Source organism: Arthrobacter sp. KNU-44, from assembly GCF_051843155.1.
Lineage (GTDB): Bacteria > Actinomycetota > Actinomycetes > Actinomycetales > Micrococcaceae > Arthrobacter.
Map to the genome: position 1 here is coordinate 1312846 of NZ_JBPXNG010000002.1, position 56708 is coordinate 1369553.

The following is a 56708-nucleotide window of genomic DNA, read 5'->3' on the forward strand; positions in this document are numbered from 1 at the left end:
AACTCGGGATTCAGCTCGGCCAGCAGCTCTCCCGGCGGGGCGGTCCTCTTGCTCCAGGGCAGCCAAATCCGGGCGTCCTGGTCGAGGGCACGGATGATCCGCATTCCGTCCAGGTTCCCGCACCAGGCCACTTCGATGCCGCTTTCGAGCACGACGGCGGCGGCCGCCCCTGCGGGGCCGGGCTCGTCCATGTCGATGAGCAAGGTTGACCGACGGCCGCGGAAAAGCTCTAGGGCTTCGGAAAGCAGGGGAATCCGCTCCTCGCCGGCGCCCAGTTGCCTGATGCGGTCATAGTCGAGGTCTGCAGCGTCGGCGTCGAGGCTCCAGATCCTGAGCAGCGAGGCATCGTGGAGCAGGATCACCTGCCCGTCCTTCGTTACCCGGACGTCCACTTCCACGAGGTCCGCACCCGCGTCGATGGCTGACGCGATGGCGGGCAAAGTGTTCTCGAGATATTTGCTGGAGTCGCCCCGATGGGCCGTGGCGCGGGTCCTTTTGGTGTCAACGGTGTTGCTCAAAGTGCGGCACCTGCCTCTGCTACCAGGCGTCCGTCCCGGAAGGTCATGGCCTTGCGGATCCCCGCATATGTCTGTTGGCCTGGCTGCATGAGCTCACCGCTCACAAAGCTGCGGAGCTGGGCGTCGGCTCTGCGCACGTACACTTCCTGGAAGTGTCCGCGGGGGACGACCCTCTCGACCGTCGCCGGGACCGCACCCGCAAAGGGCGCGTCTGCCAGGATGACGTCCTCGGGCCGGATCCCGAGAATGTCCGGGCCCGCGGTGATGAGTCCGTTATTGAGCGAGCCCTCCAGACGGTTCATGCTGCCGATGAAGGTGGCCACAAACTCGGTTTCCGGGCGGGCATACAGCGCCTCCGGGGTACTGTATTGCTCGATCCGGCCCGCATTCATGACGGCGATGCGGTCGGACATGGACATCGCTTCTTCCTGGTCATGGGTGACGATGACCGTGGTGATGCCGAGTTCCTGCTGGATCTTGCGGATGTCTTCGCGGACTTTGACACGCAGTTTCGCGTCCAGGTTGCTCAAGGGTTCGTCAAGGAGCAAGAGCTTCGGCTCCTGGACGAGTGCCCGGGCCAAAGCCACGCGTTGCTGCTCGCCGCCGGAGATGCGGGCGGGCTTGGAATCCTTGTGATGCAAAAGGCTGACCAACTCCAGGACGGCTTCCACCCTGTCCTTGATCTCAGCCTTTGACATCTTGCGGAGCTTCAGTGGGAAGCCGACGTTCTTGGCCACGGTCATGTGGGGCCACAGCGCGTAGTTCTGAAACACCATGGCACTGGGGCGGTTCTCCGCACCAAGATGCGAGACCTCCTGGCCTTCCACCTCGATGGAGCCGGAGTCCGGCTCCAGGAAGCCGGCGATCATGCGCAGCGTCGTTGTCTTTCCGCAGCCGGAGGGCCCCAGCAGGGATACCAGTTCGCCCTCCTTGACCGACAGATCGAGGTTGTCGATGATGGTGCGGCCGCCGAGGATCTTGTGGAGACCGCGGATAGCCAGCCCACCGCCCGACGCCGGAGTTCCCGGCTTCGTTGTGCTGGCGGGTGGTTCAGTCAATGGTGCATGAATTGTCATGGGTTCTCTGTCTGACGTTGTGCGCGTGGCGCTATTTGATCTGGAAGCCTTCGGCGAGCTGGCCGCCGAGGATGTGCTTGTGCGCCGCGAGCATGAGGGCAACGGAGGGGATGGCCAGCAGGATCGAGAAGACGGCAGCCACCTGGGTAGGGTAGTTCAGCACCAGGCTGTACATCTGGGTGGGCATGGTCATGAAAGCAGGCGCACCCACCAAGTACGTTCCTTGTGCCTCGTCAAAGGACGCCAGGAAGGACATGACGGCCGCGACGATAATCCCGGGCAGCGCCATGGGGAGCGTCACTGAGGCGAACACACGCAATTTGGAGGCTCTGGCGTCGCGGGCTGCTTCCTCCAGGTTTCGCGGCACGGCAGCAAACGCTGCCGCGGGGATCCATGTCATGAAGACCACTGTGCCCAGCACGTGCACCACGAGGATTCCCAAAATGGTGTTCATCAGGTTCAACGCGTAGAAAAGAGCCGCCAGGGTAACGAACAAGCCCATCTTCGGAAAGGCGTTCGTCGCAAACAGGCTGATCAGGAAGAAGCGGCGTCCGGGAAAATCAAAGCGGGCGAAGGCGTAGGCCGCGGGCAAGCAGATGACCGCAGACACGAGGACCGTCAGCGGGGCGAAGAACAAGGAGTTCTGCACCGCGATGCCGAGCGCGCCGTCGTTGACGACCACCTGCCACCAGCGCAATGTCCAGTCATCGGGAAGGAGATTGGGGAAGGTCCAGTTACCGGCGAAGGCGCGGACGCCGAGCCAGAGCAAGGGTCCCAGGATGAAAACGACCATGAGTACCACGAACAGGCCCACCAGCGCACTGCGGACAATCGAGTCGAGCGTGAGGGGTCGGCGGGTGCGGGAAGCAATCGGGGATCCGGTAGGGAGAGCCATCAGACTTTCCCCTGTTCCTTGGCGGAACGGAAGTTTGCCCACACGTAGAGCGCGGCGATTCCGGAGGCAATCAGGAAGACAGTGAAAGCCATGACGGCGGACTGCTGGGGTTGGTTGAAGGCAGAGAAGTAGTTGGACATGTCCACTCCGAGCATGTTCGGTGAATTTGGCCCGGTGAAGTACGGGACCGTGAACGATCCAACAATTCCAATGGCCGTAAACGTCGTCGCGATGATGATCGGAACTGCCGCCATGGGAACGATCACTGAGACGATCGTGCGCAAGGAGCCGGCACCGGCGTCGCGGGCTGCTTCGATCATGGCGTTCGGTACGGACTGCAGTCCGGACGAGACCATGAGCACAGCGAACGGCAGGGACGTCCAGACCGAGCCGATGATGACCGTGACCATGGTGAAGGCCCACACGGGGAAGTCAAGTCCGAAGAGGGCGAAGACGCTCCGCAGGAAACCCGTGCCGGAGTAGAAGGTCAGGATCGCCCACGAGGCGATGACCACCGGGATGAAAAGCGGAACGATCGCCAGTCCGGAGAGGAGCCGGGCCATTCGACCGCCCTTGAGTTTGAGGTAGAGCCCAATGCCCAGCGCGAGGAAGATGACTGTTGCCGTGCTCACGAGCGTCACGATGACCGTGACCAGAAGGTCCCCGAGGAAGCGCTTGTTGGTGAACATCTCCTGGTAGGCGGCCAGTGTTCCCCACCAGGCGTCTGCCTCGTGCACGTTCTGGCCAATCGTGGCGATGGTGTGGTTCAACCCGCCGGTCAAGCCGATGCTGAAGCCGAAGGCGAGAACGATCGGGAAGCCGACGAAGATCGCGATCAACAGGATCGGCGGCAGCGCCATGAAGAACCCGACGGCGCGCTGGCTCAGTCGCTTGGGGCGCGGGGCACCGGCCGGCGGAACTGTTTGTTGCAGTTCCGCCGGCTTTTGAAGCGTGGTTGTCACTGGCCGGGAACCTTCTGGTCCCAGAGGTTGTTCAGGTCTTTGCCCATCTGGTCGAAGTAGCCCTTGCGCAGGTTGTTGGTGTCTGCGTCCTTGAACTTGTCCTTCACATCAGCCGGCAGTTTGTCGAGGCTGATGGCCGGGAAACCGGACATTTCCTTGATGATCATCGTCTGCGCGTCCGGCGAGAGGACGAAGTTGGCAAGCTTCAGCGCGGCTTCCTGGCGGGGCGAGGACTTGGGAATGCCGAGGTAGGCGGCACCGCCGGTGAAGGACGGGTTGCTGATCTGGGTGGCCTTCACGGTGGACGGGATCTGGCCGTTGGTCAAGCCGGTGATGAACTGGTCAGACCACACCGGAGCCATGGAGATCTGTCCCTTGGCGAGCAGATCAAGGGTCTGCTGGTTGCCGTTGGGGTAGACGCCGCTCTGGAAGACGGACGAGTTGAGGTCCTTCAACGTCGCGAAGCCCTGGTCCCAGTACTTCTCGAGGTCCTTCTCGTAGCCCACCGTCATCTTGGCGCGGGCGTCGGCCGGGACGAACTTGTCCAGAACGGTGGCAACGAACGCACCGCCGGATCCTCCCGACTTGGGCGAGTTGTAGGTGAACTTGCCCGGGTTTGCCTTGATCCAGGCAAGCAAATCGTCAAGGGTCTTCGGCGGAGTGGCAACTGTCTTGGTGTCATATGCCAGGAGTACTGCGGAGCCGCGGTACGGGATGCCGCCGGTGCCGCCGGCCTTGATGACGTCCTGCGGGACATCGTTCAGCGCGGAAATCGTCTGCGAGCTCACGGAGGTCAGCAGATTGGCTGCGGAGGCTTTGGAGACGAAGCCGCCATCGACGAGGTCGAAATCAGGTTCCTTGTTCTGCTCCGTGGCGCTGGTCAGTTTCGCCAGGGTCTGGGCATCGTGCTCGCCGTGCAGATCGAGGGTGACCTTGACGTTGTAGCCGGGATTGGCCTTCTCGAAGGCGGGAACGAGGCTCTTCTCCCACAGCTTCTGGACGTTCGTGTCGCCGCTGATGAACACGGTGATCGTCTTATCCGGTGATGCGCTGGCGCCATTGTTCTGGGCCGAAGCGGTACTGCTTTGAGCGCAGCCGGTCACAGCGGTGGCTGCAACAACGGCGACGGCGGCCGCTGCTAGGAAGCGGTTGGTCATGGTGTTCCTTCATCTTGAACCGAAAAGTCCCCCAAGGGCAGGAACTACCATCCAAGGGCAAGGTGAAGGAACGGGTCACGTGCTATGAATCCGGGGTGAACCGGAGGAAGAATTAACGCAAATATGTCAGGACATACGAACAATAGTACGAAACATGCGGCAGTGGATCGCCCTACTTGGCTCGCCGCCATGTGATCGTCAGGAACGTGACCAGTACAGCTATCGCAGCGGCGAGGGCCAGGCTGACAGGGCCAGTTCCCCAGTCGAGTCCCCCTCGGTCGGGGGAAACAGCGGTCCAGTCAGAGAAGGACGCCCCCAATGGCCGGGTCAGGATGTACGCGAACCAGAAGGCGGGGATCGCAGCCAGCAGGCGACGCCAATGGGCCAATGCGGGGACGGCGATGGCTACCGCGAACATGACGCCTGAGGCGAGGTAGCCGAGGCCGAGCGAGTAGGCAGTCAGGTCTCCGGTAGCCGTGCCAAGTGCGAAGGTTGTCAGCACCGCAGCCCAGTAGAAGGCCTCCCGACGCCGCGTGGTGATGCTATGGATGGAGAGGGTCTTTTCGCTCCGGTTCCAAAGCAGGAAAACGACGCCGAGCGCCACGGTGAAGAACAGAGTCGACGCCAGATAGGGGACGCCAAGTCCGACGTGGACGGCGTCCGCAGCCATCGTCCCGAACACGCTGACCATCGCGACGGCGGTCCAGTACACCCAGGGGATGTACCTGCGGACCCCGAACTGCAGGACCAACGAAATCACCAATGCCGCGAAACCGAGGCCCAAAGCGATCTCGGGTTCGAACCGGTGAACAAGGAAATCGGACGTCGTTTCGCCCATCCCGGTAGTAAGGATCTTCACTACCCAGAACAGGACGGTCACCTCGGGTACTTTCGAGGCGGAAGCTCGGGAGACTGCGCTTTGCAGTTGATCGCCAACAGCTACGGTGTCCTTGGTCCGCGGGCTAGCGGTGAGTTCTTCGGGCATCATGGACCCCATTGTTCATGGCTTTCCCGAGCGTTTCCCGAATGTGGCACTCGGGCACGCCGCCCTGAAACGGCAGCGAACCCCCTCAAGCAACCGGTCCGATCCGCGGGATAATGGAACTATGGCCGATCAGGATCAGGATCCTTGGGATGAGTTCGACAGGCTCAAGCCCGCAGGACACGATCGCGTCCAGGGCTATCCCGGAGGAGAACCCTTGGGATTTGGCTTCCAGACGGGCGTGCGGAGCGCAAAAGTGGCCTTCGGTTTCGCCGTCTACACACTGGTCCTCGGAACCGTACTCGTCCTTGTCGGGATCATTGACTTTATCGGCACGGGCGAGTTGCTGTGGCTCGGATTGATGGTGCTCATCGAGGCCGCCTTCATCTACGGATTCATCCAGCTGGCGCACCAAGCGCGCAACCGACGCTCAACTTAGACGGCCCCGTCGTCGAAGAATTACAGTCCCTCCGCGATGCGCTTGATCGCGGCCAGGCGGCGATCCCACTCTGCGCCGATGCGGTCGAGGCTGCGTGCCGTTTCGCTCAGCTGCGAGCCGAGCACCCTGTAGCGCAGTTCGCGGCCCACGCGCACCGATTCAACGAGCCCGGCCTCCTGCAGCACGGCGAGGTGCTTGGCGATCGCTTGTCGGGTGACCGGGAGCCGCCCAGCGAGGGCCGACGCCGATGCGTCGCCCTCGCCTAGGGCAGCCAGGATGCTCCACCTCGTCTCGTCGCCGAGCGCGGCGAACACTGGAACCAGGGTGCTCGCGGTCACGACCCACCCTCGACATACGCGGCCAGTTCGTCGAGTTCCGAGTCCCAGCCCTGGCGGTGGCTCTCCATGTTGAACGCGGAATCGCTCGTCGTGTCGAAGCCGGTCTCGACGACGGTGAGCTGCGTTCCGCCGTCGAGCGCTTCAAGCGTGAAGCGGAACATCGTCGAATGGTCAGGATCGACCTCGGCAGGCTGGGTGCCGCGCGCGTCGTCGTTGCTCCAGCGGTAGGCGATCATTCGCGGCGGATCGAGCTCCTCGATCCGCACCGGGAAGGCGCCGTAGCCTTCGAAAGAGAAGACACCGCCGGCGCCGACGGCGACCTCGTCGAGGACGGCGGTTTGCCCGAACCAGCGCGCGATGTGCTCGGCCTCGGTGATCGCCGCCCAAACCTTCTCGATGGGGGCGGCGATGGTGATGGTGCGCCTCACGGTGAATTCGCCGGCGTCGACGACAGAGGCCTGGTTTACGGTCATAGTCATGATTCTGTTCCTTTCGGTCAGTTACTGCAACTACAGAGTTGCATTAACTATTCGAAAGAGCAACCCCTAGGTTGCAGATCGAGGCTTGCCGTTGTCTTCAAGGGCGGATCTCTTGCGGCGTCCCGCAGCCACGATGAAGACCGCGACGGCGATTGCCACTGTCGCGGCGCCGCCACCGATTGCAGTGATGATGCTCCAGGGGCTGACGATCCCGTCGCCCGGTTGTGTTCCGGTGGTGGCCGGCTTCGAGGCTTTGGAGGTTGCTGCGCCCGCGGCAATCGCCGCGTAACGGGATACCGAGCCGTCTCCCGTGCCGTTGCCCGGGCTCGTCACGATGAGCGTACCGTCTGGAGCCACCGCCAGATGGCCGGAGTTCTTTTCGGTTGGAATGGAGGATCCCACAGCTGTTGCGCCCGGCGGGACGACGGACAGCACGCGGTCCTGGACAGTGGTCACGTACAGGGTTCCGTCCTGCCCGACGGCTGCCTCTTGGGGGCCTCCCGGGACGAAAATACGGTATGCGACCGTGTCAGTATCCGGCTTGATCACAGCTACCCGATCGGAACTGATGTTGGTGACGTATATTGTTCCGTCGGGCCCGGATGCGATCCCGTGGGGGTTATCTGTGGTCCCGGGTGTTGCGCTGACCTGAATGGTCCGTGAGACGGCGCTCGCTCCGGAAGGAATGACCGAGACCGTCCCCGCGATTTGGTTTGCGACGAACGCGGTGCCGTCCTTCGTGACTGCGACCTCCACCGGCCCTGCTCCGACGGGTACTGTCCGGTCCACGGTCGATCCGTTCGGTGCAATGACCGACACGGTGTGCTCCGAGGGGTTGGGGACAAAGATCGTCCCATCAGGGCCTGCGGCGATCAGATGGCTCCCCGGGTAAACCGGAATTCTCCGAGCCACGCCGCTCGCGCCAGTAGGAATAACGCCCACGTCGTACCGATTCGTGGCGCTGTCCCGTTCAGCGACGTACAGGGTGCCATCCGGGGCCAATGCCAGGCCTGACGTATATCCTCCCGTGGTGATAGTCCGGGAAGGCTTAGCGGCTCCGGCAGGTATCACCTGGATGCCGCCGGCCCCGCCGTAATTGCCCACGTACGCAGTGCCGTCGGAACCAACCACCACGCCAACGGGCACCCCGACGACGTCGAGAACTTCCGAAGGTGCCGCAATCGCAGGCACCGCGCCCAGATAGGCGAACGCCGTCGCGGCCACGACAGCCAGGCTCCAAATTTTCACTTTTCGTCCCCCAAAATCCCCACAACGGCGCTCGACGCCGGATCAGCGGAGCCTGCTCCGCTTCAGCAGCATATCCCGCCGCCCGGCCTCAACCCTTGCGTGGCAGGTACGTATTCACCGGGCGCCCGGTGGAACCGTAGGCCAAATGCAGGTCAACAAGTCCTTTGCGCTCGAGTTCACTGAGATAGCGCTGGGCCGTCGGGCGGCTGATGCCAACGCTGCCCGCAATCTCCGAAGCGCCCAAGGGCTCCGTGGAGTGAACCACCATGTCGAGGACCTTTTGCATCGTGGGCGGCAGGCGCCGTGGTCCTTTGGCAGGCGGAGCCGTACGGCGCAGGCTGAAGAGCTGGTCCACGGTCGCCTGGTCGGCCACCGTCCGGGACTCCGCCTCCTGCCGCCAGCGCCGATAGGCCTCGAGCTGGGTTTGCAGTTGCTCGAAGCCAAACGGTTTGACGAGGTAGTACACCGCTCCCCCGCGCATGGCGGCCCGCACGGTCTCAAGGTCCCGCGCGGCGGTGATCATGACGGCGTCGAGCTTTTCGCCAGCTCCCTGAAGTGACCTCAACAGGCTGATGCCGTCTTCATCGGGAAGGTAGACATCGAGGAGAAGAAGGTCCGGTTTGAGCCGCTGCACTGCTTCCCTGGCCTCCGCGGCGGTGTGCGCCTCGCCGACGCATTCGTATCCCTCGATTTTGGCCACGCGGCTGGCGTGGATGCGCGCTACGCGGAAGTCGTCGTCGACCACCAAAGTGCGGATCATTCGATCGACTTTCCTGTCATGACCGGGGTTTCGGATCCCAAGCGCGGTTCCGGCAACCAGATTTCAAAGCGTCCCCCGGGTCCGGGGAAAACATCCATGGTTCCTCCTGCACGGTGAACGATCCGGCTCACCAGCGCAAGGCCTATCCCGCGGCGCATTCCTGGCCGCGGTTCCTTCGTGGTGAACCCGTCGGCGGTGATCGTGCCCACCAATTCCGCAGGAACACCGGGCCCATTGTCGGTCACGCAAATGAAAATGCCCGAGGAATCGTCCAGTTGGATGGTCACCTCACGGGGCGTGGGTTGCTCCGCGAGGATCTCGACGGCGTTGTCCAGGAGGTTGCCGACGATCGTGAGCAGCGCTTGCGTTTCGAGGAATGGTTGACGCAGCTGAGAGTCGTCGGTCACCGAGATTTCGACATCCTGCTCAGCAGCCACGGTGATTTTCGCGAGCAGCAGGGCCGCAAGCTCCGGCGGCTCGATCCGCGAGCGCAGCCCTTCGCCAAGGGAGCGCGAGGTGTCCGAAATCCGCGATACGAAATTCCGTGCCTGATCCACATCCCCGAGTTCCAGGAGTCCGTCCACCACGTGGAGACGGTTGGCGTACTCATGCTCCTGGGCGCGCAAAGCTTCCATCAGCCCTTCGACGGAGCGCAAGTCGCGGACGAGGCCCTCTACCTCGGTACGGTCGCGCAATGTGACCACCGAGCCTATGCTCCTTCCCGCCAAGGCAACGGACATCCGGTTCACCACGAGCAAAGCGTCCTCGGTAATCACGATCTGGTCGGTACCGCTGATCTCACCCGTCAGGAGGGAACGGAGCCGTCCGGACGGCAGAAGATCCTCGATCTTCTCTCCCAGCACGTTTTCTTCCAAGTGCAGCAGGGAGCGCGCCTCGGAGTTGATGACGGTGACCCGGCCGTCGTCGTCGAAGCCGATCATTGCTTCGCGGATGCCGTGCAGCAGGGCTTCACGCTCCTGCAGTAGGGACGCAATCTCCACCGGTTCGAGATCGAAGGTGACCCGCTTGATTCTGCGCGCCAGCAAGGCAGAACCCATGGCGCTGATCACGAGCACCACCGCCGAATAGCCGGCAATCAGCAACACCTGTTTGGCGAGTTCGCTGCTTTCCGTGGTCTCCAGGATTCCCACCGAGACCTGCCCGACGACGGTCCCGTCCGCCGCGCGCACCGGCGCCTTGGCGTTGACTGAGTCGCCGAGGCTGCCCTTGTCGATGCCAACATGGGTCTGCCCGTCGAGGACGGCGACGGGTTCTTCCAAGGTCTGTCCGATGAGGTTTGGATTCGGGTGGGAATACCGGACACCTTTCCGGTCGGAGACGACGACGTAGTCCGGCTGCGCCTGGGACTGGACCTTGCTCGCAATCGCCTGAATCGAGTGCGTTGGATCCCCGTTCCCCAGCGACGTGACGATTTCCGGCATTTGCGCCACCGTAGTCGCGATCCCCAGTGCCCTGAGCCGGTATTGGTCCTCGAGGGTCTGGTTGCTGATCTGGGTGTAAAGAAGCGCGCCCAAAGTGACTGTCACAAAGAGGATGCAGAGCAGCCACACCAGGATCTGGGAGGCAAGCGGTCGCGTCTTCCAGCGCGCACCGAAAAATCGCAAGCCACGCAACTCTGGATGCACCGCCAACCTCTTCCTACTCTCCTAGTAGCTTATGTGACAAAGTTCACGGCTACTACGGCTCACCCGACGGCGGCGGTCCGCCGTCCTCGGGAACTCCCTCCTGAGAGGTACTGACAGGGACTCCCTGCCAGTACCGGGCTATCCCTAGTGTTGACGGCAAGGCTGGACTTTGTTTCACGACACAGGGATTCACGACACAGGAGGACGAAGGATGGAAAAGCGCACACTGGGCACCAACGGCTTGGAGGTCTCCGCCGTCGGGCTGGGCTGCATGAGCATGACTGGCGGATACAGCGACAAGCCGGACCGGCAGGAAATGATCTCGCTGATCCGCGCCGCTGTGGACCGGGGCGTGACATTCTTCGACACTGCCGAAATCTACGGCCCATATGCCAACGAGGAGCTCGTAGGCGAAGCCCTCGCCCCGTACAAGGGCCAAGTGGTGATCGCTACCAAGTTCGGTTGGGACATCGATTCCGCAGAACGGAAGCCGAGCGGGCGCGTGAGCAGCCGCCCTGAGGTCATCAAGGACGTCGTGGACGGCTCACTGCGCCGGCTCGGCGTCGACGCCATCGACCTCTACTACCAGCACCGCGTGGACCCCGACGTTCCCATCGAAGACGTAGCGGGTGCGGTCAAGGAACTGATCGAGGCCGGCAAGGTGAAGCACTTCGGCATGTCCGAAGCGTCGGCCGGAACAATCCGCCGGGCGCATGCCGTCCAACCCGTGAGCGCTGTCCAAAGCGAATACTCCCTCTGGTGGCGCCGTCCCGAGGAGGAAGTGCTGGCCGCGTGCGAGGAACTGGGCATCGGCTTTGTCCCCTACAGCCCGCTCGGCAAGGGCTTCCTGACAGGAACCATTACCGCGGCCACCAGCTTCGACGCCGGCAACGACATCCGCAGCACCATCCCCCGGTTCGCGCCGGATGCGCTCCAGCACAATGCCGCCGTCGTCGAACTGCTCGCCAGCATCGCACAACGCAAGGGCGCCACTCCCGGTCAGATCGCATTGGCTTGGCTCCTGGCGCAGAAGCCATGGATCGTCCCGATCCCCGGAACGCGCAAGCTGCACCGCTTGGAGGAAAACATCGGTGCCGCCGCCGTCGAATTGTCCGCCGCGGAACTGGGCGAAATCGAGGACGCCGCCTCCAGGATCCAGGTGCAGGGCGGGCGCTACAACGACGCCGCAGAACGGATGACCAACCTCTAGGCGTCCGCACGGTGCCACGCTTCCGCATCCTGTGAGCCAGGCAAAATGTCACAGTTCAGGCACAGCATAGGTATACAGGGGCCAAAGCCCGGGGTTCGAGGATGGGATACAGCTTCGAACCCCTCGGAGTTGAACCTCTAAGGAGCAACATCGTGAACAAAGTCCGGAAAATTGCAGTGGGCGCGGCCCTGATCGGCGCCGTCGCAGGCGGCGGAGCCCTCACCGCCATGGCCCTGCCGGCTAACGCTGCAACTACTGACACTTCGACCGCCAGCCCATCCGCCCCTGCCACGAACGGCGGCACGCACGGAAACGAAACGGCCCTGACCGGTGACACCGCCACCAAGGTGAAGGCTGCTGTACTGGCGGCCAACTCCGGCGCCACGGTGGAGAACATGACCACCGAAGACGACGGCAGCGCCGCCTACGAAGCCCACGTCACCAAGTCGGACGGCACGCACGCGACCGTCAAACTCGACGCCAGCTTCAAGGTCACGGCAACCGAAACCGGCGGCCCGGGCGGCGGGAAGGGCGGCCACGGCAACCACGGAAACGAAACCGACCTCACGGGTGACACCGCAACCAAGGTGAAGGCAGCTGTACTGGCCGCCAACTCCGGCGCCACGGTGGAGAACATGACCACCGAAGACGACGGCAGCGCCGCCTACGAAGCCCACATCACCAAGTCGGACGGCACGCACGCCACCGTCAAACTCGATGCGAGCTTCAAGGTCACAGCAACCGAAACCGGCGGCCCCGGTCACTAACTCCCAGTCCAACTAACAACTGTGGGCGGATACGGCACCCAGCCGTATCCGCCCACAGCGCTTGAACGGTGTAATGACAGGACCTCCCACCGGTCCTCTGCCGGAAGTAGCCTGAATCCATGGACAGTCGAAACGATGTGAGTGAGTTCCTGCGCTCCCGCCGGGCCAAAGTGACACCCGAACAAGTGAATCTCATTGTGGGGGCCAACCGGCGGGTGCCCGGGCTGCGGCGGGAAGAAGTCGCAACCTTGGCATCAGTCAGCGTGGACTACTACGCGCGGCTTGAACGCGGCAACCTCACAGGTGTCTCCGACGAAGTGCTCGAATCGATTGCCCATGCCCTCAGGCTGGACGAAGCCGAAACCGCCCACTTGTTCGATCTCGCCCGCGCCGCACAGCCGGGGCCGGGCCGCCGCCGTCGTCGGGCAGTGACGCCTGCGCAACAGATCCGCCCGAGCCTCCAGCGGTTTATGGACGCGATAACGGGCGCCCCGACGTGGGTACGGAACGAGCGCATGGACCTCATCACTGCGAACCCACTCGGCCGCGCCCTTTTCTCGCCCCTTTTAGCCGATCCCGTCCGGCCCGTGAACAACGCCCGGTTCGTGTTCCTCAACCCCGAGTCACGCAACTTTTACCTCGATTGGGAGCAGGGCGCGAACGACATCGTGGCCACCCTTCGCAGTCACGCCGGACGGCAGCCGCACAACAAGGGCTTGAGCGACCTGGTCGGCGAACTCGCCACTCGAAGCGAGGAATTCCGCACACGCTGGGCCGCCCACAACGTCCGCTTCCACCGAACCGGCACCAAGCGCATGCACCACCCGGTGGTCGGGGACCTCGAACTCAGCTACGAGGCAATGGAGCTGCCGGCCAACCCCGGGTGGACGATGTTCGCCTACACCGCGGAACCAGGGTCGGCGAGCGACGAACGCCTGAAACTGCTCGCGAGCTGGGCGGCCACCACTGCAAGCGAACTGGCTGCGCCGGCGTCGATCTCGGACTGAGTGTTCGAGCCGCGCGTAGTGAGGGTAGGACCGTCAATCCTAGGAAAAGCAGGGGGCGGCACAGCTGCTGACATAGTCTTCCGGAGCGCTTAGCGTCTTTAACAGGACCTTGAACGACGGCGGTTCCGCCTTGAGTATTCGGGTTTCTTCCAGCCGCTAACTGATCACAGTCCAGGGCTCCACGTTTTAGATGAGAAGAAGATGACTATGGATTTTTCGTTGATGATGGCTTGCGCAGTCATTGGCATCGTGAACAATGACAGCCGCAGTGCCTTGCCTGGGGCACCGGTTGTTCCGGCACGCCCGGCAAGGCGCCTGCGGCTGGCTCGGATCCGGGGTTGGCTCGCAACCGCACTACACCGGGCGGCGTGGAGAATCGAGCCTAAGGTGCCGCAGCCTGTTATGGAGCCTTGCCGGTGAAAGGCGCCGCAGTTGCCCGAATGTCAGGCGTGATCCTGCGGACTGAACATGACTGCGTTCCATTCCCGGATCTCGCTGGGTACTGCAAGTCCTTCCAAGACGAAAGGATCTCCCGCAATGAACTGCTCCGCCCTTTCCTTGCTGGTGAAGATGCCCATCGAACCGTTCACGGCAGGGTTGTTGAAAGTCCCGATGCCAATCAGGCCGCCTTCGGCAGCGAACGCCTGCATATATTCAACGTGCCTGGGGTAAACGGCCTGCAGCCCTGGAAGCGCCGAAGGATCCGAGCTGTAGAAGACGACGAATTGCATTGTTTTCCTTAGCTGTCGGATTCGGCGCTGTCGGATTCGGCCAGGGTCTGGCCGAGCCGCGGAAGAACATGGTTTCGCCATCCGCCGCTCATGATGCGGTGCGATGCCACGTGGGTCGGCTCGTCGGGATTGAAGCCGTCGTGGACAAGCGACAGCCTGGTGCCGGTGTCCGCCACAGTGATTGACCATGTCACAGTGCTGTTGAGGCTGTTTCCAGAGTTCGCATCCCGCCAGGAAATACGCAGGAGCTTCTCCGTTTCCAGGTCAAGGACTTCGCTGGCCACCAAGCCGCTGAATCCGACTGCCGGAACGGGAATCCCGCGCATATGGAACTGGTGCCCCACGATCGCCTGGAAGTCGTTTTCCATCAACCAGCGGGCGATCAGCCCGGGTTCCGTCAGTGCCCGCCAAACCTTGGCAGGCGAATACGGCAGGAATTCTTCGACCTCGATGGTCGTAAGGTGTTCACTCATTTGGTGTCCTCAATCTCGTTCATGACCATCCTAAGTTCCGAGGGAGCCGTCGGCGGAGCGATCCGGCATCCCCGAGCTGCGTCGCAGCCCAGTTCGAGCAAAATCCAACTCTTGTTTAACGACAGTCAGCGATATATCGTTAACTATCGCAGAACACACTGCGAGCCTCAGGGCAACCCACACAAGATTGAAAGGACGATGCCGCTATGAAAGGCATTCACGACAACAGACACACGGATTGCGGTCCGGATATGGAACGCTTCGGACGCGGCCGGAGCCGTCGCGGGCCCCACGGACACGGCGGATTCGGGCCAGGCCGCGGGTTTGGGCCAGGCCGCGGTTTCGGGCCGGGGTTTGGCCCAGGCTTTGGTCCCGGCTTTGGCCCCGGCGGCCAGCGTCGGGCCAACAAGGGCGACGTTCGCTTCGCGATCCTCTCCTTGCTGGCCGAAGCACCATCCAATGGATACGGACTCATCAAGACAATCGCTGAGAAGACGTCCGGATCGTGGCGCCCAAGCCCGGGTTCCGTCTATCCGACGCTGCAGCAGCTCGTTGACGAAGAGCTCATTGCACCCGTCGGCGAAGGCCGGCGCACTGAGTTCACACTCACCGACGCCGGAAAGGCATACGTAACGGAGCACGCCGAGGAGCTGGAAAATGCGTGGAACATCGATCCAGAAGGATCAGGACCCGCGTTTCACCAGAGCGTGGCAAAGCTCATGGGGGTTATCCACCAATTCCGCTTCGCCGCAACCGACGAACAGCGCACAGCCGCCATGGAAAAGATCGACGAAACACGGCGAGCGCTGTACCACATCCTCGCTGACTAGAACCACCCTTCCGAGGCCGCGACGCGGAATCACCCACTCCGCTCGCGGCTTCCGGGCTGGCACGGCTAGCGTCGGGGGATGGAGGTGCCCCCTGTTGGCGTCCAGGTGATTCGGCCGCCTTGGAAGTCCTGGGCAGCACCACCGCAACAAACGGAGTACTCGTTGCTTGTGGGATAGCCGAGCTCGCCGTTCTCCCATCCTTGTGCCGCATAGGCGGAGCGGATGGCGCCCGCGTTCACGTGGGCGCCGGTCGCCGGCGACCAGTAGATCGCCCCGCCTTGAAACGACTGGTAGGCGCCGCCGTCGCGCAGCCCCTTTACCTCGTTGCCCGTGGGGTAGCCCAGCGGGCCGTTCTCCGAACCTTGAGCGACATACGCAGAGCGGATGGCGCCCGCGTTCACGTGGGCGCCTGTGGCCGGTGACCAGTAGATCGCCCCGCCCTGGAAGGACTGGTAGACGCCGCCGCCGCGAATCGGTCCGACTTCATCGGAGGTGGGGTATCCGAGGGGGCCGTTCTCCCATCCTTGAGCCGCGTAGGCGGATCGGATCGCACCCTGATTGAGGTGGGAGTAGGTCGTCGGCGACCAGTAGATCGTCCCCCTGCTGTAGTTGCGGTAGGCTCCACCGAAGCGCAAATTGTCTACCTCCCAGCCGGTGGGATCACCAAGAAATGCAGGGCCGCCGAGGGAAAAGTAGTAGATGTCGATAGGAGTCAGGTGGAGGGTGACCGAATTGCTGGGTGGCGACGGCTCTGACGTACCGGCACTGTTGGTGGCCGTGGCTGTGAAGCTGTACGTGTAACCATTGATCAGACCTCTGACCACGCACGAACCCGATGCCCCTGTGATGGTGCAGGTGGCACCGTCGGGGTTGGCTGTCACTGTGTATGAATCCACTGCCCCGCCGGAAGACGGCGCGGAAACGGAAACGCTGGCCGAAGAGACTCCGTCCACGGCTATGGGGGCACCGGGTGATCCCGGGGGCATGAGACCTGCACCCATCCCCATGATGCCGGTCGCCGCCATGGAAGCAATAGTCGTCGTCATGAATCCAAGACGCATCAAACGCCTCGTGAATTCCCGGGTCCTGATCAATATTGAAGTCACTTTAGACGCACCCATGTAGCGACGCCCGTGCCGCACCCCGAAGCCCGCCGACGGCAAGCCCATGGCGATCATAGGGCGCGGAAGCGAGCTCCCGCAACGAGTCTCCGCGTTGCTGTTCCAGCTGGGCTGCTGGTCTTACCCTCCGAGGCGGAGCTCCATGAAACGCTGAGCGTGGACGACGGCGGGGCCTCCCGCCGTCGTTCCCTGCGTTGAGCGGCGACGCCGCTCAGGAGTACCACTGCCACTCAGGCGGCTCCCAGCCCGAGGGAACCTGATGGTTGTCCTTCGTCCCGCATTTTGCACAGCTGTAGCTTGCCGACGGCGGCCGCAATCCGCTGCCATCGGCCGCATAGACAGCGGGAACATACTCATGGAAGGTCAACGGAAACCCAGGGCCGCACTGCCCGCAGGCTGGCACCCTTGGCAGCGCTGCGGGGATACAGGGACGATGGGCGGAAATTCGATGTCCAGCACGAGCAAGCGTCATGTTTCTCCCTCACGTCTTCATCGGTCGGGAATCGGCGCTGGCCACATCCCGAGTTCAAAGTTCATGCCCGGGCGCCCGCATCGTGCCTATGAACCCAATGGGGCAGCCAGCGGGTAGTGGGTCAAACCCTATGCCAGGATTCCCTGCAGGGCCATGGGCAAGCCCGAAGAGATGGTTCGCAATCAGTTAAGCCGCTAACAGAGGAAACTGTTGCCCGCGTCACATCCTCCGTTTAGTCTTTGTTCCGGGCCGCAGCGTCGCGGTTCCTGATCGGAAGAGGACTCATGACCGAAAAAATCCGGCTTCTCGTAAAAATGGACATCGATGGTGCCCAGGTCCGCATCACAGCCCATGGACGGCTAACCTCCCGGAGCCTCCACGCCCTTTACGTAGTCGCCAGGCGGGCCAACGCCCTTATGCCTGGCCTGGCCCTCGAAATCGACGTCAGCGGGGCCAACGTGGAACCGGCGGCCATGGAAGCGCTCCACCGCTGCTCGCAATCCCGCCGTCTTCCGGCCCTGATCGATCCCCAACAGTCAGATGTCAACATCTCCGTCCGGTCATCCGCAGACGCGGTGATGGCCGCCTGAATCCGGCGGCTTTGAACGCGGTGGGCGCTTCGACCCAGCTTGCCTAGAACTTGGTGGTGCCGCGCAGTCGCCGGGGACGGCCGTCCGGGTCCACGACGAAGCGGCTGAGCGGATCCGCCCACAGACGCTGGAGGGCCGAAACAGGTTCCGGGGTGTGGTGCCGCACGTTTCCGGTGGGGCGGTGCGAGCGGCGCCCGGTTTCGTGCCAGTTATCGAGGGCGTCGGCGCTGGTCTTCCACAGCTTTAGCCCAGCCGCCGGGTCGTGAATTCGGGGATCGTCCTGATCGAAGCCCAAGTGTTCGGCCCAGAGTTGGAGCCGGAGCCCGCGGGCCAGCGGCCGGGAAGCGGCGTGGCCGTTGTCGGTGCCGGGCGGCTCCCCGTTCTCGGCAGTGGTGTCGGCAGTGGTGTCGAATACAGCGCAGGTGAGCTCGCTGTCGGTGGTCCAGGACCGGCGGTTGAAATTGTCTGAGCCGCAGGTGAACCAGATGTCGTCGATAATGCAGATCTTGGCGTGGACGTAGATCGGAGTTCCGGAGCTGTTCTCCAGGTCGAACACGCCGACCCTGTCGGGTGCGACCTGGCGCAACATCTTGAGGGCGCGAAGTTGCCCGATCCGGCTTGCCGGGCCCGTAAGCGAGCCATCTGAGTCGGGGTAGCGGGGCACGACGACGATCACGTTAAGGTCAGGATTCCGCTCTAGTGCCTCTGCGATTCCGGCTGCGACCTCGGTCGACCACAAGTACTGGTCCTCTATGTAGATCAGCGAGCGGGCGCGGGCGAAGGCTTTCGCATAGCCTCGGGCAACGCTGCGTTCCCCTTCGGGCGCGAACGGGAACGGGGGACGTTTCACACCGTAGGTGCGCAGCAGCTGCACGGCATGGGGTCCGGCCGCGGGTGGCGGCGGTGCAGCGGCCGGGAGCGGTTCGGGGTGCCGGGGCATACGGGCCAGGCGTTGCAGCAGCATCCGGTAGGGGGTGCGTCGATCCAGTGGATGGGGGTCGTTCCATCGCTCAGCGAACACTGCCAGTACATCCGCGACCACGGGCCCCCGCAGTTCGAGCGCAGCATCGTGCCACGGCGGACGTTTCCCATACCGGGGATCCATGGTCACCGCTTGCGGGTCTCCCGCATGGTCGGCGTCGTCCCTTCGGCTGTGGGAAAGGTCGAGCCCGCCGATGAACGCAACATCCCGCGACGGATCGTCACGACGGCGGATGACGAACATTTTCTGGTGATGGGAACCGAACAGGCGGACACGCTGATCCAACAACACTTCTCCGCCGGCGTCGTTGATCTTGCGGCTCAGGAGCTCGTTGGATCGGCCGCTCATCGGGGCTGATACCCGCTCGCCGTGGGATCTCCAGACAAGGCCCCGCACTTCCACGCCCTGGCGAGCCAACCCTGCGAGCAGGTCCCCGATCGTCGGTCCGTCCGCCAGCAGCCGTTCGTCGGCGTCGCCACGCCAGTCGGTGAACCACACACGGTCTCCCGCCCGCAGAGCAGTCAGCTCCTCATGCAGTCGGGCAAAATAGCTCGCTCCATGAATCAGGGGCCGCACCAGGTTGCCCTCCGACCACGCCGAAGACCCGGCACCGCCCGCGTGCACCTTCGTGGCCAGATTCCCCCGCTCAGCGCGACTCAGGAACCACGTGCCAGCATCAGTGTCCACTCAGTGCTCCTTCCGGGGGCGGGGCCAATCCTCTGGGGTCCGGTCTTCAAACAGCCTAGAAGGTAACCTTACTGATCAAATCAATTCACGAGGTGAGGCGGAAGACAATGGGCGTTCATCCCCAAGGCACGTCGGACGACGACTCAGCCAAAGGCAAAGGCGAGCTTGCCGACGACCGGTTCGTCGGTGACGCCGACCTGGCCCGGTGGAAGTCGCCCGCTGGTAGGTGGCTCGCCTCCCGCGCACAACGCCTCAGTGCCCGTCTCGGCCCGTACGGTGCGCTCATCCTGATCCTCGCTGCTGGAGCCGCAGTGGCATCACTGCTCGCTTTCGCGACCGGCGGAGTGTACGAGGCCGTGACAGAAGCAGATGGCGTGTCCGCCCTGGACCACCCGGTCCTGGAGGCAGCGATGACCTTGCGCAGCCCCGCACTGGACGCCGCCGCCACGGCGTACACCGATCTGGGCGGAGGAATCGGGATGCCGATCCTGGCCGTGATTGCCACCGCCGTGCTGGTCCTGCGGCGCCGCTCGTGGACGCCGGCGATCCTCATTGTGACCGCTGCGGCCGGCTCCCTCCTCATGACCATTGCCGGCAAGCAACTCATCGGCCGTGCCCGGCCCCCGCTCAGCGACGCCGTGCCGCCCTACGAGTATTCCCCTTCGTTTCCCAGCGGGCATTCGCTGAATTCGTTCGTGATCGCCGGAATCGTCGCCTACCTGGTCATCCTGCGTTGCCGCTCCCGCCGGGCCCGCGCCTGGACAGTGACCACCGCGGCCCTCTTCGCCCTGACCATCGGCCTAAGCCGGGTGTTCCTGGGCCACCACTGGCTCACCGATGTCCTGGCGGCCTGGACGCTCGGCGCCGCCTGGCTGGTCCTGGTCATTACATCCCACCGCCTTTACCTCACCGCCCGAAAGACTGAAAAGCTCAACCACGCCCGGACCGAGACCCCAGGCAGATAAAAGCCGGCTCCGGCTTGCCCCCTCCCGTATGTTGCCCAAAGTTTGCTTTTCCTGCACTTAGCTTTTGCCCGGTGCTGGAAGAGTCCGGCGGGGGTTTTGTCAACAAAGCCAAGCACTGGGAGCAGCTCATGTCAGGTCTCAACCGTCGACGTTTTCTTCAACTATCAGGGGCCAGCGCGGCGAGTGCCGCAATCGCGGAAATGCTAGGCGAGAGCATCGCGCGCGCCGCGACCATTCCGGCCAACCGTGCCACCGGCTCGATCAAAGACGTCGAGCACGTAATCGTCTTCATGCAGGAGAACCGCGCCTTCGACCACTACTTCGGCACGCTCAAGGGCGTACGCGGGTTCGGTGACCCGCATCCGGCCATCCTCCCGAGCGGGAAGGACGCGTTCGCGCAGAACAACGGAACGCGGGACATCCTCCCCTACCACCCGACCGCGCCGAATCTCGGCATGCAGTTCATGGAAGACCTCGACCACTCGTGGAAGCTCACCCACGAGGCCTTCAACGTGGGCAAATACGACAAGTGGCTCCCCGCCAAGTCCGAGGCCACCATGGCGTTCTACGAGCGCGGCGACGTCCCGTTCCATTTCGCCCTCGCGGACGCGTTCACGATCTGCGACCAGTACCATTGCTCGTTGCTCGGCCCCACGGACCCCAACCGTTATTACATGTTCACGGGCTGGGACGGCAACGACTACAAGGCCGGCGGCCCCGACTTGTGGAACGCCGAGGTCGGCTACTCGTGGAGCTCGTATCCCGAGGAGCTTGAGAAGGCCGGCGTGAGCTGGAAGGTGTACCAGGACGTCGGCGACGGCCTCACGGCCGCGGGCTACTGGGGCTGGACGGGCGACGCGCACATCGGCAACTACGGGGACAACTCGCTCCTGTACCTCACGCAGTACCAGAACTCGAAGCCCGGCAGCCCGCTCTACGAGAAAGCGCTGACAGGCACGAACGCGAAAGCGGGCGACGACCTGTTCCGGATCTTCCGCGAGGACGTCGCGAGCGGGAAGCTCCCGGAGGTCTCCTACGTCGTGGCCCCCGAGGCGTACACCGAGCACTCGAACTGGCCCTCGAACTTCGGCGCCTGGTACACGGCGAACATCCTCAACATCCTCACGTCCAACCCGGACCTCTGGAGCAAGACAGCCGTGTTCTTCATGTACGACGAGAACGACGGCTTCTTCGACCACGTCGTCCCGCCGCACCCCAACACCCCGCAGATCCCCGGCGCATCCACGGTCTCGACCGAGGGCGAGTGGTACGACGGCCGGATGACGTTCTCCGGCATCGCCGACGTCCCGGGCCACTACGGTCTCGGAGTGCGCGTGCCGATGCTCGTCGCCTCGCCCTGGAGCATGGGCGGGTGGGTCTGCTCGGAGACGTTCGACCACACGTCGATCGTGCGGTTCCTCGAGTCACGCTTCGGTGTTAAGTCCCCCAATATTTCGCCGTGGCGCCGCGCGGTGTGCGGCGACCTCACGAGCGCGTTCGACTTCTCGGCGAACGCGGGCGCGGCGCCGGCCCTGCCCGACACCTCGGCGTTCAAGGCCGCGGACCACAATCGGCATCCGAGCTACGTGCCGACGCCTCCCGCAGTCAACTCAATGCCGGCCCAGGAGAAGGGCACGCGACCGTCGCGACCGCTCGGGTACGCGCTCGACGTCGCGGTCTCGGTGGCCGGCGGCAAGCTCTCCGCCCACTGGTTGAACGCCGGGAAGCTCGGCGCACACGTGCAGGTCCGCTCGAATCTCCTTCCGGCGGGACCGTACTCGTACACGATCGGCGCGGGTGCATCACTCGACGCGTCGTGGGCGCTTGGCGCCGAGTACGACGTGCAGATGCACGGCCCGGCGGGCTGGTACCGCCGCTTCGCGGGCACGACGGCGGCCGCGGACATCCGCGCGACCGTCACCCGCGACGGCGTGTCCGGCCACGCGCAGTTCCGGATCGAGAACGCTGGCCCGGCCGCTGCCGCGCTCACGATCACAGACGCGTACGGCGCCGGGTCGCAGGCCCTCGCGCTCAACCCGGGCCAGGCCAAGACCGTGGTGATCCCCACGCAAGGCGGCTGGTACGACCTCAAGATCACCGCCGCGGCGGATCCGAAGCTCGTGCGAGTCCTCGCAGGGCGCCTCGACGACGGCCGGGCTCTCACGTCCGACCCCCAATTGGGCCGCTGACGGGCAGTCGCCCGCCGTCGCCCGCTGTTCTTCACCCCGAATAGAAGCGCTCCGACAGGGGCGCAACCCGAAAGGACAATTCAATGCTCAATGTGTTGAAAAGCCGCAAGTCCGGAGCCCTGGCAGCCATTGCGGCCACCATCGCGCTCACAGGCACCGCAGTGGTCGGCTCGGTTGGCCCCGCCACGGCACTGGCCGCGTCCGGCTCCGTCGCCCAAGCGAGCGGACAAGGGGCCAACGGTCCCGACCATGTCTTCGTCATCATGATGGAGAACCACGGCTACGACCAGATCATCGGCAACACCGCCGACGCGCCCTACATCAATACCCTCGCGCAGCGCTACAACACTGCGGCGAACTACCACGGCGTCACGCACCCGAGCCTGCCCAACTACCTCTCAGCCATCTCGGGCAGCTTCCAAGGAATCTGGGACGACTGCAAAGCGGGAGCGAATGTCACGTGCGCCCCTGAAGAGTTCGTCCCCGGCTCCAGCGACACTGGAGTCACCGGGCAACTCACGCCAGAACAGGCGGCCAGCGCCGCCGCGACTCCGCATATGTTCTCCGGCCAGACCATCGTCGACCAGCTCGAAAACAAGGGACTGAGCTGGAAGGCATACATGGAGAACCTCCCTAGCACCGGCTCCCAGGTCGAATACGCACCCACAATCGGCTCCACCACGGTCAAGTTGTACGCCCAGAAGCACAACCCGTTCATGTACTTCTCGGACATCAACTACCCGGGCAGCCCGCGCCTGCAGAACATCGTGCCGCTTGAGAACAACCTAAAAACCGACCTCGCGAGCGGCAACGTGCCCAACTTTGTCTGGATCAGTCCCAACCAGTGCCACGACATGCACGGGATCTCCCCCTCCGGAGCAGCCCTCATCGGACTGCCCCAATGCGGTTACCCGGACTCCGGCCTCGACCACCGCGCGATCCAGCTCGGCGACGCCTACCTCAAGCAGACCGTCCAGCAGATCATGGATTCTCAGACGTGGAAGACGACTAAGTCAAGCATCGTCCTGGCCTGGGACGAGAACGACTACTCGGGCTCCACGGGCGGCCCGGGCAGCCCGGTCGGACAGAACGGCGCGGTCCTGGGCGGCGGCCACGCACCAATGATCGTGATCAACTCGGCTGCAGGCCCGCACAAGACCTCGAACCAGCTCTCCGACCACTACACCCTGCTCTCCACCATCCAACACATGTGGCACCTCGGCTGCCTGGCGAACACCTGCTCGCCCACTACATCGGGCACGTTCGAGGAACTCTTCCGCCCCTGACCCGTCATAGCGTTCAAGAGCTGACGGCCTGCCCGCACATCCCGTGCGGGCAGGCCGTCCGGCTATCACGCGAGGCGCTGTATCGCGAAGGCGAGCCGAACTGCGATTTAGCGCGCAAGTAGGAATGTGAAAGAATCTGCATATAGATGCATATAAGCAAGCGCCCGGCTCACTCGAGGCCAAGGCCGGACCGCACACCTCCATAGATCGGAAACAGCCCATGAAGACCGCGACAACGGGACAAGGCATGCTCGCCCGGATTCCCGGCCACGGCAGCTTTTTCGTGAGTGGGACCGCCGTCGACATGATTGAAGTTTTCGGTGGGCTGCTGCATTGCTACCAAGGCAACGGCGGCTGCCGAAAGCAAGGGCTCTACTTCTCGCGGACCGAGCCGAAAAAGCCCCTTCAATGCGTCTTGTACGCTGCCGGCCGCGAAGGAACCCGCGCCGGAGCGGACTTACCGGGCGACGCGACGATCACGGTCAGCGTCAGCCATGACCTGGCCCCCAAGCTTGACGGGGCCGTTCTGGACTTCGGAACCTTCAACAAAATGGAACGCTTCGTATGGCTGAAATTGCCGTCCGTCAAAGGCCCATCCTGCACCTGCCTACGATCAATCGGGGCCCCGGCAGGAAAACGATCACCGTGCCTCGATGATCGAGGCCTTGGACTCAGTGACCTCTGACGGGTCCCACCCTCCTCGGGACGCCGCGAAGAGAATGAGCTCGGCCCGGCCGTCGTCGGCGGTCACTCCGCGAATCTCCGGGAATCGTGCAACCAGGCGGAAGCCGAGCGCATCGTGCATTCTGATGGATGCCGTGTTGTGTTCGTTTGCGAAGTAGTGGGCGATGGACGCCCGGGACCAGATCCATTCCAACCTCGCCACGGTGAGGGCAGAACCGACCCCTCGCCGTCGAAACCCCGGGGCGACCACCACTCCCCCGAGATAGTGGCCGGCGGGCGAGCCGCCGTCGGGATTCGGATGGAAATGGGTCTTGGCTACGCCGATGACCTTGCCGTGTGTAACGGCCACCAAAACGACTCGGTCGCTCCTTGGGAGGACCATCTCGCTGGTCCAGCGTCTCCGCTCGCTGGCGTCACAGAGCGAATTCACCTGCGCCAGGTCGTCGAGGGTGCATTCGCGAATCTGCATGGCGATAGCGTACTGGGCGAGCCCGTGGACGGTTCTAGTCGTGAAGGACCACTTGGTAGAGATTGTGGTCTTGCCATTTTCCGGCAATCTGCAGGTATCGCGGCGCCATGCCAATCTGCTGGAACCCGGCCTTGAGCAGCACGCGCTGCGAGGCAGCGTTGTGGAGAAGAGTGCTCGCCTCAATGCGGTGCAGGCCGAGTTCGTCGCGCGCCATTTCGACTATCGCCTGGACTGCCGCCGACGCTAGTCCGCGGCCTGCATATGTGCTATCCACCCAGTAGCCCAGGCCCGTGCTCTGGAAGGGACCGCGTACGATTCCGGCCAGGTTGAATCGGCCGACGACTCGATCGCCGTCGAACAGTCCGAGCGGGTGCGCTCCCCCTGCCTCATGCGCAGCGAGGCGGCTGGCAATGTCCGCTGACTGCCAGTCTGCGGTGTAATACTCCTCGGGCCGTACTGGCTCCCAGGGTGAAAGGTAGGCACGGTTGCGCACATATGCGGCGGCGAGCGCAGCCGCATCACCTACGCGCAGTACGCGCATGCTGATGCTTTCACTAAGTTGGCGCGGTTCAATCATCGGTCAACATTAGAGCCAAATACCTCTCTCGGACCAAAGTCCCGACCCTGCGTGATCCCGCCACCTGAGCGGACACCCCCAAGCCCGACCTTAACGGAATCGGGTGGCCGGACGAATATCACCGGGGTGCCCTCCACCTGCGATGATCAGCCCGGAATGGCCGTCCTCCGCTAGACCGAGTCGGCCTACATCATCTGGATCTGGAGCCCCCTGTCGGATTCGAACCGACGACCCCCGCTTTAGTCTCGAGTCCCTTTGCTTGCCCGGGATCTGGTGGTTTTCGCCCGGATTCTCGGGGTTTTTGCGGTCAATGACAGGCGATGATTTGTCGTTGGTTGCCGCTGATTGAGGTGAGTTAAAGGTGAGTCGGTTGCAATGGGGTCCGCCAGTAATGCCCGACCGTCGCGCGTCCGAGACACCGCACAGCCGCTACTACTTCCTGTCCGCGGAGAGGGATTCCGCAGCCTCCAGCTGGTCCTTCATGGTTGACGATCTCCGATGCCGCATGCCTGCGGCTGAACCTCAAGAACTTTTCGTCCGGTGAGTTGTTTTTCAGCTCATTCACCTCCGGTTTGCCGAAAGCACTGATCACTGCAGCGAGAACACAGATGGCGACAAAGCCGCCAACAAAAATGATGTTCCGGAGGACTTTCACGAATATGATCACGTGGTCGTTATGACGGCCATAAGTTCTGCGCTCCAGCACTCATCTCGGACATTAGTGTCCCCGCGGACGGAGCAGGACCTGGCGTCGTGCCGGGCCGCACACGGTTGACCACGGACAGGCAGAAGAACCTTCGCTGTTTGTCATTCTGATGGTCGATCATCGCTGGGCGGGTCCTCCGCGCAACCAGGGCGCTTCGCGCCGGCCTCGATCCAAAACTTCGCTCGGCGCTCCGCTTATTTCCTTGCGAACTTTTGGATCACTGCCGGTTCCCCAAGTTGCACTCCGGCCCCTCATGCCCAGCATTGAATCCTCTATCAGAACGACGCCGGAACCTAACGGCCACGGCCGACGCCGCCTTGGAAAGAGAAGGACCATGGAAACCCTCACGATCAAGACCCCCCGCCGATGTCCTCAGTTTCATCGGCCACACCCTCGGTTTCTGGTCGCAGGAAAGCCTCGTCTGCATCACCCTGGACACCAACCACATCGGCGTGACCCTCCGCGTGGACCTCCCCAAGCACGACGGCGGCGAACGCGCCTATGCCCGAACAGTCGCCGGCTACCTGGCGAACGACACGAACGCCACCAGCGCCCTGGTCGCCGTCTACACCTCGGCCGCCCCGACAGGCGGCCAGGACAAACCGTATGCTGCAGTCATCGCCGCCCTGACCGGAGCTCTCGCCGAACGGCAAATCACCATCAGGGACGGGCTCCTCGTCGGCGACGAGACAGCCTCGCCGTACGACGACGATCCCAACCTCAACTGCGCCCTGCCCCTGTCGATGGTCGACTCCAGTGAAATCAACGCCGAGCTCGTGTACCGCGGGAGCTCGGTCGCACGAACCGGCCGGATCACTTTGCCGCCGTCAAACAAGGAGGCGACGTTTCATGCCGTCGAGGATCGGATCAAATCAATCGGGCAGTCCCATGACCACGGCGCGATCGAAAGGGCTCGAACCCTCTGGGCGGGCATCCTCGAGGCCAAAACCTACCCTACAGATGATCAGACCGCTGCGTTGATCGCGAACTTCCAGTTCGCCGCGATCCGCGACCAACTGATGGCAGACATCCCAGGCGTCGACGGTCCCATGGAAAAGATCCTTCTGGCCCAAACTCCCGGAAAGCCGCAGTGGGCCCGCGTCGAATGGGCGCAGCAAATCCTCCTCCACGCCTACACGCTGAGCAGCACAAAGCACTCGGCGCCCCTCCTTACCGCCATCGGCTACATCAACTGGTGGGAAGGCCGCGGCAGCAAAGCCCACCAATACATGGAACTCGCCCTGGAGGCAGACCCCGGCTACCGCCTGGCCAAACTCAGCGACCAACTCCTCGCTACGGAATGCTCGCCGGCTGGAACACGGACAAGGACACCGCCTATAAGACGCGAGGGCTTGGAAGGTCAGACTGACCAGCATCCGCTATCAGCGTCAGGCGGGTGGGCGAATCCAGTCATGTTGTTGTGCAAACCGGGACGCCCCATACGTCCTTAGCTTAACTTTGTCTCCCACCTACGCGACGGGGACTGTCTCTAAATAACCGTGTATCCGGCTCGACTCGCCGAGCGCTGAACCCAGCGGGAGGTGCCCATATGGCGACGAGACCTGGGGCCGATGCCGCCCGTGAGCTGGTGAGGATGGCCTAAGAACAGGGTCGGGCGGTGACCGGCCCAATGGGCTGCCCAAGCAGCTGACCAGGACCGTCATCGAGACCGCCCTCAACGAGGGAATGACCGAGCACTTCGGTTATGAAAGGCACGACGTGGCAGTCAAGATCACCGCCAACTCGCGCAACGCCGCCCGGCCCAATCCCGTGCTGACGGAGTCGACCGGCTCGGTGCCGATCGAGGTTCCGCAGGACAGGGAGGGCACCTTCGAACCGAAGATCCTCGTCAAGCGCCTGTTGCGGCTGACCGGGGTCGATGAGAGGGGTCCTCTCGGTCTACGCCAAAGGCCTGACCACCGGTGAGTTAGGCACTCATTCGCGGTGGTCTACGGCCCCTTTGTGTCCAAAGAGACGGTCTCGCGGATCACGACCGCTTGCTTGAAGAAATGGCCGCCTGGCAGAGCCGGCCGTTGGACGATTTCTCGGAGATCGTTATCGACTCCATTGCCGTCAAGGTCCGGGACGGGCAGGCCCTCAACCGCCCGATCTTTGCGCCCATTGGGGGTTACTTTGGCCTGGGAGAAGCGCTTCCTGCGCCTGTGGCCGGGGACTGCGGGAAGAGTGCAAAGTACTGGATGAGCGGCCTCACCGACGTCAGGAACAGCCTGATCGGCGACTGGCTCAAGAGCTCCCCGCGTTCAGCATCATCCACCTAACCCGCAACACCGTCCGTCTGGACCGAAGCAGGACCTCAAACGGGATCTGAAACTACACCGCAGTGAACGCCACGGCGGCCCGGGCAGCGTTCGAATAGCTTACAGAGCGCTGGGCAGGAACACGGCCGATGGTGGGGCTCTGACAAAACGCTTGGGAAAGTTCGTCCCGGTCCAAGACTGCGACGTGGAAATACGGCACGTGGTCTGCGCGACAAATGATCGAATCACTGAACGCCCGACTGGTGTCGGAAGGGCCCGATCGACAACGCGCTTGAAGCCCGCTTGACCGCGTTCGCCATCACTTTCAGCGACCGATTCCTGGCTGCCGAAAACTACTAAAAACAAACCGCCGAATAACCGTTCGGAAGACAGCCCAAGGCGACGGGCAAGCACAGGGGTAGTTTGCAATTTGGCTGTTAAGTCATTGGCGTTCCAAAGCCGCAGAAGTCGTTCTCATCAGCTATACGCGGAGTGACTGCGCGATCTGGGCCATGATGGTGGGATCGGAGAGGGTGGTGGCGTCGCCGGGTTCGCGGCCTTCGGCGACGTCCTTGAGGAGGCGGCGCATGATCTTCCCTGAGCGGGTCTTGGGCAGTTCGGGGACCACGAGGATGTGCTTGGGTTTGGCGATGGGGCCGATTTCCTTGCCGACGTGGTTGCGCAGTTCGGCGACGGTGGCGTCGCCGCTGTCCTGTCCCGACGGGGCGGACTCGCGCAGGATCACGAACGCGACCACGGCCTGGCCGGTGGTTTCGTCGGAGGCCCCGACGACGGCGGCCTCCGCCACCCAGGGGTGCGAGACGAGCGCGGATTCGATTTCGGTGGTGGAGAGCCGGTGCCCGGAGATGTTCATGACGTCATCGACCCGGCCCAGGAGCCAGATATCGCCGTCGTCGTCCTTCTTGGCACCGTCGCCGGCGAAGTACATGCCCTCGAAACGGGACCAGTAGGTCTCCTTGAACCGTTCCGGGCCCCCCAGATCCCGCGCAGCATCGCCGGCCACGGTTCGCGGACCACGAGGTAGCCGCCGTGCCCGTCCGGGACGGACTCCCCGGCCTCGTCCACGACGTCGATCGCGATGCCCGGCAGCGCCACCTGCGCCGAACCGGGCTTGGTCGCCGTGACTCCGGGCAGGGGTGCGATCATCTGCGCGCCGGTCTCGGTCTGCCACCAGGTGTCCACGATCGGGGCGGGGTGGGCCTTCTTTTCCCCGTTCTTGCCGGCGTTGGAGCCGATGACGTCCCGGTACCACATCCAGGCCTCGGGGTTGATGGGCTCGCCCACCGAACCCAGGACCCGGATCGAGGACAGATCAAACTTTGCGGGGATGTCCCGGCCCCATTTCATGAACGTCCGGATCGCCGTGGGGGCGGTGTAGAGGATGGAGACCTTGTACTTTTCCACGATTTCCCACCAGCGGCCCTGGTGCGGGGAATCCGGGGTGCCTTCGTACATGACCTGGGTGGCGCCGTTGACCAGGGGCGCGTAGGCGACGTACGAGTGGCCGGTGACCCAGCCGACGTCGGCGGTGCACCAGAACACGTCCGTTTCGGGGTGCAGGTCGAAGACCGCCTTGTGCGTGTAGGCGGTCTGGGTCAGGTACCCGCCGGTGGTGTGCAGGATGCCCTTGGGCTTGCCCGTGGTCCCGGAGGTGTACAGGATGAACAAAGGGTGTTCGGCGTCGTGCCCGAGCGCGGTGTGCTCGCCCGAGGCGGCGCCGACGGTGTCCTCCCACCACTGGTCCCTGCCCTCGTGCCAGTCCACCGGCTGGCCGTTGCGCCTGACCACCACGACGTTCCGGACCGAATGGCCCGCTGCGGAGAGGGCCTGGTCCACGGCCGGTTTGAGCGGGCTGGGCTTGCCGCGCCGGTAGGTGCCGTCCGCGGTGACCACCAGTGTGGCCTGGGCGTCATCGATCCTCGAACGCAGCGCGTCGGCGGAGAACCCGCCGAACACCACCGAATGCACGGCCCCGATCCGGGCGCAGGCCAGCATCGTGATCACCGCTTCGGGGATCATGGGCAGGTACACGGCCACCCGGTCCCCCTTCGCCACCCCGAGGGATTCGAACGCGTTCGCGCACCGTTTCACCTCGTCGGTGAGCTGGGCGTAGGTGTAGGAGCGGGTATCGCCGGGTTCGCCCTCGAAGTGGATCGCCACCCGGTCCCCGAGCCCGTTCTCCACGTGCCGGTCCAGGGCGTTGTACGCGGCGTTGATTTCCCCGCCGACGAACCACTTCGCGAACGGCGGCTCGGACCAGTCCAGGGCCTGGCTGAAGTCCGTGTCCCAGTCCAGCAGCTCCCTCGCCTGCTTCGCCCAGAACGCGGGACGGTCCGCAGCCGCCTCCGCGTAGACTCCGGCGCCGACTACCGCGTCCGCGGCGAACTCAGCAGTGGGCGCGAACTTCCGTTCCTCATGGAGAAGATTTTCAAGGGCGTCAATTTTCTGTGCTTGGGACATTGAAAATCCTCTCAGGTTTGATGGTTCGCGGGGCATCACTTCTTCGGAGACCGCTCTAGTAGCTCGTGCTTGTGGTGGAGCAGGAACTCATGCCGGTAGTGGAGACCAATCCACGGGGATGCGCACAGTTCATCGATGTTGATAACCCGTCGGGGCAATCGTGCTTCTTCCGCGTCAGACACCCGCTCCTGCAACTTGGGGCGGAATGCCTGCCAAACAGGGCTATCGGGACTAAGTCGGTGACTAAGCATCGTCTCTTCTCTCGTCTTCCTCTTCAATTGGGTTCTGGCTACGCATCGGGTACTCCTTGTTAGAGGGCTTTGAGGATGTCTTCGACGCGTTGTTTGGCGTCGCCGAAGAGCATTTGGGAGTTCTCGCGGTAGAAGAGGGGGTTCTGGACTCCGGCGTATCCGGCGGCCATGGATCGTTTGAAGACGATGACGTTCTCTGCTTCCCAGACGCGCAGAACGGGCATGCCGGCGATGGGGCTTCCCGGGTCCTCTGCCGCGGAGGGGTTGACGGTGTCGTTGGCCCCGATCACCAGGACCACGGAGGTGCCGTTCAGGTCGTCGTTGATTTCGTCCATTTCCAGGACGATGTCGTAAGGGACTTTTGATTCGGCGAGGAGCACGTTCATGTGCCCTGGCAGGCGGCCGGCGACGGGGTGGATGCCGAACCGGACGTTCACTCCGCGTTCCCGGAGCTGGTGGGCGAGTTCGGCGACGGGGTATTGGGCCTGGGCGACGGCCATGCCGTAGCCGGGGGTGATGACCACGCTGGTCGCGTTGGTGAGCATTTCCGCGGTGGCTTCGGCCGTGATTTCCCGGTGCTCCCCCTGCTCTCCGGCGTCACTGGTGGTGGGTGCTGCGATGCCGAAGCCGCCGGCGATCACGGAGATGAAGGAGCGGTTCATGGCCTTGCACATGATGTAGGACAGGTACGCGCCGGAGGATCCGACCAGGGCGCCGGTGATGATGAGCAGGTCGTTGTTCAGCAGGAACCCGGCCGCGGCTGCGGCCCAGCCGGAGTAGCTGTTGAGCATGGACACGACGACGGGCATGTCACCCCCGCCGATGGAGGCCACCAGGTGCCAGCCCAGACCCAGGGCCAGGACGGTGACGGCAACCAGGAGCCACAGCTTGGGGTCGTTGACGTACCAGACGGTCAGGACCGCGAACGCGGCCAGCGCCCCGAGGTTGATGGCGTTCTTGCCCGGCAGCATGAGCGGCGAGGATGTCATCCGGGCCGAGAGTTTCAGGAACGCCACGATGGAGCCGGTGAAGGTCACGGCCCCGATGAAGACACCGATGAACACCTCGGCGTGGTGGACATTCATCAGCTCCGGGGACAGGGCGGGGGCCTCGAAGTGGCCGTTCCAGCCCACCAGGACCGCGGCGAGGCCCACGAAACTGTGCAGCAGGGCAATCAGTTCGGGCATGCCCGTCATTTCCACCACCCGGGCCCGCCACAGCCCGATGGCCCCGCCGACGGCCACCGCGGCCACGAGCAGCACCAGTCCGGTCAGTCCCGCGCCGGTGCCCCAGGCGCCCAGGAGGGTCAGCCAGATGGTGGCCGCGAGGGCGATGACCATGCCCGTGATGCCGTAGATGACCCCGGAGCGGGCTTTCTCGTGTTTGCTCAGCCCGGCCAGGGACAGGATGAACAGCAGGGCCGCGACAACGTACGCGGCCCCGGCGATGGACTCGGTGGTCAGCGGCCCGGTGACGGTGTCAGACACGGTGAGGCTCCTCGATAGTGTTGCTGCGGCGATGGTTGCGGTGCTCATGAACGGGCCTTCCCGGCAGAGAACATCGCGAGCATGCGCCGGGTGACGGCGAAGCCGCCGAAGATGTTGATGCTGGCCAGCAGCACCGCGACGGCGGCCAGGACCTGCATCACGGGGTTACCGGAGGTGACCTGCAGCAGGGCGCCGACGACGATGATCCCGGAGATCGCGTTCGTGACGGACATCAGCGGGGTGTGCAGTGCGTGGTGGACTTTGCCGATGACGTAGAACCCGACCACGACGGCGAGCATCAGCACCGTGAAATGCTGCGGCAACGGCGCCGGGGCGACCGCGTTGACCAGGAACAAGGCAGCGATGCCCGCGGCGAACAGGCCCGCCTTACGGGCGGGGCTGAGCCCCGGCTTCTTCGCCGGTGCGGTACCCGCGGAGGCGGTCCCGGCGTCGGGCGTCACCACGGGTGCGGCGGAGACCTGGACCGGGGGCGGGGGCCAGGTCTTCTCACCGTCCCGCACCACCGTCACGGAGCGCTGGACGACGTCGTCGAAGTCGATCTTGAGCTGGCCGTCTTTGGCCGGGGTGAGGAGTTTGAGGAGGTTCAGGATGTTCGTCCCGTACAGCTGGGACGCCTGGGCCGGCAGCCGGCCCGGCAGGTCCGTGTACCCCAGGATCACCACGCCGTTGTCCGTCACGATCCGTTCCCCCGCGACGGAGCCTTCGACGTTGCCGCCCTGCCCGGCGGCCATGTCCACGATCACGCTGCCGGACTTCATGGCGGCGACGTCTTCGGCGGTGAGCAGCTTCGGTGCAGGGCGTCCCGGGATCAGGGCCGTGGTGATGATGACGTCCACCTCCGCCGCCTGCTCGGAGTAGATCTCCGCAGCGCGGGCGTTGTACGCCTCGGACGTGGCCTTGGCGTACCCGTCCGTGGACTCCATGACGTCGGCGACCTCGACCTTGAGGTACTCGCCGCCGATGGACTTCACCTGGTCGGCGACCTCGGGCCTGGGGTCCGTCGCCCGCACGATCGCGCCCAGGCTGGACGCGGCCCCGATCGCCGCCAACCCGGCGACACCGGCACCGGCGACCAGGACCTTCGCCGGCGGGACCTTGCCCGCCGCGGTCACCTGGCCGGTGAAGAACCGGCCAAACTCGTGGGCTGCCTCAATCACGGCCCGGTAGCCCGCGATGTTCGCCATCGAACTCAGGACATCCATGGACTGCGCCCGGGAGATCCGCGGCACCGCGTCCAGGGCAAGGGCCGTGATCGGACGCTCCGCCAACGCCTCCACCAGCTCCGGCCGCAGCCCAGGGCTCAACGACCCGATCAGCGTCGCGCCCTCGGCCAGCCGGCCGAGTTCTTCCTCGGTGGGCGGATTGATCCTCAACACCACCTCGGACCCCCACGCCTCATCGGCCCCGACAATCCGGGCACCGGCCGCGGCATACGCGTCATCACGGAAGGAGGACAGCTCTCCCGCGCCCTTCTCGACCACAACCTCGTAGCCCAAATCGGCCAATTGACCGACCGTTTTAGGCGTCGCCGCCACCCTCGTCTCCTGGCCTAACTCGGCCACAATCCCAATACGCGTCACGTTCTCTCTCTCAGTCATCTGCGTGCCCAGGCGAGATTCGTGGCCGAGCACAACCGGAACTATTCATTCTTCGGGCCGTCAACAGCCTCCCAACCGTCGCTGGGAACGAGGGAGCACTACGACGAAATCGCAAGCTTTACTTTTGTATAAGTACTATATTTATAGTGATTATAATAATAGGAGAATTCTTCAATAGACAACCCGGATTCCACCAAAACCAGCTGCCCCGCATTGCACTGCCGCACCGACCGGACTTGTTTCAGTCTTCGTCGCCGCCTGTGTTTGCATAGTCCCGTTGGAGCTCCTTCGGAAGATACCTCTCCTCCAGCAACCGCGCATCGTCGTAGCCAGGCTTGAGCAGGTGCTCGCCCCAACCGACGTATTGTTCGCTGCCAGCCGCGGAGTCGATCAGCTCCCGGAAATCGTCCACGGCGGCAACTTCGCCGCTATTGCGCACTTCAAGAAGTAGCTTCCAGACCTCATGGATGCCGGGCAAGATGAACGGTACAATCTGAATCTTTTGCCCGAAGGCGGCCAGCTCAGCGGTTGGCAGGGTCCGGCCAGCCCTACGGCTCGGTATCGCATAGGCCGGTCCAGGAGTAGCCTCGATGGCGATACGGACTTCCTCCCAGGAGTTGAGTCCTTCATAAAAGATGACGTCCGCGCCAGTTTCCTCCTTGTAGAGGACGCCACGGCGGATGGCCTCCTCGAGACCGCCGCCCTCCGCGCCATATCCGTCGGTGCGTGCCACGATCACAAAGTCGGGATCAAGCTCGTCACGGGCGTCAATGGCCCCCTGCAGCCGGCCAATGGCTTCCGCATCTGATACGAGGCGTATACCAGCCCGCCCACCGGCCTTCTTTGGTTCGGACTGGTCCTCAATGTGAATGCCGGCCACCCCGACCCGAATAAATTCCTGCACGGTCCGACGAACGTTTACGGGACCGCCGTATCCAGTGTCCGCGTCGCAGTAAACCGGGATTTCTACAGCCCTTACCACACTGGCGGCCTGCTGCACCACTTCCGTCATCGTCATGTAGCCGACGTCGGCCACACCGCCTAGCCACCACGCGGACAATCCGCCGGAGACCTCAAAGGCTTCGAAGCCTGCCTGCTCGGCCATCCGCGCGTGTATCGGAAGCACCCCAAAGGGCATCAGCGTTGTGCCCGGCCGGTTGAAAATTGCCTTCAGCCTGGTTGTCTTTTTCTCGGAAGTACCCACTATTGACTCCTTTGTCATTACACATTCTGAGGCTTGACCACCCGCGGAAGCCCGTGAAACCACGGACAGCCGAAGGCACGCGTTCCCGCAGGCCTGTGCCGCGCAGCTCCGGCATTCGGGCCAACTCCGGGCCCCTACGCCGGGTCCACCATAAAATTTGCAGGATAGATCTTTACATTTCAATCATTACACATAAACTCGGTTAAGTGGCAGGAGAAGTCCCGGGCACACCGAGAGCCGCCAACCACCTGAGCAAAACCAAGATTCCGACCAAGGACCACCCCACTCATGCCCGATCTCAACAGACTGCGCCATGCCGTAGCCATTGCCAGGGAGGGCAGCTACAGCGCGGCAGCCATCGCGATACCGCTGTCCCAACCGGCCCTGACCCGCAGCATTCAGTCCTTGGAGCGCGAATACGACGTCACCTTGTTTGACCGGGGCAAAACCGGCACAAGGCTCACCCCCGAAGGCGTCCAGTTTGTCGCCCAAGCCGAGCGCCTGCTTCACCACGCCGAAGCCGTGGACGATGAGCTGCGTAGCGCAGCAGCCGGCCGGGGGGCTTTGGTGAGCTTCGGTTTGGGACCGGTTTCCGCGTCATGCTTCCTACCCGAAGTCCTACCGATGTTCGCTTCCACCGGAGACGGAATTCGGGTCAGGATTCAAGTCGGGTCCAACAGCATGCTGCGCGATTTACTCAGAAGCGGAGAAATCGATTTTTATATCGGCGGAGTCCCTAGGGATTCGGACAACTTCACCGTTGCAAGCGGGGTGCGCACGAAGCGCATCGGAAACTTGTCGCAGCTTGCCCTCCTAGTCCGCGAGGATCATCCGCTACTAGCGGTCCCGTTGTCAGCAGACACCCTGTCCCAGTATCCCGTGGCTGCCGGAACCTTTGTCCGGGACACTTTGAAGGGCACGGATCTTGATGCTTTGGGCATCCGGACGCCGACCATCGAAATGGATGATTATGAACTCTTAGCGGGGCTCGTCCGCAGCAGCGATGTCATCCTGGTGGCCAGCTCCGTCCTGAGCCGGCAGCGCCCCAACCTCGGCCTCGTCCGGCTGCCCCTTGAAGTCGCCCAGGACCGGCACTCGATCTACACGCTGGTCTCTTCGAGCGAACGTAAATTGTCGGCCGCCGCCGAAGCCGTGGTCCGCCGCCTCCTCGAAGTGATCGGCTCCTCCTTTGACGGATGACACCAGCCCCAAAGTAGAACAGGAACCGCCGGATGAACCCTGAAATCTTGGCCGCAGCAACCCAATTGGCCAATCGGTACGGACACGTCGTGGACAATCAGGATCTCGACGCGCTGGGCGAGATCTTCACAAATGATGCAGTTTTCGACGCTTCGGCGGTGGGCGGAGCTGTATACCGCGGGCTGCCCGCCATCCGGGAATTTTTCAGCGTAGGCTCGACCGTCCATCCGCCGGCCCACCACACGACGAACGTCTACGTGCATGAACGCGATTGCGCCGTGCGGGTGTCGAGCAAATACATCGTGGGTCCGTTCGAGGGACTGGCCCGAACCGGAGTCTACGAAGATGTGCTGCGGCAGCAGGAGGGTGCCTGGCTGATCTCCGAACGCAAAGTCTTCCGGCGGTGGCCGCCGGTGGAGGCGCGTTAGGAATAATTCGGCCGACCGCGCCCCGCCTTCCGCCGCCGGGACCGAAACGCCACTGAGAGACAGCTTCCACTGGGCCCCGGATGATCTCCGCACGGAAGACGCTCGGTGCGCGGAAACAAGTACTGAGTCTCGCAGGACGCATCGAATATCATATTAATGTTAGTTAACATTAAACAACGATCTTCACTGCGTAACAACGCAGACGCGGCCGTTTTCGGCAGCCATCGACCCAATCCGGCAATACAAAAGGGAAGTGAGGAGCTCATGCGCACTGGTTTGCATGCGTCTTTTGATATCCGTTCGAAGAAGCTGACCTACCTTGAGTCCGAGGTGCCTGCACCCCCGGAGGGAGGCCTGGTTGCCCGGATCACGGTGGCCGGGGTCTGCGGCAGTGATGCGCACCGCCTAGTAGGCGATGTCCAGGATTCCACCGGCCCCGTCTCCTTTGGCCATGAAGCAGTGGGCATCGTTGAGGAGCTTTCGGAAACGACCCTGACGGATTGGGCAGGTGCACCGCTGCGCGTGGGCGACAGGGTCGCATGGTTCCCAGGGTCCACCCCGTGCCTTCGCTGCTATTCCTGCCGTGTGCTGCGCGAGCCGTGCGAAAACAAGCTCTGGCCGGTCTCCTCCGACGTCCCCAACGCCGCGGGCTATCGGGAGTTCGCGACGTTGTCCGCCCAAGTGCCCGTGTTCCGCGTCGCTGAGAGCGTCCTGGACGAGGAAGTGGTCGCGCTAGGCTGTGCCCTGCCCACCGCAATCTCCGGAATGGAACGGGTCGGCGCCATCGAAACCGGACAGACCGTCGTGATCCAGGGCAGCGGCCCTGTCGGACTGGCCGCCACGATGCTCGCCGGGCTGAGTGCAGCACGCCAAGTCATCCTGATCGGCGCGCCGGCGGCCCGGCTGGAGATCGGGCGGCAATTCGGGGCTTCCTCAACGATCGATATCACCACCACGACGCCGGAGGATCGGCGGGAGGCGATCCTCGAGCTAACTAATGGCCGGGGGGCCGATATGGTCATCGAAGCCGCCGGACACGTATCCGCCTTCGAAGAAGGACTGGATCTCCTAGCGCGAAACGGGCGCTACCTGCTTTCGGGGCTCTACTCAGGGACCAAGACCGTCCCCGTGAATCCGGTCCTGATCAATAACCGGAACATCCGCATCTTCGGCAACCTCGGTTCACGCCCCAACGCCGGGTATCAGGCCCTCAAGTTCGTAACCAAGCACCGCGAGCGCTTCCCCATCGGACAGCTTGTCACCCACCGATTCCCGCTCAGCCAGACGCGTGAAGCCATCGAAAGCATGGCCAACGGCAAAGCCAACAAATCGGTGGTCCTTCCGGGATTGGAACCCTCCGCATGACCGGGCGGCCTCGCGTGGCGGTCATCAACGACTACCTCCGTATTGCCCCTTCCATGGCTGACTGGGACCGTATCGGCGAGAGGGCGCGGGTCGAGTTCTTGCATGAGCCATTTCGCGACGAGGATGACGCAGCCAACACCCTTCGGCCCTTCGAAGTCCTCTGCGTCATGCGCGAGAGATTGCCCTTGACACGCAGCCTGTTTGAGCGGCTCCCGCACCTGAAATGCGTGATCACCACCGGCAGGGCGAACCGAGCGATCGATTTGCAAGCGGCCGAAGATGCAGGGGTGCTCGTCTTGGGTACTGCGAACGGCGAGGCGCGGTTAGCCACTGCAGAGCTTACCTGGGCCCTCATTCTGGCTGCAGCCCGGCGGATTCCCCAAGAGGACCGCGCCGTGCGGGGCGGGAAGTGGCAGACATCGCTAGGGACGGCCCTGCACGGAAAGACTTTGGGCCTCATCGGGCTGGGCGGCGTCGGATCCCACGTGGCCAAATATGCCCACGTCTTCGGAATGAAGGTACTCGCCTGGAGCCCGCGCCTTGAGGTAGGCGCCGCACTCAAGCAGGGCGCCGTCCGGGTGGAACTCGAGGAGCTCCTGTGCAGCAGCGACGTCATATCGGTCCACATGGTCCTTACTGAACAGACTCGGGGGCTCATCGGCGAAGAGGAGCTCAGCCTCATGAGGCCGGGCGCTGTCTTGGTCAATACGTCGCGGGGGCCCCTAGTCGACGAACGCGCGCTCGTCGCAGCCCTTCGGACCAAGTCCATTGGCGGAGCGGCCCTAGACGTCTTCGAGGAGGAACCCTTGTCCCGGGACCACCCGTTCTTGGGTCTGGATAACGTTATTCTGAGTCCGCATGTGGGCGGGTTCACGGACGACGTCTACCGGGAATGGTACGCGGGAACAGTGGAGGGAATCCTGGGCTACCTCGACGGCGAACCGATCCGGGTAATTTCCTCTGGGGGCTTCCCTGACGATGTGGCAAGGGCGCAATAAGGCCGACAGTGGGCGCAAAAGCGAAAGGGCGGCGATGCAACGGGCATCGCCGCCCTTTCGCTCCAAATAACCAAGCCGTCAGTGCGTGAATGTTGGGGTTACTACGACATTCACACTCTTGGTCCCAGGGATCTTCCCTTCGAGAGTGTCGAGTGCTTCTTCGAACCGGTCGAATCCGAATACATGCGTGCGCATCTTCTCAAGATTGACCTGCCCGGTGATCAGCATGTCGGCGGCGGTGCGATACGCGGCAATGCTGGAGTTGGCGGCGCCGATCACACGGATGTTCTTAGAGGTGATACGACCAATCGGGAAGCCATCAACGGTGGCTTCCTTGACGCCGATGTTGACAAGAGTGCCACCGGCCTTGAGCATCTGCACGCCCTGCAGTGTAGTGGAAGTGATCTTCGGAACGGTGTCAATGACTAGATCGACACCCTGACCACCAGTGAGGGATAGGACTGCTTCAACCGGATCCTCTTGCTCGACGTCCACAACCGCGTTTGCACCGAACTCGAGCGCAAGGTCGAGCTTGTGCCGGTCTCGACTGAGGCCCGTGGCAATAATCAGACCGGACCCCACGGCGCGCTGCGCGGCCACGATCGCCAGACCGCGCTGGCCGCTGCCGAGGACCACCACCGACTGGCCCACCTTGTGGCCGGGGGTCATCACCGACCACTGGATTGCTCCACCAAGCGGATTCCAGAGCGTCGCGTTCAACGGGTCGAAGTTCGCAGGAAACGGATAGACGATCGCTTCCGGATCGAGATAGACATGCGTGCTGTATCCGCCCCACAACCCCGGTGACTCCGTCGTCGGGATGAAACCGTACACGGGAACGGGGAACCGACCGGCGGCACACATGTGCATGCGGCCATCCGTACAGGGTCCGCACTTGCCGCACGAAATGACGGGGTTCACGGCGACGCGGTCACCGATGTTCAGGCCCTCTCGATGCTTAGCCTTCGGACCCATGTCCTCGATGACACCCACGATCTCATGACCGTTGATTCGCGGGTACTTCCGATCCGCGGGAACATTTCTGTCTTCACCCAGGAAGGATTCGACATCGCTGCCACAGATGCCGTTCGCCTCGACTCGCAGCAGGGCAGCACCCGGCGGCAGCGTCGGGAAGGGGATCTCTTCGAAGTGTTGCTCTCTTGGTCCGGTCTGAACGAGCGCCGTGGCTGTGCTGGTCATTCCTGCTCCTCACTGAGTCGAGTGTCCAAGCGGACGTCATGTCTTTCGCAATCCCCTGCGATCACTACTTCTTCCCTGCATGCTGGGGCAACCATAGCGCCAACTCCGGCCAGGCGATCAGAATGACCAGGGCCAGGACGGCGGCGCCGATGAACGGCGCCACTCCTTTGAACACGTCGGCAAGCGAAAGCTTGACGCCGGACCCCTTCATCGCCTTCCTGCTCAGCGCGAGGACGATGAAGTTCAGCACCCCGAATGGTGGAAGGACGAGGTTGATCTCGGCCTGCACGATGAGGAACACACCGAACCAAATCAGGTCGACGTGGAGCGCCGCCAACGGTGCGAGGAAGATTGGGACAGTCAGCAAGATCAGGGGCAGGGTTTCGAGGAAGATACCGAGGATCAGGTAGATCGGGATCAGGAGCAGCAGGAATTCGATCTGCGGGAGGTTGAGACCGACCACCCAGTCTGCGACCACGTTCGCCACGCCGCTCAGCGCCATCACGCGGGTGAGCAAGTTAACACCGATGAGCAGAACGAAAATCCCGGAAACCACCGACACAGCTTCCAGCATCATCGACGTGAAATAGTTGCCGATCAGTCGCCCGGTCGACACCGTCGCCGTCGTCCGCTTCTTCTGTGACCGGTGCTGAAAGATGATCGCGAACAGCCCGACCACGATCGTGATCGCCGCGCCGTACGCCCCCGCCTCGGTTGCCGTGAAGACACCCAAGAAGATGCCACCGATCACCACCACGATGATGACGACCACAGGGATCAGAGTTGTCAGCGAAGCGAAGCGTTCCCGCCACGAGAATTTAGGGCCGCGGGGCGCGGACTTCGGCGATACCGTCGCCCAGACCAGGATGACGGCAACGAAGAGCAGCCCGATCAAGATACCCGGGAGGATTCCGGCGATAAGCTGCGGTCCGACCGGAGTTCCCGCGACGCCGGCGTAGATGACCATCAGCACGCTCGGTGGGATTATCTGGCCGAGTGTACCGGCCATCCCTGTCGATGCCATGGCAAGGCTCGGTTTGTAACCCGCTTTGATCATCTTCGGGATCGAGACCCGACCGATCGCGTAGGTGATGCCGATCGTGCTGCCGCCTGCGGCATGGATGCCGGCAGCCGCAAAGTTCGTCGCGATCGCCAGGCCACCGGGAAGCCGCCCCAGCCACTTCAAAGCAGAATCGTATGCCTTGTCCATCAACCCGCTCTTGCCCAATGCGATGCCCATCAGGACGAACATCGGGATGACGCTCAGCGACCAGGACGCGAATGCACTGTACACGGACTCTTCAAGCGTCGAGGCGAGCGGTTTCACCCCGCCGAGCAGCAGTAGTCCGAGGAACGACGTCACTGCCATGGCAATGCCGACCGGGACTTTCAACAGCATTAGCGCCATCATCACAAGGATCACGAAGATGCCTACGAGCAGTGGGGCCGTTGGGAAGCTGACCAGGTATACGATCAGCAGCACCGCGGCGATCCCCACGATTACCAACGCGATCTCGAAACGGCGGCCGGCTCGGTTGGGCCGGTCTAGGTTCGGCGCAGCGCTTGTCAGCGTACTCTCGGATTCGGTCTCCAGACTCATCGGGTCCCCACCTTCACATCATCAAGCTCGTTGAAATCGAATGCTTCGGCCTCAAGTTCGTCGGCATCGTCGGGGACAAACACCTTGACTGTCGCGGCCCGGAGCAGCTGCGCCGCGGATTGCAGGAGCAGCACGGCGAGGCCGACCATGACGGCCCACCGGAACACCCAGACCGGAAGCCAAGGGGTGCCAACGGCACTCTCTTCAAGGTCAGTAGAGTCGATCGCCTTCTCAACGCCGAACCAGAGCAGGAATCCGACGGTGAAGAGCATCAGCGTCATGCCCAGAATCTCGATGATCCTCTGCGTGCGCGGCGAAGTGGGAGCGGTCAGCAGGCTCACTCGGACCATCTCTCCGCGCAACAGAGCGAAGCCGAGACCGAGTGAGACCAGGGACGGCATCCAGGCGAAGGTCACCAGATCGAGCGTGCCGGGCAGCGGCTGTTTGAAGGCGTACCGGCCAATGACGTCGATGATGACGTTGATCATCATCCCGAGGGTGGCGATCCCAGCGAGGGCCGCGGTTGCCGTGCTGATTCGATCAATCCATTTGAGCCAGGCGAGCCGCTCGATCGAACGTCTGTCCGAAACCATGTCACCCTCCTCCGCGGTAGACCTTGAATCAACCATCATCAACTCCTTCGTCGATGCCAACAAGAAACCGGTGCGAGTCCCTGGGGCCGAGCAAAACCAGGTCTCGCGAATGAATTCGATGCTATTGCTTACTTGCAATTATTGCAACATTAGAAAAGATTCGCTTTACTTGTCTCCAAGCGGCGCGACGATGCGACGCGGCGACACCTCACCCCAAGGAGTTCTGAGTGATTCGCAACAAAAGGTTCCAGCTCATGATCGGCGCCGTCGGCGCCATTTCCCTGCTCAGCGGCTGCGCTCTCAGCAACGCGGCGACCGATACGAAGCCCACGGCGGCGGATTCCGGTGGGCCCGTCAATTGGAGTTCCGTTGCGCCGGTCAAGCTGACCGTCTCCAGCATCTTCCCCCCAGGTTCGACTGCCGAGGATTTGCTCCACAATTGGATGGACGCGGCCACCAAGGCGACCGGGGGCACCGTCACCTTCAAGGTCTACGAAGGCGGCGTGCTGCACCCGGCCACCGAGGCCCTTACCGCACTCAAGTCAGGCCTGACCGACGTCACGTTCGTCAGCAACGGCTACTTCCCGAAACAGCTCCCGATCTCCAACTGGGATGACATCGTTGTGCAAACTGCGACGAACGGATGGGGCTACCCAGACGTGAACATCGCCGGAATCGGCCAGCAGCTCGTGCACTACGAAGGTGACAGCGCCGCCGCGGCAGAAATGAAGCAGAACGGCTTCATGCCGCTTCTCCCGATGACCTCCGGCCCGGCTGCACTGACATGCTCGAAGCCGTTCTCCACCCCGGCGGACCTCGCCGGCCGCCAAGTGCGCGTGGCGAACACGATTTCCCAGGGCGAGGAGCAGTCGCTCGGCATGGTCGGTCAGTTCACCGCATCGAACGACCAGTACGAGGCCCTTCAGCGCCACGTGCTCGACTGCGCGGTCAACGCGACGACGACGATCCTGTCCGGCGACTTTGCCGCGATCACGCCGTGGATCACCGTGATGAACACCGCGCCGACCTCCGGTGCGAACTGGGTGCTCTCCACCACCGCCTGGGACAAGCTCGCCCCGGCGCAACAGAAGGCGCTGCTCGCCGCCCGGATCCAGCCGTTGACCCAGTTCGCGAAAGCCACGCTCGACCAGTACGCGCAGCTCGGCGCCGCAGCAAAGAAGGGTGGCGGCGGGATCGTCGACCCGACGCCGTTCAACCAGGCCATCACGGCATACTGGGCAGGCCGCCCGGACATGAAGTCCATCGCACCGAAGGGATTGAAAGACCCCGACGCATCAATAGCGCTGACTAACTCGGTTGCTCAAGCCTGGCGAAACCTCTCCCTCGACAAACTCAAAGTGCCGAAGTCCAGTACCAACATCGACACTGATCTCGGCCTCGGCAGCAGCGTCGTCTCTGACTGGAACACCTGGCAAGACGCACTGGCCAACAAACTCGGCGCGAAGTGAGTTCCTAGGCCGTAGTAACAAAGTCGGCATGAGCCCCTGCTTCCCTGTTCCCAGAGGGAAGCAGGGGCTCTCCCGTATCGAAAGTTGCAGCCCCTCATTCGCCGCATTTGGCACTCACAGCGGCGGCTCCGGAGCAGGTCAGCCTGCGCCGGAGCCGCCGAGTCTGGGCCTTGCTAGTGGACCAGTGACTGCACGCGGTCCTCGAGGCCGAGACGCTTTCGGAAGTTGCCGCCGTCGGAAATGTCTTCCGGCACGCGTCCACGCCGGCGCAGCTCCGGCATGACCATCCGCACGAAGTCCTCCCAGGTTCCCGGCACATCCGCCGGCATGATGGCAAAGCCGTCACAAGCCTCGTTCAGGAACCATTCCTCCAGTTTGTCGGCGACCTGCTCGGGAGTCCCGACGAACCGGGCATCGCCCTGTTTGGATCTCGCTGCGACCAGCTGGCGCAGGGTCGCGTCTTCGCCGAACTTCTTCCGTGCGCCGCGGATGTACCCCTCCACCGAGCCGCGCGTCCCGGTAACGGATTCTAACAAGTCGTCAGTGAGCGGCTCGTCGAGAGGAAGCTTGGAGAAATCGAAGTTCGCCTGTTCGGAGAGGAAGACAAGTTGCTCTTCGGGCTCAAACAGACTGTCGAAGTAGGCCTCTTTTGCGCGGGCAATCTCTTCGGTCTCCCCCACGATCGTCAGGATCGCGGGCATGATCTTCATCGAGTCCGCCGATCGGCCTGCGGCGGCCAAGCGCTCCTTCTGGTCCTTGTACTGGGCAATGGCTGTCGCGCTGTCATGCGTGCTGGTAAACACCAGATCGGACCACTTGGCGGCAAAGTCGCGCCCCCGGTCGGACTGACCGGCCTGCAGCAGGGTGGGCCAGCCCTGCGGAGGCTGGGGCACGGTGAGCGGGCCGCGAGAGGAGAGGAATTTGCCGGCGTATTCAATCTCGTGCACCTGCTCCGGATCGGCGAAGACGCCGGTCTCCTTGTCGATTTTCAAAGCGTCCTTGCCCCAGGATTCCCAAAGCCGAGTCACGATGTCCAAGAATTCTTCGGCGCGGTCGTAGCGCTCGGCCGGGTTCAGGTAGTCGACGCCGAAATTGGCCGCTTCGTCGTCGTTCAGCGAAGTGACGACGTTCCAGACCGCGCGCCCACCGGACAGGTGGTCCAGCGTCGCGAAGGCGCGTGCCACGTGATAAGGCATGCCGTAGGTGGTCGAATACGTTCCGCCCAGGCCGATGCGGGAAGTGTGCGTGCTGATCGCGCCAAGAATCGTCAGGATATCGAGTTTGACCGCCCGTGACCCACGCCGGACAGCGGGTTCGATGGATCCACGGTAGGCGGCAGGCATGGCCAGCCGGTCATCGAAGAAGAGCAGGTCGAAGCCGCCGCGCTCAAGCATCTTGGCCAGCGAGATGTAGTACTCCGCGGTCAGGATCCCCGGGTCCGTGGACTTGTGCGTCCAGGCCCCCAGCGAGGTCTTGGTTGTCGACGCCGACACGAACGCCGTAAAGATCATGTGGTCGTTGCGCATATCTACAATCCACTCCCTTGTGTTGAGCCCATTGGGCATTGCCCGAGTACTTCCATCGGGTCGAGAATCATCTCAGCTTACTTCAATATCATTATAGGTATAGTAACTTTTGTTCTGTAACTAGCGCTTTTGGCTCACCGCGCCGTTCGGCTGCACCAGGCCCCGCGTATCAAAGGAGATATTCGAATGACTTCACTGCGCCTTCCCTCCTCCATGCCGTCCGGTGCCATAGATGCCCGGTTACTGGTGCTGGGTCCCGCCTTGGGCACTCCATCGACAATGTGGGATGAGGCCGCCGGGCTACTCCGTGACGATTTCAGGGTGCTGACCTTGGAGCATTTTGGCCACAACGGCGCACCTGCAGCCCCCCGGTCCTTTACCATGCAGGATCTGGCTGATGCGGTCGTCGGGATCTTGGACGAATTGGGCGAGGAGAAGTCCTACTTCGCAGGCGTATCGATCAGCGGAGCAATCGGCCTGGAACTGGCCCGCCGTCACCCCGAGCGAGTTCCGGCCGTGGCCGTCATGTGCTGCGCAGCGGGCCAAGGCCAACCAGACCGCCTCGCGGCCATGGCTGCCCAGGTGCGGGCCGAAGGCACTGCGGAACGGTCGGGCGGCGTCGGGGAGCGCTGGTTCGCGCCCGACGCAGCCACACGGAACGCACCCCTAATCGACGGCATCGAGCGGACCATCCGCACGGCCGACGACGAAACCTATGCCCGCTACCTCGAAGCCCTGGGACATCACGACGTCGGCAACGCGCTCGAAGACGTAGACGTCCCCGTCCTGGCCGTATGGGGCGAATATGACCGGATGGTGCCGGAATCGGCCCTGGCCCGGATCGCGGAAGGCGTTGCCCGGGGAAGCCTGACGGGGGTCAAGAACGCAGGGCACTTGCCGCCCGCGGAACAACCCGGCACCGTGGCGGCACTCCTGCGCGAATTCTTCCAGGCGTCCTGAGCCCTTCAAGGTTAATCGAACCGACGGTGAGGACTTCCCTGATGGAAATCTGAAGACCCTCAGTGTCGAGCCGATGTCCACGATGTTCCGAGGCTAGGGCGGCTCGGACGCCGCCCTAGCCTTCCTTGCGCTTTGTGCCGAACACTGACGCGGTGTCGACGTTGTTCAGGGTGATGGTCGATTCAACCACGCGCTTGATTCGTACATAGGCCGGCACGGCCGCCACGACCGCCACCGCGAGCAGTGCCGCCCTGAAAGCGCTACTGCTAGTCTTCCTGTGTTTGCTGGGGTTCATGACCTGATTCACTTGTGCTTCCTCTTAGCTTTCGACGTAAAGTTGCTCGAGCTCAGCCTGATCGCCGGCGATGCCGACCGGCTCTGGGGCGAGTGCCGCGGACGCGGGGTCGGAGGCCGGTCCGCTGCCAGGCACAATGTAGCGGACCTTCCACGCGGCCCGCCGGAGCAACTTGGTGAGCACACTGTAGAGAATGGCCCCGTCGGTCCACTGGGTCACGATTCGCCCGGTACCGCTCTTGTAATAGTTGTTGGCCCCTTCGAAAGACGCACCGGCGAGGCGTTGCTGGATGATGCTGTTGAACCACTGCGAGACCGAGTCCCGCACTTCCACCGAAGTTGCCGCGCCGCGCGCAAGGACCTTGATCGCCGCAACGATATAGTCAGCTTGCGCCTCGAGGTGTGTGACGATGGCGCCGCCGTTCGTGTTCGGGCCGTACATCATGAAGAAGTTGGGGAAGCCGGATGTCATGACCCCGAGGAGTGCCTGCGGCTCGCCGTTCCAGACATCGTTGAGGCTCCGCCCGCCGGAGCCCACCACTTCAACAGTGGACACAAATTCCGACTTGAATCCCGTGGACATCACCAGCACATCGATCTGATGCTCCTGCCCCCCGGCGTCGACGATCCCGCGTGGGGTTACCCGGGACACCGCGCGCGGTACCACTGTCACGTTCTCCCGGGTGAGGGAGGGGTAGAAGTCGTCCGTCAGGACCGGGCGCTTGCCGCCGAAGGGGTATTTGGGCGTCACGATTTCTCGCAGGTCCGGCCGGTCCGCGAACACCGTGTCGATGTAGTCGCGGGCGGATGCTTCGGCAGCCTGGTTCTCCGGGGTTCCAGGACGCCAGGCAGCGTTCCTGTACTGCTGCTTTTCCCGGCGCATGAGCATCAGCGAGCGCACAATGCGCTGCGCCGCATGCGAATTCATGGCGACCCGCTCCGTGGCGGTGAACTCCCGCGCCGCCTTGGGCAGGACCCAGCCCGGTTCACGCTGGAACAGCTTTACCTGGCCGGCGACGGGCGCGATGCTGGGTACCACTTGGGCCGCTGTGGAGCCGGTACCGACGACGGCGACCGTCTTCCCTGAAAGGTCCACGCCATGGTCCCACCGCGAGGTGTGGAACTTGGCGCCGGCGAAGTGTTCGAGTCCGGGCCAGTCCGGATAGCGGGGGTCGCTGAGCAGGCCCACCGCGCTGATCACAGCATCAAAACGTTCGATGCGTCCGTCCTTGAGCTGCAGCGTGTAGTGCTGCCGCTCCTCACTCCATACGGCGCGCTCAACCTCGCTGCGGGTCTGGACGTGCGGACCCAAACCGTACTCTTCCGCCACGCTCTGGAGGTACTCAAGCAGTTCTGCCTGCCGGACATGGGTCCGGCTCCACCGCCAGGGCTTGAAGGAGTACGAATACAGCACCGAGGGGGTGTCAACCTCAGCACCCGGGTACCGGTTGTCCCACCACACGCCTCCGACGTTGGGAGACTTTTCGTAGATGGTGAATTCGTTAACGCCCGCCTGCTTGAGCTTGATACCCGCTGCGATGCCCGAGAATCCGGCACCGATGATTGCCACCCGCGGGGACGCCGTGTTGCGTCTTCCCATCATGGGAGCTCCTTTCCAAGAGTGAAATAAGCAAGAGTCTTTTTCGATATATCGAAATTGAAAACGATATGCTATAAATGAATCTAACTGCTCCAAGTATGAGCGTCAACACTTTCAGTGATGGAGTCCCACAATGAAGCCTGCTCCTGCCGCGGCCCGGGCCATGGGCGTGATCAACTACATGACCGTCCATCCTCAAATGGCCTTTACACTGTCCGAGCTCTCCGCCGCCCTGCGGGTGAGCCCGGCCTCCATGTCGTCAATTCTGTTGGCTCTGTCCGAGTGGGGGTACATCACCCGGGACCGTCGGCACCGGACCTACGTACTGGGACCGGCAGTGGTCGCGGCCGGACACGCCGCTTCCCAGCGACACCCCGTAATCGAGGCGGCACGGCCCGAACTCGCGCGGCTCTCCGGCTTCGGGAGCGAATGCATCGGTAGTGCCGCCGTCGCAGACGAAATCCTGATACTCGCCATCGAGGGCCGTCCGTCCAGCCAGTCCCGTGAGGCCTGGATCGGTCAGCGGATCCCGCTCATCCCTCCGTTCGGCCAGGTCTTCCTGGCCTGGTCCCCCGACGCCGACGTGCATAAGTGGCTTGGGCGGCTCGGTCCGGAAGGGGCGGCCCAGCACGGCCCCGGACTTGCCGAGGACCTCTCGCGGGTTCGCGAACGCGGTCTGGCCATCGGGCTTCGGAATGAGCCAGGCGACGCCGTGATCGAGCTCATCAACGAGTCGGCACACCGTCTGGACAGGGACGCGGCAATCCACACAGAATTACGGCGGGCCATCGCCGATCAGACGGACAGCTACTCGCTTCGGGACATTGATCCCGGGACACGCTACGACGTCGCAAACCTTGCCGCGCCGATCTTCGGTCCCGACGGGACAGTGGTGTTCGCGATGACTCTCTACGGGATCAACGACATTCCCGGCTCCGACCTGCTCGACCTCTGTTCCGAGATGCTGCAGTCAGGACGCACTGTCACCCGGGCGATCGGCGGACGCTGGGCCAGCCGCACGCCTGACGGCGCCCTTCCGTAGTACTTCCCATCATCATTCAAAGGAGAAAGCACGATGGACATCACGCAATTCACGCGAGGGCTCGCCTTTTCCGCCACGGACCATGCCCGTTCCCGGGTACCGCTGGAAGCAACCGAACGGTTCGCCCGCGACACGGCCTCGGCCGCCCTGGTTCCCGCAGGGGTACGGCTCGAATTCAGCGGGGATGCGACGGCGGTCGAAATCGACGTCACCACCCGCACCATGCACCCGCTGGCAGCTCCGGTGCCGAAGCAGTATTTTTCCATCTGGCTGTTCGGGCGGTTGCACGCTCAGGTCCCAGCCGTACCGGACGCTCGCCGGCGCATCCGCCTCGACCTGCCGCCGCGGCAGCACGACGAACCCGTGGCAGTGCACCTGCCCGAGGGGTACACACCCATCCTGCACGGCATCGAGGCCATTGGCGGTGGAATCACTCCCGCGCCCTCCCGTCCACGGTGGGTAGCCTACGGCGACTCCATCACACAAGGCTGGACCACCAGCGACCCGGGCCTGGCCTGGACCGCCGTCGCAGCCCGCAACACGGGCCTGGACGTCGTCAACCTCGGCTTCGCCGGCGCAGCCCGGGGAGAGTTGCCTGCGGCAGGCTTTGTCAGCACGGTGCCCGCGGAAGTGATCTCGCTCGCCTGGGGCACCAACTGCTGGTCGCAGATCCCCATGGACCGCGAGTACATAGCGGAACTCATGCGGATCTTCCTGACAGTGGTCCGCAGCGGCCACCCTGAGACGCCAATCGTTGTGCTCAGTCCGATTCTCCGGCCGCAGGCCGAATCCACGCGCAACGCCGTGGGGGCCACCCTGGCCGAACTCCGCGATGGTATTGAGGAGACGGTGGACCTGTTCGCCAACCGTCGCGAGGACACACACATCCGGCTGGTTCCGGGCCTGGAGCTGGTGTCCGAGGCCCAACTGGTGGACGGCATCCACCCGGGTGACGAAGGGCATGCGGTCCTGGGACAGGCGATGGGCGCCGCCTTGGCATCCGTTGTCCAAGGTGTTCCGGGCGGCCCGGCCCGAACTCCCTAGTGTTGCGGCCCGGCCTGTGCGGCCGGCATGGGGCCGCGGGGTCCCGTGCATTGGTCAATCTCGTGCTGAATGGCACGACCATAGGCCAGTGCTAGTTCTCGGCTGTCCATAGAGCCAAGCAATCCGAGCGTGTGGGTGCCCGCCGCCAGTCCAAGCAGCAGGCAAAGCACAATGGATGCGTGACGCCGACCGTCCGTGGTGTCCCCGATCATTTCCGCAATGTTGCGCAGATAGCGCCTGCGTATGTCGCTTCGCACCGCCTCCGGTTCCGGGGCGTTTTGGATGATCAACGGAACCATTGCATACGGGTCGGTAATACCCCGGTCCCGCCGGTCCAGGACCCTGCGGGCTAGCTCGAAACCGTGGCTGCCTCCGTCAACCATTTCCAGGTCCGAGGCGGACAAGCGCCCGGGCGCCGCCCGGGAGAACAGCTCCTCCTTGGTGCCCATGACCTTCATAACCATCGCCGGCGAATAGCCGGCAGCCGCGGCCACCATGCGGATGGTCACCGCATGGTAGCCGCGTTCGCTAAACAACTCCCGTGCTGTATCCAGGATCACGGCGTAGGCCGGTTGTCCGTTCAACGTCCGCTCCCGGTCAGCCGTCGGCCTGCGTCGTTTCACGACGGCGGCGACCGCGTGAAAGGGTCAAACAGTCAAGGGCGGATCCTGGCTGGTAGACATCGCCGAAAAGACTGACACCTTCAAAAGTGAGCAGCGGAACGGCATCCCGCCACACCACCAGTTCCGTTGTCGTCTCGGGCAGCGGCAGCTCACACGTCGCGATGACCTGACGGGCCGGATGGGATCCTCCCCTGGTCTGTACCGACATCCGAGCCTGCTGACCGTCGATTTCGAACCAGGGTTCGAACAGGCGTGTCGAGAGCATGCCGCCATAGCCGCTGAAGGACACTCCGCCGCCGTAGCGAATGGTTCCGATGGACCCGTCGTCGGTGAAGCCCGTACTCTCGCACTCGGCAAAGACAAAGCCGCCGTCTGCAGACACGGCTCCGCCTTCCACTGTTTCCGACCCGTCTTCGAGCGCCGCGATGTACTCGCGGAAGCTCTTTTTCACCGGCCAGAGGAGGTATCCGTTGGCCTCGTCTGACTCAAGTCGATTCATTGTCATCCTCCGTCATGTCTTGGCGCCCGCAAGAACGACGTCTTTCAGCGGACGCGCCGGATCGGCCAGTTCCTCACGTGTGCCTGCGTACTCGGCGCCGACAAGTACCTTGCCTTGGGCAAAGTCACGCACGGTGTTCACCGCGTCGATGGCCAGTACTGTCCTCCCCTGGAGGTAGACGGCGCTGAACTTCCCGGTGCCGGGATCTCCTCGGACGACGCAGTCGTCGTAGCCGGTCAGCAGGCCCGCCGTCTGCAGCCGTGTCCCGTATTGGTGGGACCAGAACCAGGGCAGTGCGTCGTATGGTGCCGGAGCGCCTGTGGCGATTTCCGCGGCCACAAGCTTGGCTTGATCAACGGCGTTCTGCACGGACTCCAAGCGCAACCGACCGCCGGTGCGGGCACTCGGGAAATTCGCGCAATCACCGATCGCATATACCCCCGGCAAGCGTGTACGGCAGTATTCGTCCACGATGATTCCGTTGCCAGCTTCCGCCCCGGCGCCCTCAAGGACTCCGGTGTTCGGCACCAGGCCGACGCCTACAACCACGACGTCGGCCGGAATTTCGCGACCGGAGGCGAGCTGGACGGCGTTGACCCGGCCGTTAGTCCCGGCCAGTTCGACAACCCCTTGACCGAGGAGCACCTCGACCCCGGACCGCTGGTGCAGGCCGGCGAAATACTCCGATACCGCAGGCCCCGTCACGCGGGCGAGCAGGCGGTCCATGGACTCCACGACGGTCACCGAGAGTCCTGCCGCCACGAGTGCGGCCGCCGACTCCAGACCGATGTAGCCGCCACCGATGATGACTGCATTGCGCGCTCCCGCCGCCAGTTCGGCCTTGAGCCGTTCGGCGTCGGAACGGGTGCGCAGGGTGTAAACACCCTCCAGATCCCCTCCGGGCACCGGCAGGCGGCGCGCATTGCCGCCGGCTGCCCAGACCAGTCGGGCGTACCCGATCGATTCACCTCCGGCCGTCCAGACCCGGCGTTCTGCTGCGTCGACCCTGACGACCTCGGTATTCAGGATGAACTCAATACCGGTAGATTCCCAGTACCCACGGGAGCGAAGGTCCAGGTCGCCCGCGGCGGTCTGGCCGGTCAGGAATCCCTTGGAAAGCGGTGGGCGCTCGTACGGCTCATAGGGTTCATTGCTGATGACCGCGACCGAACCGGCATATCCCGCACCGGCCAGCGACAGGGCAAGCTGCGCGCCGCCGTGTCCGGCTCCCACAATCAGTGTGTCGAAGGTCCTACTCATGACCGATCCTTTCGGTGGCCGACGGCGCTAGGAGACAACCGTGGCCACGATCCCGTCGATGGCGGCGGTCAGTCTGATCTGACAGCCGAGTCGGCTGTCGTCGCGGACGTCCTCGACCGATTCAAGCAGTTCCTCCTCGTCCTGGGACGGTGGACGGAGCTTCGAAACCCACCCGCTGTCCACATACACGTGGCAGGTTGCGCACGAAAGCTCGCCACCGCACTCACCCTCGATGCCCGGAACACCGTTGCGGACGGCCACGTGCATCAGGCTCTCGCCTTCGTTGCCCTCGATCTCCTGCACCGATCCGTCATCGGTGATGTAACGCACTCTAGGCATGGTTCTTCTTCCCTTTCGTGTTAAACGGCAACCGGCACGTGCGGCGTGTAGCGGACGGGCAGGGTGCTGAAGCCCGTGGTGATGTTGTCGGCAATCCACTGTGGCTCCTGCGCCACTTCCATGTCGGGGAAAGCCCGCAGCACCTTGGGCAGCAAAGTGGCTAATTCCAGCCGGGCCAGGGAGCGGCCCAGGCAAAGGTGGATCCCTTCCCCGAAACTCAGGTGGCCGCTGGCGTCGCGGGTAATGTCAAAGCGGTGCGGGTCCTTGAACTTGCGCTCGTCTTTGTTGGCCGACGCCTGGGATGCAATGACCCAATCCCCGGTACGGATGAGCTTGCCGTGGAGTTCGAAATCCTCCGAGGCGACGCGGAAGCGGCTGCGGGCTGGGGTGACCCACCGAAGGACTTCCTCGACCGCACTGTTGGTGAGCGACGGGTCCTCGAGCAGCAACTGCTTCTGGTCGGGGTTCTGCATGAACTGCCACAGCCCCACCGCCGCGGTGTTGCGCGTTGTCTCCAGCCCCCCGCCTATCAGGATCGTGAAGTAGCTGCGCATCTCGTGGATGCTCAGCGGATCCCCGTCAATGGTCATGTTGCCCAGGACCGTCGCAAAGTCGTCGGTGGGATTCTTGCGCCGTTCCAAGGCCAGCTGCTCGCAGTATTCGAGCAGCCGGGAGTGGCCGTGGCGGTGCGTCTTGACCGGGTCGTTGTCGATCATGAACCGCGGTTCTGCCGGCGCGAGCCATTGCCACGCGGCCTCGCGCAGCATCGGCCAGTCCGCTTCTGGCACTCCGAGCATGCGCAGGATGACTTTGACCGGCAGTTCTCCGGCGATGGCCTCGACCAGATCAACCTCGCCGAGTTCGGCAACGTCGGCGATAATTTCGTCCACGATCCGCTCCACGTCCCCCGCCAGACGCTTGACTACTGGAACGCTGAAGTGCTTGTTGATCGGGCGTCGGTAGAGGTCATGGATGGGCGGATCGTTGCGGGCCATGCTGGTGTCAAAGCCCATCGCAAAGCGTTCTTCCGGGGTGTAGCGCTGAGGGGACTTTGGCACCCTCGTTTCCCAACGCGAGCTGAGCTGCTTGTGGTTGAGCAGGTAGTCGCGGACGTCGTCGTAACGGGTGAGGAACCAGTAGTGCTTGCCGTAAGCGTCATCCTCGGTCCAGTGCACAGGATCCTCGTCCCGCAGCTTCCTGAAGGCTTCGTGGTATTCGGTGGTCCTGTACCACTGGGGGTCAAGCAATTTATTGTCGATCTCTGACCACTCGGACATGTCACGCCCCTTTGCGTCGGTATGTAGGTAAAGTGACCACCCACGTTGAACGGCCGTTCACCCGTGCGGGACACCAACTCTTTGTTATGGCTTATCTCGAACCTCTAGGAACGCGTGGATGTCCCGCAGAAGCCTTGACACCATTATGTCCTTAATTATTATTATTTCAATAATAAGACGAGAGTGGACACTAGGCCTCCCCTGCACTGGGACGGCCGAACCGCGGAACGGGCCATCAGCCCAGCCCATCTACCGGCGAAACACTTTCACGGCACCGCAGGCGTGCCACCTCCCCCAAACGAAAGAGGCAAGAATGAATTCCTCAGCCACAACGTTCACAAAGACCGCCAGGGCCGCGGTGTATATGGCGCCCGGCAAGATGCAGCTGACAGAATTCGAGTTGCCGCCTGTCGGGCCTGACGATCTGCTGGTCGAGGTGTCAATCTGCGGCGTGGACGGCTCGGAGCTGAAGATGTTCCGCGGTGACCACGATTGGCTAAACGAACGCACACCGGTCATTTTCGGCGACGAAATCGTGGGGCGCGTTGCGGTCATTGGCGAGGAAGCAAGCAATCGCCGGGGCCTCTCCGCCGGGGACCGGGTTGTCGTTGAATCCCGCTGGCCGTGCGCCGATTGCCATCCCTGCGCTGCCGGGCAGTACTACCTCTGCGAGACGCGAGGGCTCACCAACGGCTACGGGACCCTATCGGCCGCCGAGCCGCCCCATCTCTGGGGCGGTTACTCCACCCACGTTTTCGTTCCCGGCGCCGCGCTGGTCTACAAGGTGCCGGATTCGCTGTCCGACAGGACCGCCCTCATCGCCTGCTCCCCCGTGGCGAACGGCATCCGCTGGGTCCAGGCCGGCAACCCCTCGCCGGGATCACACATCGCCATCATCGGTCCGGGCCCCCAAGGGCTCAGCTGCGCCATGGCCGCCGTGGCGGGCGGGATGAAGGTCACCTTGCTGGGCTTGGAAGCCGATCGCGAACGCTTGGAGTTGGCACGATCCTTCGGAGCCGAGGTCCAGGTCACGGGCACCGACTCCAGCCGCGAATCGCTCGATGCCGTTGTTCGCGAAATCACTGACCGGACCGGACCGGTAGACGTCGTCGTCGAAACCTCCGGCTCGGCGGCTGGGAAACAGATGGCAATGGCACTCGTCCGCACGCTGGGGACCATCGTCAGTGTTGCCGCCGGCAACCCGGGGACCCAGCCGTTCGACTGGCGCGAACTCATGTGGCGCGAAATCACGGTGGTGGGACAGCTCTCTCACCCACACACAGTCGAGCAGGGTTTCACCCTGGCCCGGTCGTTGCTCGCCCAGGGCATTGACCTGGGCAACTGGGTCACCCACGAGTTCTCCCTGGATGACACTGCCGAGGCGATCCGGACGGCCGCCTACCAGACTCCGGCACGTCCCATCAAAGTAGTACTCAACCCCAACCTGTGATCGCCCCAATCCCCCGGGCGGCACTGGCCATCCATCAGCAATAGACATAGGGGTGCACGCCAACAGGCGCGGCACCCCTCTGTTGCTGCCTGCCCCATCTGGATCGGCGGCCCCCACATGCCTAGGCAATGACCTTGTCGTCCAGTACTTCCCGGTAGCACGGGCGGGAGAGCTCAACCGCGCGAGGCCGCCTGTGGTGCGTGGCCGCGGCCCGCGAAGGCCCCGATACGTCCGGCGGTGTCCGGATGCAGTGACAAGGCGGCGATCTGTTCCTGCTCTCGGCGCAGGTGTTCCTCATAACCGTGTACGGCGCCAGAGTTCAGCAGGCGTTTGGTCGGTCCGAGCGCTTGAACCGGAGAGGACACAAGGGCCGTGGCCAGCTCGCTGACCTTGTT

The 56708-nt window shown here is 63.4% G+C and carries 52 protein-coding genes and 2 pseudogenes (2 of these 54 only partly in view); 21 read left to right on the forward strand and 33 right to left on the reverse strand.

The window, feature by feature from the left end:
* From ACSVHC_RS06885 to ACSVHC_RS06910, 6 genes are all read right to left on the reverse strand, one after another.
* Positions 1-518 carry the start of an inositol monophosphatase family protein gene (locus tag ACSVHC_RS06885; RefSeq protein ID WP_439180680.1) on the reverse strand. The gene continues 1027 nt to the left of window position 1, outside the view, so only the first 518 of its 1545 coding nucleotides appear in the window; it begins with the start codon at positions 516-518; its stop codon lies off the left edge, out of view.
* Positions 515-1576: an ABC transporter ATP-binding protein gene (locus ACSVHC_RS06890; protein ID WP_437772488.1), complete on the reverse strand. Its 1062-nt coding sequence runs from the start codon at positions 1574-1576 to the stop codon at positions 515-517. The genes ACSVHC_RS06885 and ACSVHC_RS06890 overlap by 4 nt, the downstream gene beginning before the upstream one ends.
* Positions 1577-1625: 49 nt before the next feature.
* Positions 1626-2489, reverse strand: coding sequence for an ABC transporter permease (locus ACSVHC_RS06895; protein ID WP_439180681.1), 864 nt, complete (start codon positions 2487-2489; stop codon positions 1626-1628).
* Complete coding sequence (locus ACSVHC_RS06900; RefSeq protein ID WP_437772486.1) at positions 2489-3451, reverse strand: ABC transporter permease; 963 nt, start codon at positions 3449-3451, stop codon at positions 2489-2491. Before ACSVHC_RS06900 ends, ACSVHC_RS06895 begins: the two co-directional genes overlap by 1 nt.
* Positions 3448-4608 (reverse strand): extracellular solute-binding protein, encoded by a 1161-nt coding sequence (locus ACSVHC_RS06905; protein WP_437772485.1) that lies wholly within the window; start codon positions 4606-4608, stop codon positions 3448-3450. Before ACSVHC_RS06905 ends, ACSVHC_RS06900 begins: the two co-directional genes overlap by 4 nt.
* A 172-nt stretch (positions 4609-4780) precedes the next feature.
* Positions 4781-5596, reverse strand: coding sequence for a COG4705 family protein (locus ACSVHC_RS06910; RefSeq protein WP_437772484.1), 816 nt, complete (start codon positions 5594-5596; stop codon positions 4781-4783).
* A 118-nt stretch (positions 5597-5714) separates the two neighbouring features.
* On the opposite strand from ACSVHC_RS06910, the gene ACSVHC_RS06915 reads away from it, so the two are divergent.
* Positions 5715-6029 (forward strand): hypothetical protein, encoded by a 315-nt coding sequence (locus ACSVHC_RS06915; RefSeq protein ID WP_437772483.1) that lies wholly within the window; start codon positions 5715-5717, stop codon positions 6027-6029.
* Positions 6030-6049: 20 nt separating this feature from the next.
* On the opposite strand, the gene ACSVHC_RS06920 is transcribed toward ACSVHC_RS06915, so the two are convergent.
* The 5 genes from ACSVHC_RS06920 to ACSVHC_RS06940 all read right to left on the reverse strand — a co-directional run bounded on the left by ACSVHC_RS06920 (position 6050) and on the right by ACSVHC_RS06940 (position 10479).
* Positions 6050-6367: an ArsR/SmtB family transcription factor gene (locus tag ACSVHC_RS06920; RefSeq protein WP_236815476.1), complete on the reverse strand. Its 318-nt coding sequence runs from the start codon at positions 6365-6367 to the stop codon at positions 6050-6052.
* The gene (locus tag ACSVHC_RS06925; RefSeq protein WP_439180682.1) at positions 6364-6846 is read right to left on the reverse strand and encodes an SRPBCC family protein; all 483 of its coding nucleotides are present in this window, start codon (positions 6844-6846) and stop codon (positions 6364-6366) included. Before ACSVHC_RS06925 ends, ACSVHC_RS06920 begins: the two co-directional genes overlap by 4 nt.
* Before the next feature lie 66 nt (positions 6847-6912).
* On the reverse strand, positions 6913-8094 hold the full coding sequence (locus ACSVHC_RS06930) for a virginiamycin B lyase family protein (RefSeq protein ID WP_437772481.1): 1182 nt from the start codon (positions 8092-8094) through the stop codon (positions 6913-6915).
* A gap of 88 nt (positions 8095-8182) precedes the next feature.
* Positions 8183-8854 (reverse strand): response regulator, encoded by a 672-nt coding sequence (locus ACSVHC_RS06935; protein WP_284982098.1) that lies wholly within the window; start codon positions 8852-8854, stop codon positions 8183-8185.
* A complete protein-coding gene (locus tag ACSVHC_RS06940) occupies positions 8851-10479 on the reverse strand; it encodes an ATP-binding protein (protein WP_439180683.1) in 1629 nt (542 codons plus the stop codon). Before ACSVHC_RS06940 ends, ACSVHC_RS06935 begins: the two co-directional genes overlap by 4 nt.
* Positions 10480-10711: 232 nt before the next feature.
* Between ACSVHC_RS06940 and ACSVHC_RS06945 the strand changes: the two genes are divergently transcribed.
* The 3 genes from ACSVHC_RS06945 to ACSVHC_RS06955 all read left to right on the forward strand — a co-directional run bounded on the left by ACSVHC_RS06945 (position 10712) and on the right by ACSVHC_RS06955 (position 13484).
* Positions 10712-11710: an aldo/keto reductase gene (locus ACSVHC_RS06945; protein WP_437772480.1), complete on the forward strand. Its 999-nt coding sequence runs from the start codon at positions 10712-10714 to the stop codon at positions 11708-11710.
* Between the two features lie 152 nt (positions 11711-11862).
* Entirely contained in the window at positions 11863-12477 is a 615-nt protein-coding gene (locus ACSVHC_RS06950; protein ID WP_437772479.1) for a PepSY domain-containing protein, read from the forward strand.
* Positions 12478-12596: 119 nt separating this feature from the next.
* Positions 12597-13484 carry a helix-turn-helix transcriptional regulator gene (locus tag ACSVHC_RS06955; protein ID WP_437772478.1) on the forward strand — a complete coding sequence of 296 codons (888 nt, stop codon included), beginning with the start codon at positions 12597-12599 and terminating at the stop codon, positions 13482-13484.
* 443 nt (positions 13485-13927) lie between these two features.
* Here ACSVHC_RS06955 and ACSVHC_RS06960 read toward each other — a convergent pair whose 3' ends face one another.
* On the reverse strand, positions 13928-14215 hold the full coding sequence (locus ACSVHC_RS06960; protein ID WP_437772477.1) for a YciI family protein: 288 nt from the start codon (positions 14213-14215) through the stop codon (positions 13928-13930).
* Between the two features lie 8 nt (positions 14216-14223).
* A complete protein-coding gene (locus ACSVHC_RS06965) occupies positions 14224-14688 on the reverse strand; it encodes an SRPBCC family protein (RefSeq protein WP_439180684.1) in 465 nt (154 codons plus the stop codon).
* Positions 14689-14894: 206 nt separating this feature from the next.
* On the opposite strand from ACSVHC_RS06965, the gene ACSVHC_RS06970 reads away from it, so the two are divergent.
* Positions 14895-15518: a PadR family transcriptional regulator gene (locus ACSVHC_RS06970; RefSeq protein WP_437772475.1), complete on the forward strand. Its 624-nt coding sequence runs from the start codon at positions 14895-14897 to the stop codon at positions 15516-15518.
* Between the two features lie 65 nt (positions 15519-15583).
* Here the strand turns inward: ACSVHC_RS06970 and ACSVHC_RS06975 are convergent, their stop codons facing one another.
* Entirely contained in the window at positions 15584-16564 is a 981-nt protein-coding gene (locus ACSVHC_RS06975; RefSeq protein WP_437772474.1) for a fibronectin type III domain-containing protein, read from the reverse strand.
* Between the two features lie 831 nt (positions 16565-17395).
* On the opposite strand from ACSVHC_RS06975, the gene ACSVHC_RS06980 reads away from it, so the two are divergent.
* Positions 17396-17701 (forward strand): hypothetical protein, encoded by a 306-nt coding sequence (locus ACSVHC_RS06980; protein ID WP_437772473.1) that lies wholly within the window; start codon positions 17396-17398, stop codon positions 17699-17701.
* A 43-nt stretch (positions 17702-17744) separates the two neighbouring features.
* Here the strand turns inward: ACSVHC_RS06980 and ACSVHC_RS06985 are convergent, their stop codons facing one another.
* A complete protein-coding gene (locus tag ACSVHC_RS06985) occupies positions 17745-19370 on the reverse strand; it encodes a phospholipase D family protein (protein WP_437772472.1) in 1626 nt (541 codons plus the stop codon).
* A 107-nt stretch (positions 19371-19477) separates the two neighbouring features.
* Between ACSVHC_RS06985 and ACSVHC_RS06990 the strand changes: the two genes are divergently transcribed.
* From ACSVHC_RS06990 to ACSVHC_RS07005, 4 genes are all read left to right on the forward strand, one after another.
* A complete protein-coding gene (locus tag ACSVHC_RS06990; protein WP_439180685.1) occupies positions 19478-20335 on the forward strand; it encodes a phosphatase PAP2 family protein in 858 nt (285 codons plus the stop codon).
* Between the two features lie 128 nt (positions 20336-20463).
* Entirely contained in the window at positions 20464-22524 is a 2061-nt protein-coding gene (locus tag ACSVHC_RS06995) for a phosphocholine-specific phospholipase C (RefSeq protein ID WP_437772470.1), read from the forward strand.
* 83 nt (positions 22525-22607) lie between these two features.
* Positions 22608-23810, forward strand: a complete 1203-nt coding sequence (locus ACSVHC_RS07000) for an alkaline phosphatase family protein (RefSeq protein ID WP_437772469.1) — start codon at positions 22608-22610, stop codon at positions 23808-23810.
* Positions 23811-24030: 220 nt separating this feature from the next.
* Positions 24031-24495: a peptidase gene (locus ACSVHC_RS07005; RefSeq protein ID WP_437772468.1), complete on the forward strand. Its 465-nt coding sequence runs from the start codon at positions 24031-24033 to the stop codon at positions 24493-24495.
* On the opposite strand, the gene ACSVHC_RS07010 is transcribed toward ACSVHC_RS07005, so the two are convergent.
* Together ACSVHC_RS07010 and ACSVHC_RS07015 are read right to left on the reverse strand one after the other, a co-directional pair.
* Positions 24451-24963: a GNAT family N-acetyltransferase gene (locus tag ACSVHC_RS07010; protein WP_437772467.1), complete on the reverse strand. Its 513-nt coding sequence runs from the start codon at positions 24961-24963 to the stop codon at positions 24451-24453. The two genes, ACSVHC_RS07005 and ACSVHC_RS07010, sit on opposite strands and share 45 nt — an antisense overlap.
* Positions 24964-24997: 34 nt before the next feature.
* Entirely contained in the window at positions 24998-25540 is a 543-nt protein-coding gene (locus tag ACSVHC_RS07015; protein ID WP_437772466.1) for a GNAT family N-acetyltransferase, read from the reverse strand.
* A gap of 969 nt (positions 25541-26509) precedes the next feature.
* On the opposite strand from ACSVHC_RS07015, the gene ACSVHC_RS07020 reads away from it, so the two are divergent.
* Together ACSVHC_RS07020 and ACSVHC_RS07025 are read left to right on the forward strand one after the other, a co-directional pair.
* Positions 26510-27697: a DUF4192 family protein gene (locus ACSVHC_RS07020; RefSeq protein WP_439180686.1), complete on the forward strand. Its 1188-nt coding sequence runs from the start codon at positions 26510-26512 to the stop codon at positions 27695-27697.
* A 116-nt stretch (positions 27698-27813) separates the two neighbouring features.
* A pseudogene (locus ACSVHC_RS07025) lies at positions 27814-28864 on the forward strand (transposase); the annotation flags it as partial.
* Between the two features lie 121 nt (positions 28865-28985).
* On the opposite strand, the pseudogene acs reads toward ACSVHC_RS07025, so the two are convergent.
* The 4 genes and pseudogenes from acs to ACSVHC_RS07045 form a co-directional block, all read right to left on the reverse strand.
* A pseudogene (gene acs / locus ACSVHC_RS07030) lies at positions 28986-30985 on the reverse strand (acetate--CoA ligase).
* A 310-nt stretch (positions 30986-31295) separates the two neighbouring features.
* On the reverse strand, positions 31296-32771 hold the full coding sequence (gene pntB, locus ACSVHC_RS07035) for a Re/Si-specific NAD(P)(+) transhydrogenase subunit beta (protein WP_439180687.1): 1476 nt from the start codon (positions 32769-32771) through the stop codon (positions 31296-31298).
* Positions 32768-34324 carry a Re/Si-specific NAD(P)(+) transhydrogenase subunit alpha gene (locus tag ACSVHC_RS07040; RefSeq protein ID WP_439180688.1) on the reverse strand — a complete coding sequence of 519 codons (1557 nt, stop codon included), beginning with the start codon at positions 34322-34324 and terminating at the stop codon, positions 32768-32770. The genes pntB and ACSVHC_RS07040 overlap by 4 nt, the downstream gene beginning before the upstream one ends.
* Positions 34325-34583: 259 nt before the next feature.
* Positions 34584-35546, reverse strand: coding sequence for an isocitrate lyase/PEP mutase family protein (locus ACSVHC_RS07045; protein ID WP_439180689.1), 963 nt, complete (start codon positions 35544-35546; stop codon positions 34584-34586).
* A 288-nt stretch (positions 35547-35834) separates the two neighbouring features.
* Between ACSVHC_RS07045 and ACSVHC_RS07050 the strand changes: the two genes are divergently transcribed.
* The 4 genes from ACSVHC_RS07050 (at position 35835) to ACSVHC_RS07065 (ending at position 39537) form a co-directional block, all read left to right on the forward strand.
* Positions 35835-36746 carry a LysR family transcriptional regulator gene (locus ACSVHC_RS07050; RefSeq protein ID WP_439180690.1) on the forward strand — a complete coding sequence of 304 codons (912 nt, stop codon included), beginning with the start codon at positions 35835-35837 and terminating at the stop codon, positions 36744-36746.
* A 32-nt stretch (positions 36747-36778) separates the two neighbouring features.
* Entirely contained in the window at positions 36779-37174 is a 396-nt protein-coding gene (locus ACSVHC_RS07055) for a nuclear transport factor 2 family protein (protein WP_439180691.1), read from the forward strand.
* Positions 37175-37438: 264 nt separating this feature from the next.
* Positions 37439-38539: a zinc-binding dehydrogenase gene (locus ACSVHC_RS07060; RefSeq protein WP_439180692.1), complete on the forward strand. Its 1101-nt coding sequence runs from the start codon at positions 37439-37441 to the stop codon at positions 38537-38539.
* Positions 38536-39537, forward strand: coding sequence for a D-2-hydroxyacid dehydrogenase family protein (locus ACSVHC_RS07065; protein ID WP_439180693.1), 1002 nt, complete (start codon positions 38536-38538; stop codon positions 39535-39537). The genes ACSVHC_RS07060 and ACSVHC_RS07065 overlap by 4 nt, the downstream gene beginning before the upstream one ends.
* 78 nt (positions 39538-39615) lie before the next feature.
* Here ACSVHC_RS07065 and ACSVHC_RS07070 read toward each other — a convergent pair whose 3' ends face one another.
* From ACSVHC_RS07070 to ACSVHC_RS07080, 3 genes are all read right to left on the reverse strand, one after another.
* Positions 39616-40737 (reverse strand): zinc-dependent alcohol dehydrogenase, encoded by a 1122-nt coding sequence (locus ACSVHC_RS07070; protein ID WP_439180694.1) that lies wholly within the window; start codon positions 40735-40737, stop codon positions 39616-39618.
* Between the two features lie 64 nt (positions 40738-40801).
* The gene (locus ACSVHC_RS07075) at positions 40802-42337 is read right to left on the reverse strand and encodes a TRAP transporter large permease (RefSeq protein WP_439180695.1); all 1536 of its coding nucleotides are present in this window, start codon (positions 42335-42337) and stop codon (positions 40802-40804) included.
* The gene (locus ACSVHC_RS07080) at positions 42334-42930 is read right to left on the reverse strand and encodes a TRAP transporter small permease subunit (protein ID WP_439180696.1); all 597 of its coding nucleotides are present in this window, start codon (positions 42928-42930) and stop codon (positions 42334-42336) included. The genes ACSVHC_RS07075 and ACSVHC_RS07080 overlap by 4 nt, the downstream gene beginning before the upstream one ends.
* A gap of 227 nt (positions 42931-43157) precedes the next feature.
* On the opposite strand from ACSVHC_RS07080, the gene dctP reads away from it, so the two are divergent.
* Positions 43158-44399: a TRAP transporter substrate-binding protein DctP gene (gene dctP, locus ACSVHC_RS07085; protein ID WP_439180697.1), complete on the forward strand. Its 1242-nt coding sequence runs from the start codon at positions 43158-43160 to the stop codon at positions 44397-44399.
* Positions 44400-44572: 173 nt separating this feature from the next.
* Here dctP and ACSVHC_RS07090 read toward each other — a convergent pair whose 3' ends face one another.
* On the reverse strand, positions 44573-45925 hold the full coding sequence (locus ACSVHC_RS07090) for an LLM class flavin-dependent oxidoreductase (RefSeq protein ID WP_439180698.1): 1353 nt from the start codon (positions 45923-45925) through the stop codon (positions 44573-44575).
* A gap of 186 nt (positions 45926-46111) precedes the next feature.
* Here ACSVHC_RS07090 and ACSVHC_RS07095 point away from each other — a divergent pair, with 186 nt between their 5' ends.
* Positions 46112-46885, forward strand: coding sequence for an alpha/beta fold hydrolase (locus tag ACSVHC_RS07095; protein WP_439180700.1), 774 nt, complete (start codon positions 46112-46114; stop codon positions 46883-46885).
* 115 nt (positions 46886-47000) lie between these two features.
* Here the strand turns inward: ACSVHC_RS07095 and ACSVHC_RS07100 are convergent, their stop codons facing one another.
* Both ACSVHC_RS07100 and ACSVHC_RS07105 read right to left on the reverse strand, forming a co-directional pair.
* Positions 47001-47192, reverse strand: coding sequence for a hypothetical protein (locus tag ACSVHC_RS07100; protein WP_439180701.1), 192 nt, complete (start codon positions 47190-47192; stop codon positions 47001-47003).
* A gap of 12 nt (positions 47193-47204) precedes the next feature.
* Positions 47205-48782: a flavin-containing monooxygenase gene (locus tag ACSVHC_RS07105; RefSeq protein ID WP_439180702.1), complete on the reverse strand. Its 1578-nt coding sequence runs from the start codon at positions 48780-48782 to the stop codon at positions 47205-47207.
* Between the two features lie 130 nt (positions 48783-48912).
* On the opposite strand from ACSVHC_RS07105, the gene ACSVHC_RS07110 reads away from it, so the two are divergent.
* Positions 48913-49821: an IclR family transcriptional regulator gene (locus tag ACSVHC_RS07110; RefSeq protein ID WP_439180703.1), complete on the forward strand. Its 909-nt coding sequence runs from the start codon at positions 48913-48915 to the stop codon at positions 49819-49821.
* 33 nt (positions 49822-49854) lie between these two features.
* Entirely contained in the window at positions 49855-50865 is a 1011-nt protein-coding gene (locus tag ACSVHC_RS07115) for an SGNH/GDSL hydrolase family protein (RefSeq protein ID WP_439180704.1), read from the forward strand.
* On the opposite strand, the gene ACSVHC_RS07120 is transcribed toward ACSVHC_RS07115, so the two are convergent.
* Genes ACSVHC_RS07120 through ACSVHC_RS07140 form a run of 5 tightly spaced genes read right to left on the reverse strand, consistent with a single transcriptional unit; the run spans position 50862 to position 54863 of the window.
* Positions 50862-51449 carry a TetR/AcrR family transcriptional regulator gene (locus ACSVHC_RS07120; protein WP_439180705.1) on the reverse strand — a complete coding sequence of 196 codons (588 nt, stop codon included), beginning with the start codon at positions 51447-51449 and terminating at the stop codon, positions 50862-50864. The genes ACSVHC_RS07115 and ACSVHC_RS07120 overlap by 4 nt on opposite strands.
* Before the next feature lie 13 nt (positions 51450-51462).
* Positions 51463-51987, reverse strand: coding sequence for an HtaA domain-containing protein (locus ACSVHC_RS07125; RefSeq protein WP_439180706.1), 525 nt, complete (start codon positions 51985-51987; stop codon positions 51463-51465).
* Positions 51988-51999: 12 nt separating this feature from the next.
* Positions 52000-53247, reverse strand: a complete 1248-nt coding sequence (locus ACSVHC_RS07130; protein WP_439180707.1) for an NAD(P)/FAD-dependent oxidoreductase — start codon at positions 53245-53247, stop codon at positions 52000-52002.
* 27 nt (positions 53248-53274) lie between these two features.
* Positions 53275-53586 carry a 2Fe-2S iron-sulfur cluster-binding protein gene (locus ACSVHC_RS07135; protein ID WP_439180708.1) on the reverse strand — a complete coding sequence of 104 codons (312 nt, stop codon included), beginning with the start codon at positions 53584-53586 and terminating at the stop codon, positions 53275-53277.
* A 20-nt stretch (positions 53587-53606) separates the two neighbouring features.
* Entirely contained in the window at positions 53607-54863 is a 1257-nt protein-coding gene (locus ACSVHC_RS07140; protein ID WP_439180709.1) for a cytochrome P450, read from the reverse strand.
* Between the two features lie 313 nt (positions 54864-55176).
* Between ACSVHC_RS07140 and ACSVHC_RS07145 the strand changes: the two genes are divergently transcribed.
* On the forward strand, positions 55177-56313 hold the full coding sequence (locus ACSVHC_RS07145) for a zinc-dependent alcohol dehydrogenase (RefSeq protein ID WP_439180710.1): 1137 nt from the start codon (positions 55177-55179) through the stop codon (positions 56311-56313).
* 173 nt (positions 56314-56486) lie between these two features.
* Here ACSVHC_RS07145 and ACSVHC_RS07150 read toward each other — a convergent pair whose 3' ends face one another.
* Positions 56487-56708, reverse strand: the final stretch of a protein-coding gene (locus ACSVHC_RS07150; RefSeq protein WP_439180711.1) for an enoyl-CoA hydratase/isomerase family protein. Its footprint extends 576 nt past the window's final position; 222 of the gene's 798 nt are visible here — the last part of the coding sequence; the start codon falls outside the window, past its right edge — the gene reads right to left on this strand; its stop codon occupies positions 56487-56489.

Coding starts and splice junctions, on each gene's coding strand:
- ACSVHC_RS07055 (WP_439180691.1), top strand. CDS start 36,779: ATGAACCCTGAAATCTTGGCCGCAGCAACCCAATTGGCCAATCGGTAC.
- ACSVHC_RS06995 (WP_437772470.1), top strand. CDS start 20,464: ATGTCAGGTCTCAACCGTCGACGTTTTCTTCAACTATCAGGGGCCAGC.
- ACSVHC_RS06915 (WP_437772483.1), top strand. CDS start 5,715: ATGGCCGATCAGGATCAGGATCCTTGGGATGAGTTCGACAGGCTCAAG.
- ACSVHC_RS07065 (WP_439180693.1), top strand. CDS start 38,536: ATGACCGGGCGGCCTCGCGTGGCGGTCATCAACGACTACCTCCGTATT.
- ACSVHC_RS07005 (WP_437772468.1), top strand. CDS start 24,031: ATGAAGACCGCGACAACGGGACAAGGCATGCTCGCCCGGATTCCCGGC.
- ACSVHC_RS06955 (WP_437772478.1), top strand. CDS start 12,597: ATGGACAGTCGAAACGATGTGAGTGAGTTCCTGCGCTCCCGCCGGGCC.
- ACSVHC_RS06935 (WP_284982098.1), bottom strand. CDS start 8,854: ATGATCCGCACTTTGGTGGTCGACGACGACTTCCGCGTAGCGCGCATC.
- ACSVHC_RS06895 (WP_439180681.1), bottom strand. CDS start 2,489: ATGGCTCTCCCTACCGGATCCCCGATTGCTTCCCGCACCCGCCGACCC.
- ACSVHC_RS07140 (WP_439180709.1), bottom strand. CDS start 54,863: ATGTCCGAGTGGTCAGAGATCGACAATAAATTGCTTGACCCCCAGTGG.
- ACSVHC_RS07080 (WP_439180696.1), bottom strand. CDS start 42,930: ATGGTTTCGGACAGACGTTCGATCGAGCGGCTCGCCTGGCTCAAATGG.
- ACSVHC_RS06925 (WP_439180682.1), bottom strand. CDS start 6,846: ATGACTATGACCGTAAACCAGGCCTCTGTCGTCGACGCCGGCGAATTC.
- ACSVHC_RS07010 (WP_437772467.1), bottom strand. CDS start 24,963: ATGCAGATTCGCGAATGCACCCTCGACGACCTGGCGCAGGTGAATTCG.
- ACSVHC_RS07015 (WP_437772466.1), bottom strand. CDS start 25,540: ATGATTGAACCGCGCCAACTTAGTGAAAGCATCAGCATGCGCGTACTG.
- ACSVHC_RS06965 (WP_439180684.1), bottom strand. CDS start 14,688: ATGAGTGAACACCTTACGACCATCGAGGTCGAAGAATTCCTGCCGTAT.
- ACSVHC_RS06945 (WP_437772480.1), top strand. CDS start 10,712: ATGGAAAAGCGCACACTGGGCACCAACGGCTTGGAGGTCTCCGCCGTC.
- ACSVHC_RS07075 (WP_439180695.1), bottom strand. CDS start 42,337: ATGAGTCTGGAGACCGAATCCGAGAGTACGCTGACAAGCGCTGCGCCG.
- ACSVHC_RS07000 (WP_437772469.1), top strand. CDS start 22,608: ATGCTCAATGTGTTGAAAAGCCGCAAGTCCGGAGCCCTGGCAGCCATT.
- ACSVHC_RS07135 (WP_439180708.1), bottom strand. CDS start 53,586: ATGCCTAGAGTGCGTTACATCACCGATGACGGATCGGTGCAGGAGATC.
- ACSVHC_RS07130 (WP_439180707.1), bottom strand. CDS start 53,247: ATGAGTAGGACCTTCGACACACTGATTGTGGGAGCCGGACACGGCGGC.
- ACSVHC_RS07105 (WP_439180702.1), bottom strand. CDS start 48,782: ATGATGGGAAGACGCAACACGGCGTCCCCGCGGGTGGCAATCATCGGT.
- ACSVHC_RS07110 (WP_439180703.1), top strand. CDS start 48,913: ATGAAGCCTGCTCCTGCCGCGGCCCGGGCCATGGGCGTGATCAACTAC.
- ACSVHC_RS07070 (WP_439180694.1), bottom strand. CDS start 40,737: ATGACCAGCACAGCCACGGCGCTCGTTCAGACCGGACCAAGAGAGCAA.
- ACSVHC_RS07115 (WP_439180704.1), top strand. CDS start 49,855: ATGGACATCACGCAATTCACGCGAGGGCTCGCCTTTTCCGCCACGGAC.
- ACSVHC_RS07125 (WP_439180706.1), bottom strand. CDS start 51,987: ATGAATCGACTTGAGTCAGACGAGGCCAACGGATACCTCCTCTGGCCG.
- ACSVHC_RS06990 (WP_439180685.1), top strand. CDS start 19,478: ATGGGCGTTCATCCCCAAGGCACGTCGGACGACGACTCAGCCAAAGGC.
- ACSVHC_RS06980 (WP_437772473.1), top strand. CDS start 17,396: ATGACCGAAAAAATCCGGCTTCTCGTAAAAATGGACATCGATGGTGCC.
- ACSVHC_RS07050 (WP_439180690.1), top strand. CDS start 35,835: ATGCCCGATCTCAACAGACTGCGCCATGCCGTAGCCATTGCCAGGGAG.
- ACSVHC_RS07145 (WP_439180710.1), top strand. CDS start 55,177: ATGAATTCCTCAGCCACAACGTTCACAAAGACCGCCAGGGCCGCGGTG.
- ACSVHC_RS07095 (WP_439180700.1), top strand. CDS start 46,112: ATGACTTCACTGCGCCTTCCCTCCTCCATGCCGTCCGGTGCCATAGAT.
- ACSVHC_RS06910 (WP_437772484.1), bottom strand. CDS start 5,596: ATGATGCCCGAAGAACTCACCGCTAGCCCGCGGACCAAGGACACCGTA.
- ACSVHC_RS07090 (WP_439180698.1), bottom strand. CDS start 45,925: ATGCGCAACGACCACATGATCTTTACGGCGTTCGTGTCGGCGTCGACA.
- ACSVHC_RS06905 (WP_437772485.1), bottom strand. CDS start 4,608: ATGACCAACCGCTTCCTAGCAGCGGCCGCCGTCGCCGTTGTTGCAGCC.
- pntB (WP_439180687.1), bottom strand. CDS start 32,771: ATGAGCACCGCAACCATCGCCGCAGCAACACTATCGAGGAGCCTCACC.
- ACSVHC_RS07060 (WP_439180692.1), top strand. CDS start 37,439: ATGCGCACTGGTTTGCATGCGTCTTTTGATATCCGTTCGAAGAAGCTG.
- ACSVHC_RS06960 (WP_437772477.1), bottom strand. CDS start 14,215: ATGCAATTCGTCGTCTTCTACAGCTCGGATCCTTCGGCGCTTCCAGGG.
- ACSVHC_RS06975 (WP_437772474.1), bottom strand. CDS start 16,564: ATGACGACGACTATTGCTTCCATGGCGGCGACCGGCATCATGGGGATG.
- ACSVHC_RS06970 (WP_437772475.1), top strand. CDS start 14,895: ATGAAAGGCATTCACGACAACAGACACACGGATTGCGGTCCGGATATG.